Below are 57,671 nucleotides of genomic sequence, written 5' to 3' on the forward strand. Positions count from 1 at the left end.
AATCCAGCCTCATTTTTTATTCAATGCATTAAGTGCTGTAACCGCTCTAAGCGACGTGAATCTGGATAAGATGCGTACCTTGCTTGATGAGTTCAGCCATTTTTTGAGGTATAAATTCAGGTTCCAGAATACGGATGGACTTGTTCCGATTGAAGAGGAGCTGAGTCTAATTCGATCTTACGTCTACATTGAAAGTGTTCGGTTTGAAGACAGGCTGCAGGTTGTATGGGAGCTGGATGACTGCGAGGAATTAAAAGTTCCGTTCCTTTCGATCCAGCCTTTAGTGGAAAATGCGATCAGACACGGCATTATGAAGCGCACGCGCGGAGGTAAAATACATATTCGGATTGCTGTCCGAACCACGCATGCAGAGATAACGGTTCAAGACGACGGTGTCGGCATGAGTGAAGCTAAATTGCAGCAAATATTGGATAGAAAAGCAGAGAATCGGTCGGGCGTCGGCTTGATCAATACGGACCAGCGGTTAAAACGGCATTTCGGAGCAGGACTCCGTATCCAGAGTGTGTTAGGTAAAGGGACCGAGGTAACTTTTCATGTGCGTCTCGGAATGAAGTGACAACGTAAGAGCAGTTTGAAACGCAGCCCGGTGTGGTTGCGTTTTTTTATGATTACTCGCTCGAACGCGGGCGGCTCTACGGAGGTTCGCTGACTTGGTTTGGCATATTGCCGCATCCTAAATTGGATCATCTGAGGTGCGAAGCCAAATTTCGCTATCTCATCTATGGATGCTGCAGCTACTCCTTGCGTTTTTCTCCAGGCACAGCTTGGAGTGGGTCTTATTGTATTACAAGATTTTAAGCTGACAGCCGCAACTTCCTGGTATATAAACGGGATGTTGAAAGCTTGAATACTCCGGTGAGTATTAACCTCCAAGCCTTGTTACCGCACCACAACTAACAGTACAATAATTCCGAGCCAAATCAGCCAGGTTACTGGGTGACCGAAATTTAATCCCCAGCCGACTCCGAACCTTTTCTCGACGATTAGGTTTGGATCTTTGCGATTGAAATAAATCATACCTAATAGCCATTTATCATCATCATGGACAGGTCTGACATTGGAGTAATCGGCAGATCGTTCCAAGCGGCTTCCGCCCTGACCAGCCCAGAACGATAAGGCGAAGGCGTATAGGATGATAAAGGCTATTATGATTAGGATAATGGGGATAGCGAAATTGATGTTAAGCAGAGACATCATGTTTAGTTGCACGACGGAAAACAGGATAACTATTAAGAAGCTTGCTGTGATCATAAAACATGACCAAGTACGGCGGAAAGTTACGTCTTGTCTGATGGAACGGTCAGGATCAGTGGGTTGAACCTGCTGCTTCACTCTGCGAATACTCCAATTCTCAAATATGAACAAAAGTGTTATGAACACTTGCACTATCGTAGGCATAAACACAGAACTATAAGATTTAGTTGCATAGCGGTCTACGTTCCAACTGCTGTTGTAATGGATCGGAATCTGATCAGGAATCAGATCGTAGTTGCGTAGCACAGTTACAATACTAACAATAATAATTAAAACATGAATGAGGAACCAATAACTAGACAAGCCAATGTTTCTTTTCCGAAATCCAGTGTCCACTGCCATGATCGATGGTTCCGGAGCAATAGGCAGCATAGGTAGTAACCTTTTCATTTTGAAATGATAGCTAATGTTTATGATTAGGGAGATTACGACCATGGCGAGTGAATAAGTGACAATGATCCAACTTTGTTGCTTGGAATGTTCATCACCGTATATTAGGCAGATGATACAAACAATGAATAGGATGGTATGCAAGGTAGCACTAATCCTGGCATATGACTTCCGCATCTGGCGCAAAGGCTCACTGTGGAATTGTACAGCGCTGACGGTGACCCCAAAACTAATCGTTTCTCTTGTTAAATAAGGCATGCTTACCATGAGTACAATGGTAGGTACAAATACAAAGACCATTACTATAACAGGCATTATCGTCATATCATTCGCCTCCTCTTATACATAAGTGTGTATTCGAAAACTCTATAACCCTTATAACATAATTGAAGAAGGGATTATTCCAATGCAGATCTCAGATGATGGTATTATTAAGCCTCAATATGCTTGGCGGGGAATAACGCTGAATAATAATGAACATCTGACACTTTATCCGAGGGATGAGACCCGTGGACTATATGCAGTCAAAGATACAAATATGAGCATTAGATATCAACTAAACAGATCTGCTAATCATTATGCTTGGCTTAGAGCTTATTACACCCCACCTTATGAATGGAGATCAAGGGTACAATACAAACAGTAACAGACACATATAAGGCTCCAGTTTCAGATTATTATATAGGATTTCTTCGTAATCTGTCCTCTGATGCATTTACCATCAATATATTTGAAATCAAGTTTTATTGCCAACCTTGGGTAAACCGATGTTCTGTTTCTTATGGGCATAGTAAGAGGACTTAAAAAACACTAATTGTCTTCTCCGTACATAACACGACGAAATGTGACATAATGGAAGCGAAAAAGGTCCGTGTTTCCCAAAGATCCCCCATTTTGAATAAAAGCATTGGCAACGTTCGTTTTGGAGGGGAACTTGGAGAAGGCCTGAAATAATTTAACGGCTTTTAAATAGCATATAACTATCATATAATAGAAATATCATATTTTTTTTGACCGGGAAGGGATGTACACTGTCTTGAATGAGAGCGCCTACATCTTTTCTTCAAATATTAACGTGTAAGGACGGTAAACATGAGCAACCGACAAACCGAAACAGACGTTATTTTAATTGGTGCCGGAATTATGAGTGCGACTCTGGGAACATTGCTGAAGGAATTGGTGCCGGACTGGAAAATCACTGTGTTTGAGAAGCTGGCAAGCGCAGGGGAAGAAAGCTCTAACGAATGGAATAATGCGGGGACGGGGCATGCTGCGCTGTGCGAGCTTAACTACACAGCTGAACGACCGGACGGTTCTGTAGATATTAGCAAAGCGATAGACGTGAATGAGCAGTTTCAAGTTTCTATGCAGTTTTGGTCTTATCTGGTGAATGCCAATCTGATTCATAATCCGCAGGATTTTATCATGCCATTGCCTCATATGAGTTTAGTGCAAGGGGCAGAAGATGTCGCGTATTTGAGAAAACGTTATGAAACGATGTCCAATCACCCTCTGTTTCAAGGGATGGAGTACTCCGATGACCCGAAACAGCTGATGGAATGGATTCCGCTGATCATGAAAGACCGTACATCGAATGAGCCCATAGCGGCCACGAAAAGTGACTCGGGTACGGACGTTAACTTTGGCGCTTTAACGCGCATGCTGTTCGAGCACTTAAAGAATCAGAACACCGATATCAAATACAAGCATAGCGTGGATGATATCAAACGCACGAGCGATGGCTCATGGGAATTGAAAGTGCGGAATGATCACGGTCAAGTCGAGCGCCATACCGCCAAATTCGTCTTCATCGGCGGCGGCGGCGGAAGTCTGCCACTGCTTCAAAAATGCGGTATCCCTGAGGGAAAACATACCGGAGGCTTCCCGATCAGCGGACTGTTCATGGTCTGTAACAATCCTGAGGTTGTAGCGGAGCATCATGCCAAAGTATATGGCAAAGCGAAGGTGGGGGCGCCTCCGATGTCGGTTCCGCATCTGGACACCCGATTCATTGATCATCAGAAATCGCTGCTCTTCGGACCTTTTGCCGGCTTCTCGCCAAAGTTCCTGAAGACCGGTTCCATGTTTGACTTATTCGGTTCGATCAAACCGAATAATGTGCTGACGATGCTGGCAGCAGGTGCCAAGAACCTGTCATTGACCAAATACCTGGTCCAGCAAGTCATGTTGTCCAAAGAAAAGCGCATGGAAGAGCTGCGCGAGTTTATCCCGAATGCCAAGATCGAAGATTGGGATATGTTGGTGGCCGGTCAACGTGTGCAGGTGATCAAAGATACGGATATCGGCGGTAAAGGAACGCTTCGATTCGGTACGGAAGTGGTTAGCGCCGCTGACGGATCGATTGCAGCCTTGCTGGGCGCTTCTCCAGGGGCTTCCACCGCTGTTTCGGTTATGCTGGAGGTTGTCGAAAAATGCTTCCCGCAGCATGTTAAAGCGTGGGAGCCGAAAATAAGGGAAATGATTCCTTCCTATGGCTTGTCGCTGTCGGAGAATCCGGAACTTATTCAAGATATGCATGCTTCCACCGCGCAGGCGCTCGGTCTGAACAGTAATTCGAAGCTTCAAATCGCGCGTTAAGGGGCATTAGTCCAATAAGCATCACAGGAGAGCAGAACAATCAGGTTCTGCTCTTTTTTTTGCATAAAAAAACCCCGATTCGACCGGGGGGATTATTTATTTAGAAGGGCTGCCGCTTCCAACTTGCGAAGGGGCAGCCCAGGTGTAATCATTTATTTATTTCCCTTACGTACCTTGAGCAGCTTGCCTTTCACTGTGGTGTTCTGCATCATCTCGAGCACCATAGGACCTTTGCCATTGAGTATCTCCACATCGGTCACAAAATCAAAAATGGTAATGATCCCGATGTCATCCGCGGTGATCCCATCCAGCTTCGCAATCGTTCCAACGAAGTCCACGGCGCGAAGCTTTTTCTTCTTGCCGCCATTGAAATTAAGCTTCATGATCTGCTGGTTCAGCTGCTCACGCTTGTCTTTTTTCAGCTTAGGCCGAATATTCAGCTTGCGTTCGAACGCTTCCCGGCATTCATCAACCTTCTCTTCAGAGGGAGCGGTCATCTTCGGAATAGCAAAGCCAATATACGCTTCGATATCGGCTAATCTCCCGGAATCCCTTGGGGTAACGAGGGTAATAGCACTGCCGGTCTGGCCGGCTCGCCCCGTACGTCCTGTGCGGTGTACGTAGCTTTCCTTCTCCAGCGGGATATCGTAGTTGATGACATGAGTGATATTGGAGATGTCGATCCCCCTGGCAGCAACGTCGGTCGCAATGAGATAGCGGAATTGCCCTCGTCGGAATGCGTGCATCACTTCGAAACGCTCTTCCTGCTCCATGCCGCCATGAATTCGATCACACGGGTACCCGAGATCAGCCAGCGCCCGGAATAGGGTATCTACATGCTCTTGTGTCCGGCAAAACACAATGCAGCTGTCTGGATTCGTGGTGATGAGCAGATTTTGCAGAACCGCGAGTTTATCTGCCTCTTTGACCTGGACCTGAGCGTGGTCAATCGTCGCAGTTGTGAGCCCGCTTGCCTTAATCTCGATCTGCTCCGGGTGATTCATGTACTTGTGGGCGAGTTTAGCCACATCCTCGGGAAACGTAGCCGAGAACAGCATGGTCACCCTGTTGCGAGGGAGGGCTTGAATGATCGACTGTACCTGCTCAATAAAACCCATGTTCAGCATCTCATCCGCTTCGTCGATGACGAGATGCGAGATCCGATCCAGTGACAGCGATCCGCGCTCTATATGGTCCAGCACCCGCCCCGGCGTGCCTACAACGATATGCGTTCTTTGCTTGAGCTCGGCTTTTTGCATATGGAAGGGATGTCTCCCATACAAGGGAGTCGCCTTGATTCTCTTGAAGCGTCCAATATTCGTAATGTCCTCGTTGACCTGTAGGGCGAGTTCACGGGTGGGGGTTAGGATTAAGGCCTGCGGCTTATTCTCATTCCATTCCACTTGCTCACAGAGCGGAATGCCGTAGGCGGCGGTTTTGCCGCTGCCGGTCTGGGATTTGACAACAAGATCCCGTTTCTCCAGCGCAACGGGTATGACCTCTGTTTGCACCTCAGTTGGTGTCGTGTAGCCGAGACTATCGAGCGCTCTCCTAATCTCTTCACTTAATGGATAATCTGTAAAACGCTTGTCGCTCATCATTAACCTCTTCTACGTTATATTCGAATACCTATTTATACAGGCTTATACCATGCATTTATCGTATACCTATCTATTATACTCCGAATCTTTCGGTTGTATTTGTTTTATCCAGAAATCAGGGGGTTCATAGACAATGAGGGAGTAGTCCAGTTCATGGCCTTGAGCAGTTGCTAATTGAACGAGCAGTTTTTTATTTAGATCAAAAGGTCGTAAAGCGCTCGTTTTTATCGATATTACCTGGACCCCGTCCCGTGAAGGCTTCCCACTGAGAACGATTTGATTGCCATGTGTGTACACATATGTAACCGTTGTCTGAAAAACAACGATATATAGATCAAGGTCCGTTCTATTCTGGAACACGGGGAACTCAATGCCTACATTTTGCTTAAAGTCTAATTCGCTGGAGATTCCGATGTCATATGTTGTGAATAATCGGTGAAGCGCATAATGTATGCGCATAGGCATGTAGCTCCATCGGCCACCCCAATAGGTGCTATGCCAGTGTTCTTCATATACAGGTCTTCGAAAGTCCGGATCATTCTTCAGTATTATAAAGGGAACGGCCGTACCTTTCTGGAGAACCTCTGAAATCGGGATGATGTCTTTAGGATAGAATGAGTCATCAATTATATCTTCTGGCCATTCCATAATGGTCTGGGGCTTGGATGGTTCCAATCGTTCTAAACGATGTTTAACATCCTCGCCCTCTGGAGGGGGACAGGCTGGAATGGTATAATCTCAGAAAGAATGATTAGAGTGGGAGGCATGAACGATGAGTGAGGAGCTTTTGGAGCAGCTGGAAGAGTGGCATGAAGAGGATGAATATGAAGAAATTGTCGATGCCATTATGGAAATTCCCGCAGAAGAACGGGATTATGTGCTGATCAGCCATTTGGGCAGAGCGATGAGTAATCTTGAGCGTTATGAAGAGGCAGTTGAGCAGTTCTTGCTGATTGCAGAAGAGGGTAAGGATGATCCGCTGTGGCATTACCGCATAGGCCTTGCTTATTACTATCTGGAGCAATATGAGGATGCCCGGAGAGCGTTTGAAGTGGCTGATCACTTGGAGCCCGGTGATGACGATACTTTGGAATTTCTGGAATGGATTCGAAACAAAACTGCTCCGAAGCCTGTAGTGGAATCTGCGGTTATGGCCTATACGGATCCTGACGTGCTGAGCTTTTGGAATGATAGCGCCCCTGCGGCAGAGAAATATGTTTCAGCCCCGCCGACAGATGATGTAATTGAGTCGGTGGAGGAAGCACTGGTCTTCAAACTGCCCGCATCTTACGTAAATATGATGAAATTACATAATGGGGGGATTCCCCACAATCGGTATTTCCCTCTGGGAGAAGCAACAGCTGAGGGAAAAGACGCCATTGAGATTTCCGGTATTCTGGGAATTGGACGAGAGAAGAAAAAATCATTGGCCGGAAGCTTAGGCAGCCGATTTATGATTGAGACGGGCGGTTATCCGGAGGTTGGCGTGGTCATATGTGACTGTCCTTCAGAATCCGAGGTCGTCATGCTGGATTACCGTTCATCCGGCAACGACGGGGAGCCCGAGGTTATCCATGTGGATAAAGGACAGGATTACAAGATCACCCGGATTGGCGTAAACTTCGAGGCCTTCATTAACGGATTGGTGAGTAAGGGGTAACAAAGATTCAGAAACATGCGATTTACAACGCAAGAAAATGCCTCTACAAAAAGGCCCAACTTCTCTGTAACTGTATAGAGGAAGTTGGGCCTTTTGCGTTATGAACCATAAATTGATGTAAACTGAGCCTGTGGAGGAAGCCGTTCATGCATTCATGGAGTTTGATAGCAACATGGGAGAACTGTATTCTGTACACAGACGATTGATGGTCTGGGTTGCAGACGAGGAGCAACATGATTTTCAAATCCACGGATTTTACCAGCACCATGGGTAGTGCTGCAGATCCACCCATGCGTAATGCAATTTTTTTCATGTCCTAAAATATTCCAACCTATGCTAAAATGTAAACAAAACAGAAACGTTAGGGAGGCATTTATTTTGATAGGGCGCAGTGGGAATCCAATACTCAAGGAAGAAACGTTTGAGAAGAGTGGGTATTACAATGACCAGGAAACGATGACGATTGGCGGAACGGTGAACAAATCGTTCATGCTGCTCGCGCTGCTGATCGGGGCAGCGGTCATTTCGTGGGTGATGTTTTTCAACGGGTATGAGGTATTCCCGTTCATGATCGGCGGAGCGATAGGCGGTTTTGTCCTGGCGCTGGTCATCAGCTTTGTGCCGAAGGCAGCACCGTATTTGGCACCAATATATGCGGTTCTGGAAGGCTTCTTCCTTGGGGCATTGTCCGCACATTACGAATATCTGTACTATGGAATCACGCTGCAGGCGGCCTTACTGACGATGTGCATATTCCTGGGCATGCTGCTCGCTTATAAGACAGGTCTGATCCGGGCGACCCCAGGCTTCAAAAAGGGAATTATTGCAGCCACGATCGGCATTGCGCTTGTATATCTGCTTAGTATGGTTCTGGGCCTGTTTGGTGTAGCCGTGCCTTACCTTCATGACAGCACCCCGATCGGCATCGGGATTTCGATTGTCATCATCATCATAGCTGCACTGAATTTCGTGCTCGACTTTAACTTCATCGAAGAGGGAGCACAGCAAGGCGCACCCAAATATATGGAGTGGTACGGTTCCTTCGGTCTCTTGGTTACCCTCGTATGGCTGTATATTGAAATCATCCGCTTGCTCTCGAAGCTGGCGAATCGGGATTAACGCTTTATTTTAGAATGTGAATGATCGCTGTCGGGATGTCCTCGGCAGCGATTTTTTAATATATGGGATGGGGCATGGGTCCGCAGAATAATTAATTCTCGAAAGTAAAACCCTATAAAGTGCGACTTGTGTTTAAATAATAAGTAGGGTAGATATCGTCATCATTAAACTGCGTGAAGAAGGAGATCCCATGACAGACAAGAAAGCCATGATAGATATAGGTTGGAATTTAGACAACAGTTATGCTCAATTGCCGGAAACTTTTTTTGCAAAACAGGCTCCCACGCCTGTGCGTGCACCGGAATTGATTGTGCTTAATGCGCCACTGGCGGCATCTCTTGGTTTAAACGCCAAGGCGCTGCAAAGCCCGGAGGGTGCAGCCGTGTTGGCGGGTAACGAAATGCCCGAAGGAGCCTTGCCGCTGGCACAGGCCTATGCCGGGCACCAATTCGGGTATTTTACGATGCTCGGTGACGGCCGGGCGGTTCTGCTGGGCGAACAGCTCACGCCGCAGGGCAAACGGGTGGATATTCAGCTTAAGGGTTCAGGCCGGACACCATATTCCCGCGGAGGGGATGGCCGGGCGGCTCTAGGCCCGATGCTGCGCGAATATATCATCAGTGAAGCCATGCATGCCCTGGGTATTCCGACCACCCGCAGCTTGGCGGTCGTGTCCACCGGTCAGCCTGTTACGCGTGAAAAGGATCTGCCGGGTGCGATTCTGACCCGCATAGCGGCCAGCCATCTGCGCGTCGGTACGTTTCAGTATGTAAGGGGGGCGGGGACAACCGAGGATCTGCGGATTCTCGCGGATTATACCCTGCAGCGGCATTACCCGGATGCAGAGCCTGGAGCTGGTGCTAACCGCTATCTGGTCCTGCTGCAGGAAGTTATCAAGCGCCAGGCCGCTCTTATTGCCAAGTGGCAGCTCGTAGGTTTTATTCATGGGGTCATGAACACCGATAATATGACCCTGAGCGGCGAAACGATTGATTATGGTCCTTGTGCTTTCATGGATACCTTTGATCCCAATACGGTATTTAGTTCTATAGATTCCCAAGGGCGCTACGCCTATGTCAACCAGCCCTATATTGCGGCGTGGAATCTTGCCCGATTGGCGGAGGCCTTGCTGCCGCTGCTGCATGATGAGGAGGAGCAGGCTGTCAAGCTGGCCGAGGGTGCCATCGGCGCATTTACCGATCTGTATCATGAGCAGTGGCTCGCAGGCATGAGAGCCAAGCTGGGAATTTTTCATATGGAGGAGGAAGACGAAGCCTTGATTGAGGATCTTCTCAAGATGATGAAAAATCATCAGGCCGACTACACCAACACCTTCCGTGCTTTAACCTTTAATAAGCTGGAGGACACGCCTTTGCAAGGCACACCGGAGTTTGCCTCCTGGTATGAGCGCTGGCAGGCCAGACTTGGCAGGCAGCAGGAATCGTGGGATGATGCCCGCGAGCTTATGCGCAGCAGCAATCCTGCCGTCATTCCGCGCAACCATCGGGTGGAGGAAGCGCTGGAAGCAGCAGAGCAGGAAGGGGACTACAGCGTGATGCAAGAGCTGCTGGACGTTCTGGCAGAGCCTTATGCGCATTCCCCGGAGCAGGCGGAATATGCAGTCGTGCCTAAGGGGTCCCGTCCTTACCGGACCTATTGCGGAACGTAAGGGAATAGAGGGTCAAGCAAGGAAGCTTCGTGCTTGACCCTTTTTTATATGGGCTCAGCCTTGTCCATCTGTTACTTCCGAATTCCGCATGAATCCAAATACATCACAAAAAAGCCCCTGGACCTAGAGTCCAAGGGCTGTATATCGTATGGCTATTTTATTCGAGACCTTATTCAACATCATAGCAGAACCGAAAGAAACAGTCTATATTTTTGCCCGGAAATACCATAGAGTGAGGAAGCCGGCAAAACAAATGAACGGGAGCGTGGTTTCATGGGGTGGGCTTGTCATCTCGATCAAGCGGATTTACAGGAGTATGTCGAGAAGGTTCTGGGTACCGGTTATGTTGTGGCGGAAGTGACGAGGATGCATGGTGGCGCGCAGAAGGTCGTCTATAAGATTCATTGCGATAACGGTTTTGTCTGCGTGCTGTATGTGTGGGATTTAACGATGAATTATTTTCAGGAAGAAATAGCGAACGAGCATGATGTGCACGAACGGTCCTTTGGCGCTTATTCGTTTGAAATGAATAACAGATGGCTAAGGGAACACGGCATTTCAACAGCTGCTCTGTATGACCTTCATGTCCATACGAAACAGAGCCGTTACCCGTTTGACTATGCTCTTGTTGAGTATATCGAGGGACAGAAGGCGGAGGCTTATGTTCAGCACCCGGATCAACGGGTCCAAGATGAGGTGCTGGAGCGGCTGGGCGACATGATCGCAGGTATGCATGCACATCAAAGACAGATCTATGGAAAACCTGATCCAAGCGAAGGGCGGCGCCAGGAGCCGTGCCATCTTATGCAGCTGGATAACGCCAAGGAACAGCTCTCATACGTTGTCTTGCATCATGCAGCGATCCGAGACCATCACGACAGGCTGATTGCTATATTGAATGAGCTTGAATCCAGAATAGATTCCCGTAAGCGGTACGGTTATATCCATGGGGAGCTGGGGCCGGACCACGTCTTGGTCACGGAACGCTTCGAGCCGTATCTTATTGATATTGAAGGTGCGCAATTCTTCGACACCGAGCATGAACATACGTTTCTTGAGCTTCGATTCGGAGAGAGCTACCGGTATTTCAGACCAACCGGGCTGGATCCGAACCGAATGTTATTCTACCGCCTGCATCACTACATCTCGCTAACCTCGGGCGGCTTGAAGCTGCTTCACCGCGGGTTTCCCGATCGGGCCTTTGCTCGAAGCCTGGCCGATTACCATGCCCGGAACACCCTGCGATTCATAGAGGAATGGAGATGATCCTCGAGGAGGGTGGCCGTGGCAGGCGGAACGGACTTACAATACGGTTCAACGGTGCCGTAATGAGCACTTACCGGAGCCTGCAACACCTGCAACAGCATAAACAGCCGATGATCTGCATGTTATGCAATCATCGGCTGTTTTGTTAGTAGTGGTGATCGGCGCTTGGCTCAAGAAGCTCAAACCTCGCTCTATTACTTGGAGGCCTGCTGCTTCTCGTTCAAATGCTCGGTCAGGAATGTTATGATTCCGTCCTCCGCATCCTGGGAGTACTGCCAGACCATCGCGCCGGCGAGGTCCTTGTTCTGGATGTAGTTGACCTTTTCCTGCAAGGCCTCCTTATCCTCGTAACTGATGAAGGTATTGCCGTTAAAGAGGTAGGCGGCCATGGCTTTGTTGTCATAATAACGCTTGAAGCCGTTTTTGTTCAGGTAGGCTTTCTCGATCTGTTTGTAATTGAGATTTACCTTGTCGATGTCAATCGGCGTTCCGGGTGCGAAGAGACCATCTTTGCTGCCCTTGACCTCCTTGACGTTCTTCCAGCCGTACGAATAGGCAGGGACACCCAACAGCAGCTTCCTGCTGTCGATATCGTGGTCCAGGTACATGGAGATGATCCCGTCGATGGAGTGCTTGGATTTCCCCTTGCTGTCCACGTACAGATTGGAGTTGAACCCGGTTGTGTCCGACCACTTGCCGGTCAGGTCATAGGTCATCACGTTGATGTAATCCACGTATTTCTCCACTTTTTTGACTTCAACATTGTCGAAATACCAATCCTGTGTTCCCGAGGCGAAGGTCAGCAGGTACTTCTTGTTCTTATGGGGCAGACGGTACAGCTTCTCCCGCAGTTCCTTCATCAGACTGGTGAAATTCTTCGTATCCTCAGGGCGTGCTTTCTGTGTATTCCAGGCATGGAATGCCGGATACTCCCAGTCAATATCTACCCCGTCCAGATCCAGCTCCTTGACCATATGGATGATACTTTCCGTGAACAGATAGCGGTTCCCGTCCAGGGAAGCATCGGAGAAGCCGTCTGCACCATAGCCCCCGATCGCCAGCACCATCTGGGTCTTCGGATTATGCTTTTTCAAATTCTTGATATTTTCTTTGATCTGGTTGTTGGTGGTGCTGTCTTCATGGAAATAGAGGTCCGTTCCCTTAATCTTGGCAAAAGCGATAAAAGCGATGTCGACGCCCTTCTCTGACAGCTTGATATTCTTGTAGTCCTGCCAGGCCTCCACGTATACAGCCGTTATCTTCCGGTCTTCCGCCGAGGAGATCTGATAGAAATATAAGCCCATGCCCCCAAGCAGCAGCACGATAAACATCTTGGTATATATCGTTATTCTCATCGTAGCTAACCCCGCCCGCCGAATAGAATGTAGGTTGCCGTTTTACTTAGGTTCAGCACCTTGACGGTGATGTAGCTGATGGCGAAGATGATGGAGATATTCACGATCAGGCTGAGGGACGCTTCCAGAAACGTAGCCTCGACCTCGGTTCTGCCGGACAGCATCATCTCCACCAGCAGGTGAATCAGATAGATGCTGAAGCTGGCCCTGGAGACCGAACTGATCAGCTTCTGGATTTTGTGGTTTACTTGATCGCTGATCGTGGCTTCCTTCTCCTTGAAGAAAACAAACAAGCCGACCGCCATGAAGAAGGTGGTCATGGAATAGTTGCCGTAGAACATCTCATCCAGCACACCGCTGCGCAGCGAGACAAAATAAGTGGCTACCGGCGTGAGGAAGAACGAGACGATGCCCAGATTGTATAATATATTTTTGAGCTTTAGCGGCAGCTCGTAATGGAACAGATAGTACCCCAGTATAAAATAGCCCAGGAATCCCATGAAGAACGGAATGTTCATAATCGGAATGTTAATATATTGATCGGTTGCCCGGAATACCGTGTCCGAGATGAAGCGATACGCAATGCTGACGATAAACCATAACAGCAGGTAGTACCTGAGATCCTTCTCGCTGCAGGATTTGATAAACTTGCTGATCAGCGGTACCGTCATATAGATGGCAATAATGGCATACAGGAACCAGAGATGCACATAATTCCGGTCGGTCAGCAGCCGATAACCGAAATCGACCACGAACTCATAGGCGTTCATGCGGCTTCTCATAATGTAGTACTGATTGTACAAGCCATAGATGAGCGACCAGGTCAGGAGGGGAATGAGCAGCGGCAGCACGCGCTTCACGTAGAATTCCCGGTAGGTCGTGATTTGGGTTCGGAGAATCATGGCGCCGCTGATCATGAAGAATACCGGCACGGCGAAGCGGGAAATGGAATTAAACCCGTTGCTGATCCACCATGAGGAGGAATTGAAGTCATTCGTGCTGGTCAGCACCTCCGCTGTATAATGCAATATAATGACGGCAACGATGGATAGAATTCTTAGAATATCTACGTATACGATTCTTTTATTTGGAACCATGCTGTTTGAGCAGCCTCCTTCTTCATGACTTAATTCGATCCTGCGGCGATGTTCTGGCTGATGGTAGCAACGCCTTTCCGCTCCACGAAGCCCCAGCCCTCATCATTGTCAAAATATTTAAATGTGCCCGCAATATTGATGTACAGCAGCAAATTTCGGTAGGTTAACAGCTCCACTTGGCTGAACAGGAACATTCTCATATAATCCATAAACGTATACGTACTGCCGTACTTACGGCATAAGTACAAAGAAATGATGACCTGGGCCGCATTGAGCAGCACGCTTATAAGCAGGAACAGGATGGCATGCAGCAGGTTTCCGCCAAAGATCAGCGTCTGCCCCAGATAAAATATCGTGGTAAATGCCGAGAGGGTTCCCAGCATAAACCCGTCAATAGCAAAAAACAGGCTCACGCTGACGCTGAATTTCTGGGACAGCCTGGACCAGTAGATCAGGATGCAATCAACAAATGCCTTCTGCCAGCGAATCCGCTGCTTATAGAAGTTCTGGAGATTCTCGGGGCATTCGGTATAACATACCGCTTCGGGCGCGTATACCAGCGTTTTCTTCAGTCGATTGGCTTTGATATATTCATGAATTTTCAAGGTAATGTCGATATCCTCGCCTACCGTGCTGCGGAAGCCGGCCACATGGACCAGAACGTCCTTGTAAAAGGCACCAAAGGCGCCTGAAATCACAACGATCGAATTAAAATGCGATTGCGTAAGTTTGCGGACATAGAAGCCGTGCGTATAATTGATGATCTGGCTCTTAATGAGCCCTTTTCCGCGAAATTTCTCCACAATCGCACCGTTCTCATCCCGCACAGCACCCTGCACAATCTTGACGGTACCGCCAAGCGCAATGATGTCGTCATCATGAAAATATTGATTCACATACTTGAGCGAGTCGGCTTCCAGCATGCTGTCTGCATCCAGGGTAATCACGATATCCGAGGCGGCATAATCGATGCCCGCATTCAGCGAATCCGCTTTTCCGCCATTCTGCTTGTCGATAACATAAATATGGTGGTAGAGATTGGAACGATAGAATCCTTTGATCGGTTTATAGGTCAGCTTGTTGTCTGCCGGCCTGTCATCCGGCTGTAAATCCAGCAGCTCGTCAAGCGTGGACATCGTCCCATCCTTGGAGCCGTCGTTGATGATCATGATCTCATAGTTGCTGTAATGCAGACCGGCCATGGCATCGATGCAATTTCGGATCGTCAGCTCCTCATTGTAGGCGGGAACGAGCACCGAAATTGATTTTTCGTCCAGATCTGCATTCAGCTTCTTCACTTTGCTGCATAGCAGCGGAATTACCGTATACAGGGCTTGAAACACCAGAAATACACCGGCTAATCCGTAAAAAAAGTACTCCAAACTCCTCACTCCTCTCTTCTCTATCTCTCTTTGTGATGAAGACCAGTATGGTGCGCCAACTCTATGGGATTTGAGGTGAATCGGCACTTTCTCTATATCGATCAATGTCAAGGGGTAAATTTGGTTGCGCAGGGATACTATCATCCATTTACAACCTTTCATTCCATATAAACCCATGTAACATCTTATGTAATAAACTATCGTAATTGGCTCCCAAAAGTAAAACCGCGCTATGGAGCAAGAAAACGAATACATAGATGCTTTTCGAGTACAGTCTCCGTTTTGGTGCATCTTCCTATATTTTAGGCGGCTAAAGCGATTTAACGAGGAATGCATTCTGGAACATTTCGTGTAACTTCGATAGAACTGGACTTAAATCGACGCCATTCTTCAGGAATGACTTGATATTTACAGGGGGTCCCTTAGAATGGTAGAGAAGAAGATGATAGAGGAGTTCAGGACATGAATGAGGTTGTTGTACGAAACAACGTGAAAGTGATAGGAGACGGGGAGCGCACACTCATGCTGGCGCATGGATTCGGCTGCGACCAGAGCATGTGGAAATATATCTTGCCTGCCTTCGAGCCGCATTATCGCATCGTGCTGTTCGATTACGTAGGCTCGGGACGATCCGATCTATCGGCGTATACATCGGAGAGGTACAGCAGCCTGGACGGGTACGTGCAGGATGTGCTGGATATCATGGAAGCGCTGCAGCTTCAGGACGTTATCTTCATAGGTCATTCCGTGAGCTCCATGATCGGGATGCTGGCATCCATCCAGCGGCCGGACTATTTTGAACAATTAATCATGATCGGACCTTCAGCCCGCTATTTGAATGGTGACGGGTATGTTGGAGGTTTTGATAAAAGCGATGTGACCGAATTGCTGGCGATGATGGAGATGAACTTCGCGGGCTGGGCGAGCTTTCTCGCGCCGATTGCCATGAACAATCCAGAGCTTCCCAAGCTGATCAAAGAACTGGAACGAAGTTTCATCTCCACAGACCCTGGGATTACCAGAGAGTTTGCCGAGGTGACCTTTTTCTCGGACTGCCGGAATGAATTGTCTCGCGTTACCGTGCCTGTGCTCATTATGCAGTGTTCGGATGACAGCATCGTGCCGATTGCAGCCGGCGAATATTTACATAAACACCTCCATAACAGTACATTCCGCCTCATGGAGGCAAAAGGCCATTATCCGCATATCAGTCATCCGGAGGAAACCATTACGATAATTCAGGAGTATCTGAAATAAGCGTGTATTCTAAGGATGAGGGCCCGTACGGAAAGGATCGATCAATAAGCAATGGATGAGCGATTGAAATATGCACCCTGCGGTTATGTCTCCATAACCCAGCAAGGCATCGTAAGAGAGGTGAACCAAACCTTCCTTCATATGATGGGATACCTTGAAGAAGACGTGGTGCAGAAGCATTTTGAAGCGATGATGTCGACGGCAAACAAGCTGATATTCCACTCCTATTTCTATCCGCATATCCATCTTGACGGACATGTGGAAGAGCTGTTTATCCGTTTAAAGAACAGTCGGGGCGATTCTGTTCCCTTCATATTGAATGGTCGACGGTTTGAGCGGGAAGGCGAAGAATGGCTGGACTGCGTACTGGTGCAGATGGGAAGGCGCATTGATTATGAGATGGAGCTGAGGACGGCCAAGAGGCAGATTGAGGAAGCGTATTGGGAGAAGGATCGGGCGCTTGGCGAGCTGAAGCATATTCATATGGAGATTGAACGGAAGCAGACGGAGCTGATGGAGATTAATGCGGTCTTGGTCGAATTGTCGAATACGGACAAGCTGACAGGACTGAAGAACCGCAGGTTCTTTCAAGAGCAGCTCGAAGAGCAGCTGAGACTTTACAACCAATCAGGACGTCCATTTTCCTTGTTCCTCATCGACATCGATTATTTCAAGCGCGTGAACGACACATGGGGACATGCGGTGGGAGATGAGGTTCTGGTTGATGTAGCGGGTATACTGAAATCCTGTGCACGTGAAGGAGATGTCGTGGCCCGTTATGGCGGGGAAGAGTTCGTGATGATTCTGCCGGGGCTGGATGTGGCGGAAGCAAGGGAGATTGCGGAGCAGTTCAGGCGCGCAGTCAATGATGCCATCTGGACAACAGGCAGCATTACTATCAGCATCGGCATGATCACAGCGACGCCGGAGGACCATGAGGCGGCACTCCTGCAAAAAGCGGATCAGGCTCTGTATGCCTCCAAGCAAAACGGCAGAAACCAGGTCACCCATCATGTGGATTTGAAGCTTCCCGGGTATTCGCACTAATAATGACGATTGTTTTGATTGCTACAAAAAGCCATAACCCAGGTGAGCTAAGGCTCGCATGGTTATGGCTTTTCAGGTTTATCCGAGTATTTCAGGTGGGTGTCGTCTCACACGCTTCATCATGCTTCGCCAAGTGGCGAGCAGCCAGAGACTTCGTCCCTCAGGACAGACGTTTACCGGGCAAGGCGGACCCCAAACACCGCTTGAATTACTGTCCGGCACTGCGCCGGTTGTACGAGTCGGTGTACGTGCTGTGCCGGAAGTGCAGAATCGGGTCATCGGACAGCGCCATGCCCTCCGCCATGACCGTGGGGTCCATGAGCAGCCCCTCGGGCTCCTCGATGATGTCGGTGACGTAGAGATGGCCAAGGATGACTCGTTTACGGTCGTCCGGCCATGCGCGGGTAGGATCATCTGTGGGATCGCCGGCTTCCCCGAAAATGGCATCCAGCTGGAATACAGCTGGTGCTGTCTCAAGGCGAAGGTGCAGCTCGTCCATCAGATAATCCTCTGGCTGCTGTGCGGCATCCTTGATAGACAGCGTCTCCACACCGCCTTCCGGCAGCCATTCGAATTTCACGGGCCGGGCATTTCCCTGCGAGTCGAGGAACAAGTAGGCATGGATGCAATAATAATGACAGGCAGCATAGCTGGCCGGCGGCTTTAGAAGTTTTACAGCCAGAAGGCTTTCTTTGCTCTCCGAGAAATGGATGATGATCTCTCGAATCAGATCTATCGGTCCCCGCTCGCCTTCCCGAGTCTCGTTAACGGTCTTCATGATGTCAAGAAACGATTCGGGTGTACGGGCAAAAAAGACCGGCACCGTGGCCCCTACCAAGTAAGTAACATCGCCCCCAGGCAGGGTGAATTGGACGGCCATCCCTTTGGCCGGAGATAACAGGTCAGCCATGGCCGGGTTGGTTGAAACGCCGGAGAAGCGGACGATTGCGGGCGTCTCCGCCTGTTCCTGCATATGAGGGGCCGTGGTAAAGGCTGCGCCCAGGCCGCTCGACCGGAAGCTGGCACGGCAGCAGAATCCCTTGGCATGCGCCCGGCGGTAGCCGGGATGCACGCCGGACAGATCCTCAAGGGCATTCACCGTTTGCGACGTGATATCGGATGGAGCAGAATCCGGAACCGGATGAGTACGGCCAGACTGCGCGTCTGTCATCATCTCTTCCTCCTCGCGTTGTCATTAATTACCACGAGAGTGTGCCCCATTAACTTGTTTTTTATGAGAGTAGGGGAATCTACATGAATTCGTAGAAGTAACGAATGAAATGAAAAAAGATCGGCGAGGTGTAGGTCAGGCTGTCCACCCGGCTTAAGTAGCTTTTCTTCAACGCATCGAACCGTCCATCGTCGCCGATTAATAGATCCCGCTTCAGCACCGATACCGTCAAGCTGCCGAAGAAGCCGCTGAGGCTGATCAGCATGCCGGATAAGAGGGCGAAGGTCGGGCTGAGCGGCGTCAGATAGGGGTAGATGAGGTAGGCGCATCCTGTTGTTGCAAGAAACGCACAGGCAAAGCCTTCCCAAGTCAGGTTGGGGTTCGATGTTGGCACGATTCTGCGTCTGCCAAAATAGAGGGAAGCGATGGTGTGCGCCACATCGTTGAGCTGTGTTAATACAACGAGAAACAGCACGAGTCCTGCTCCATACTGGGGCGACGCAAATTGGAAGTAGGCCAGGTGGCTGAGCCCGAACACCATCAGCATCAGACCCCACTGGGTCGAGCTGACGCTGCGCATGAACCCGACGGTGCCTTTGTTGATCAATCGCGGGAGCGGCAGCACCAGGAATACATAAATCGGTATGAATACAATAAACATGCCGTACCATTCGATATAGATCCAGTAGAACTGGACAGGTATGGTTAAATACGCCCACAGGAACAGTCGGCGGTCGGCTTTTCTTGTTTTGATCATGGAGAAATACTCTTTGAGCGTAAAGAAAGTAAGCACCATCAGGGATAGCAGAGAAACGACGGGATTCAGAAACGTCGCCAGGCAGAAGATGACCAGCATGCCCCACCAGGTTTTGATGCGGAATCCTACATCGGTATAATCGATATTCGGCTGCGTCTTGCTCATCACATAATAGAGGAGCTGAATGACCGACAGGACGGAGAATATCAGGATTAAGGTTAGTATCGAGCTTTCCATATGCCTATCATCACCAACTTGTCACGGGTAGGATTTTTCGTTCTGCTGCAGGAATCATATGTTATTATGAAGGAATAACTCCAAATTGATAAGGGGAAATTTCGTAAATGGTAGACGATCGCTCGGTCTTTATACTGCTTACCAATACCGGAACGCTCTTTACAAAAGTCATTCAGGGCTATACGAGAGCACCTTACAATCATGCTTCGATCTCCTTTAACCGGGAGCTGTCGGAGTTATATAGCTTCGGAAGAAAGAATCCGAACAACCCGCTGAACGGCGGGTTTGTGAAGGAGGATCTGAGGACGGGAACGTTCAGCAAGTACCCCAATACGACATGTGTCATCTATGAGCTTCGGGTGTCTGAACGCGACATCGAGAAAATGAAGCGGGTCTTGCAGGCCTTCATCCGAAAGGACAAAAAATACTTTTATAATATATTGGGTGTGCTGGGCATCGCGCTCAAGGAACCGATTGAGTTCAGCAATTCCTACTTCTGCTCGCAATTTGTGGCAGAGATTCTGCACCGATCCGGCGTCAGGCTGTGGGATAAGCTGCCTGCCCTGGTAACGCCGGACGATTTTCGCCAAAGCGAGCGCCTGAACTTGATATATGAAGGAAAGCTAAGCGAGTACGAGGCTTGAACTTGGCGGCAAGTGCGCGGCCGCTTGCAATCCTCCTCCTACGCTCCCCTACCCGGGCATCCGAATTACGAACCGATGATGAAGGAACTGCGCAGTAGTATATTTGATCGAAATGAGCAGGAGGGCCACGTGTTTTTTGATTATGAGACGAGGGTGTATTGGGGAGAGGTTTAACAGAGTTTATTGTTTAAGCGCCGCTCGCCCGGGGTACTGGTACTACGAGTGCACCGATGAACTAAAAAGGAGCGGATGATCATGGAAGTCCATGTCAGATCTTTTTTCGTGAACGATGATGGAGAGGTCCCTAACAATCCTGAGCTGCCCGTCATTGTATACAATGGCGTGTTCGCGGATGACCCGAGCGGGCTGGAGGCAGCCTTTAACCGGCATCAATGGAGCGGCAGCTGGGCAGGCGGCGTATATGATTATCATCATTATCACAGCAACACGCACGAAGTTCTGGGCGTGAGGTCCGGAAGCGCGACCGTCCTCGTGGGCGGTGACGCAGGGGAGAGGCTGGAGATTTCTTCAGGCGATGTGATTGTGCTGCCAGCAGGTACTGCACATATGAAGCTGAGCAGCAGCCCTGATTTTGAAGTGATTGGTGCTTATCCCGAAGGGAACACGCCGAATCTGAGGGAGCGGAATCCGACGGATCGCGCGCAGGCCATCCACGAAATCAGAAGTGTCCCCGTCCCGGATACCGACCCGGTATTTGGCAAGGAAGGACCGCTGCTGCATAAATGGGTGAAATGATAAGATCGATAACCGCCGTATGGGAAGTAAAGAGATCGGGAGGCCGGCACTAAGACTGCGCATGCTGCGCAGGGCAGGTGCGGCCTCTTTTTTTATATACAGGAAATTGTAATGGAACTTGGCCCATGCTATCTTAAATAATGGAAGGTTTGGGTACATGGTTTTCAATTCTGCTAGTGGAGGTGCGGTATATGAAAGCGCTTTTTATTGGAGGGACCGGAACGATCAGCTCGGCAATCACGAAGCAGCTGCTGGAACAGGGGTGTGAGCTCTATCTGTTGAACCGGGGGAATCGAAATGACGCGCTGCCGGAGGGAGCGCATGTGCTGCAAGCTGATATTCATGATGAGGATCATGTGGCACAGCTCGTTTCGGACCTGCATTTTGACGTGGTGGCTGATTTCATCGCCTTTGAACCAGCCCATCTGGAGAGGGATTACCGCCTGTTTGAAGAGCGAACCAAGCAGTTCATTTTTATCAGCTCGGCTTCAGCCTATCAAACGCCTTTGTCCGATTATCGCATTACCGAGGGCACGCCATTATCGAATCCGTATTGGGAATATTCCCGTAATAAAATAGCATGTGAAGACTATCTGATGAAGCAGTACCGCGAGACAGGCTTTCCGGTTACGATCGTTAGACCGAGCCATACGTATGATGAACGCTCGATACCGCTTGGTGTTCATGGCAGCAAGGGGAGCTGGCAGGTCGTGAAGCGGATGCTGGAGAATAAACCCGTTATTATTCATGGAGATGGAACATCCCTGTGGACGTTGACGCACAACAGCGATTTTGCCAAAGGCTTCATCGGCCTGATGGGCAACATTCATGCCATTGGGGAGTCGGTGCACATTACGTCGGATGAGTCGCTCACCTGGAATCAGATTTACGGAATCATTGCGGATGCGCTTGGCGTACAGCTGAATGCGGTCCATGTGTCTTCCGAGTTCCTGGATGCCACCAGCACGCAGGATTTCCGCGGCTCGTTATGGGGTGATAAAGCCAACAGCGTTGTGTTTGATAACAGCAAGCTGAAACGGCTGGCTCCTGACTTCGTGGCAGCCATTCGCGCGGATCAGGGTATCAAGCAGACGGTGCGCCATATTCTGTCCCATCCGGAGCTGCAGCGGGAGGACGCGGAGTTTGATGAATGGTGTGACAAGGTGATCTCCGCATTGGAGAAAGCGAAGTCCCTTGTCAACGAATAGTGTTATCAAGGGCACCCCGACCGAGGGGTGTCCTTTTTTTGCGGATTTCCGTTAAGCCTTTTATAAAAGAAGGAATATGTTAGAATGGTACGATATGTTGAAACATAAACAGAACGGGAGAATATGAAATCATGTCGAATTTGCCGAATTGTCCGAAATGTAACTCAGAATATACGTATGAAGACGGGAATCTTCTGGTTTGCCCTGAATGTGCCCATGAATGGACCCTGGAGTCTGAAGCGGAGCATGACCAAGAGGCCAGGATCGTGAAAGACGCGAACGGAAATGTCCTGGTCGACGGTGACTCCGTAACGGTGATCAAAGATCTGAAAGTAAAGGGCAGCTCCTCCGTACTGAAAATAGGCACCAAGGTGAAAAATATCCGTCTGGTTGACGGCGATCACGATATCGATTGCAAAATCGACGGATTTGGCGCGATGAAATTGAAATCGGAATTTGTGAAAAAGATTTAAATTGTGCCCGCAGTCGTGAAGAAAGCAGGTGTAACGTGGATATTGTTCTGTTCGTGTTCATTATACTTGTGGCATCCATACTCCAGACCAGCACCGGGTTCGGGTTCTCCATCCTGGCGACTCCGTTTCTGCTGCTGCTATTCCAGCCGGCTGAAGCGATTCAGATCAACCTGGTTCTATCCCTTGTGATTTCAGCTGCGCTGATCGCCAAGATTCGCAAGGATATCGACTATGGCATCTTAAAAAGATTGGTCATCGGAAGCGCAGCCGGTCTGCCTGCAGGGATCATCGTGTTCTCGCTCATCGATATCGATGCTTTGAAATTAGGCGTGAGCCTCATCATTCTGGCCCTAACCGCGCTGCTGATGCTGAAGTTTAGAATCCGCCAGAACCGGGGCAGAGATTTGGCAGTGGGAGGACTATCGGGCTCTCTGACAACCAGTATTGGTATGCCAGGCCCGCCGTTACTGTTATATTTCTCCGGCACGGATACGCAGAAGGCCAAGCTTCGAGGGACAACCCTGGCCTTCTATTTGTTCATATATTCGCTCAGCCTGATCATTCAGGTGACGGTGGCGGGAACGAGCAAGACGGTCTGGATGTCCAGCGGAATCGCACTTCCCTTGGTCTTCGCCGGGCTGTTCATCGGACAACGTTTATTCAACGTCATTAACCAGCGGGTGTTTCAAATCTTCACCTACATCATCTTAATCTTTACGGGTGTGTACATGCTGATCGAGAGCCTGTAATGAAGAGTTATCGTGCCGTGTTCTTCAGCATCGCCTCTGCGAGCAGGGGAAACAGGTTATCAAAAGCATGCGTATTGCCGTCAAATACATAACCTCCCGGATAAGCGGGATCTTGGCCCCGGAATTGGGTCATACGATCGTATAATTGCTGTGCCCAAGGGAGGTCATCCGTTTTCAGCGCGAGAATTATGGCCAGAGCGTATACAGCAGGGGACTCATAAGCCGCGTCCGGCTTGCGGGTCTCCCGGTGGTAGCGGCCAACCAGCTGTCCGTTCTGCTGAAACTCTTCCTTGAGGAAAGGTATAAGCTTCCTCGGTGGATGGTTCATCTCCGCCAGGTGAATGCCAACGATCAGCTGGTCAATCAGATTGACCGAGGTGTCGTATTCATATTGGCCGGAGCCGATCTGAAAAGTCTTGGGATAGAAGACGCCGTCATTCGGCATATGGAACAGCAGGTCTTGGTATCGTGCATAATCCTGGCTGGACAGAATTCCGATCTGCTCCATCTCCCGCAGTGCGGATATATCTGCATAGACCAGGCTTAACACGGCTGGCGATTCATTCCGCTCAAAATCATGATAATCCACCAAATATCCTTTGGTTTGAGAGGAGGCCTGCAATGTCGACCCGATCCTTTTTGCCAATGGAAGATAGGACTCGTTGTTGTCCCACAGTCTGGATGCCTTCAGCAAGGCGTCCAGGATTCGCAGATCATCGCCCAGCGCATTCGTGGTTACGTCGGATCGTCCGTCCGGTCTAAGCTTCCACCGGATATAGGTCTCCTTGTTCTGGTGAAGGAAATAAGTTGTAAGTAGTTGAACGCTCTCATCGAACCTTGCCTGATCACCGGATAGGATGGCGTACTGCATCCAGAGCCCGAGTGACTCGGATAACGCTTCTCTGCCTGCAACGATATCCGGGTGCTCTGAAGGAGCCGGCTTGAGATAGGTAGCCAGCGTACCGTTATCGTTCCGCATATGTTCTTCGATAAACGCAGCGGTCATGTCGGGGTTCTCCCTGTTCTGAAGGATGGAATAAGTTATAAAAAAGATGCCGGTAAAAGCAAGGGTGGCGGTGATTGCAAGAATGGTTTTCTTGCGGGTCGAAAATCGCTTTGTCATAGGTTCACCTCGAACATACTATTCTACACTTGCGTGCCAATGCCTTTAAGAAGAGCTGGGGATGGCTGCATACAGCCTTTTTTTGATTATAGCTTTGTTGATTATAAGCTTTGTTATACCCCAAAAAGGGCTGTACCCTGGATGTTTGAAGTACAAAACATCCAGGGTACAGCCCTTATGTATAAGCATAGGATCGGCTATTGCAAACGGACAATCTTCAAACTCTGATCCTGCAGATGCTGAATGATTCGCGGCAAGGCATCCACAACCGCCTGCGATTCGTGCAGAAGAATAATGGAGCCGGAAGCCTCGATGTGCTGGACATAATCCAGGATTTTATCCTCGTCGCGAGTCAGCCAATCCTCAGGGTCCCGGTTCCAGAGCACCATTTTGTTGCCTTGGTGACGGCTTAATGCTTCGGTCTGGCCATCAAACGCCCCGTAAGGCGGGCGGAAGAGCACCAATTTCTCGTGCGTAATATTCTCAATGAGTTCAGCCACGCGGGTCAGTTCCATTTCCTGCTGTTTATAGGATAGGCTCGACATTTGGCTATGGGTCATGGAGTGGCTGCCGATCGAAAATCCATTGGCATGGATAGCCTGGACATAATCGGGATGTTTTTTCACATTGGTGCCCACAAAGAAGAACGTGCCGCCCACCCCATATTTTTGCAAGATGTTCATGATATCCACGGAGTGCTTGGAGGGTCCATCATCGAATGTTAGAGCTACATAGCCTTTGGGAATGCTGAAGCTGATAAACTCATCAAGCTCCAGATATGGAACGGTGTCAGAAGGAAGATGATGATCCTCCGGCTGTTTCTCAGTTTCCTCCTCCAGCGAAGCTACGGGTTTAGCCATTATCGTATGTCGGTTCTCGGCCAGCAGCTGGATGACCGTTTCTACCTCCACCGCGGCCGTTGTTGCTTGGCGGGGCTGAATGCCACTTGGATCTGAGTAATTAAATGAACTTAATAACAACACAAAGATCAAACTCATCATGGTTGCGCTTACCAGCTTTAGCGGAAGCCGATGCCTTTTCCTTCCGGAACGTCGGGCGTCTATACCCTCCTCGGTCGGTACTGCTATGGGTTCATCAGGCTCAGATCGATACGCAGACAGGAAGGGCAAAGTATGTAAGTCATCCAAACGCCTTGCATTCTTAATCGACTCTAATTCGTTTCTGAAAGAAACCGAGCACGCGAATTGAAACCGATCACTATGATCACGATATGTACGCGTAATTAAACCCATGTATTGCTGTTGATTTACATCCCATACGGTTTGCAAGGATAATCGGTATTTGTGAATCCCGTTGAATTCCGACACGGCTGCTATATTCTCGATGGTATCGGTATCAGTGATCCATATTAGCTCTGCCGATTCAGTGAAGGACAGCTTGATTCGTAGACCGAAGACTTCGGAATCCCTCTCGATAGCCAGCAGTTCAATGACTTTTCCATAGGAGTCTGACATGAAGGCCCCCCTTTCTCTAGATGTTAGATTACGGGCTGTATTTATTCAGATGATGTGCTGGAAGCCGATGTCTTCGGTGAGAAGGAGAAGGACATTTTCTCGGTAAAATCATTGATGGTCTGCATCAGTCTGGCTTTATCATCCAGAATATTCTGGTATTGCTCCGCGTATTTCTCGTTTGCGATCTCCAGCTCGCGGACCTTCTCTTCAAGCGAGCTGATCTTGAGCATGCTTTGATATTGTGAATGGTTAGCCTCTTCATAGAGCTTGTTATATTTGGCGGTCTCCGTTTCGAGCTGGTTGGAGAGCTTCTCGTACGCCAGGTTCGATGTCAGCTGATATTCCTTGTAGTCCTCAAGCAGCTGGTCGTAACTCATCTGTTTGTTGGTCAGCACATTCTCGAGCTCGCGGATCTCTTTGTTCTTCTCCTGAACGAGCTGATCTCTCTTGATCTGCTCGTGCTTATACCGGTTAATCGTTTCGTTTGCGGTTAAGAGCTGGTCCTCCAAGCCTTTATTCTTATAAGACAGCAATTGGCGTTCCTTCAGCATGTTCTCGATGGACACAATGACGTCAAGGCCGATTTTGTCCTGATTATCCTTGGAGAACAGATGTTTATTGCTCTCTGCAGCAGGCATCTCAGCCTCTACGGAATAAGCCGTTTCCTCTTCTGCCGCTGCGGCGATCTCCTGGTATTCGGTGTTGTTCTTCTCGGGTTGGCTCTGATTCGAGCGAGCATTCTTAAACCAGACCATACCTTTTTTTTCTGTTTCCCTGGCCAAAATATCAACTCCTATATATTTCAATGAATGTCATATGAGATTAGAGTAAAAGACCCTACTAATAGTCATCGGTAAAAACACCCTAAAAACTTTGCCCTGTTCCCTTGTGAAAACAAAAAAAAGCCCCACAGCGTTGTGGGGGCATGAAAGCGGCAAATCAGCCGTTCCTTATGGACGAAAGAGCGGGGACTCTGATAGAAAAAAAGGATGTGCAGATGCTGCACTCCTCTATTCAGGCTTCTGAATGATCAGTTTCGGGGCGATGACATCCACCCGATTCGTCCAAATTCCGCCGCTGTAATCGTCTGGCAGCCGCTGCAGATCCAGCTCGGAGTCAAAGCCCTCCGACCAGCCCCCGTCTCCGGCAACCAGGATGACGCGCGTATTGATGCTGTCCATCCGGTTCAGGAATTTATCGGGCCAGCCCCATAAATAGCGGGCATACTTCTCCGGGATGTGCAGCTGGGTGTTGCGGCAGACCGAGGGAATGTAACCGCTCCAGCCGGCTCCGGCGTAGGATACAAGACAGCTCTTGAGTGTATCCATCGACATGACGCGCAGAGAAGGCAGCTGCGATTTTAACGTACGAATCGGTTGATCGTCCCCGTAAACGGTCAGCTGGCTAAGACGCTTCAGCGGCAGCCCGGCCAGATAGTCCGCAAGCAGCTTCCCTTCCTCTGGGTCTGTGCTTTTGATATGGATAAGAAATTCCCCGTCCGGGAATTCCGTTAACACTTCCTCTAATGATGGAATCAGGCCCACGCCCTTGCCGCGGAACGGATAGGTGGCCCCTTGATCAGCCGTGTAGCCATACCCGATGTCTATTTTTTTCAGCTGGTCCATGGTATAATCCTTGACCGAGCCCTCCACATTGGTGCGGCAATCCAGAGTCCAGTCATGGAACACAGCGATCTGACCGTCCTTGGTCGGCTTGACATCCAGCTCCACGATATCGGCACCGGCCTCAAACGCAGCTTCCATGGACGGAAGGGTATTTTCCAGATAGGCATGCTCCGGCACATAGATGCGGGAAGCGGTGCAAGTGTCAGCCTCAATGCCCTCCATCGGGAAGGTCTGACCGAGCCCGCGATGGGCCAGCAGCAGCGGCTCTCCATGACGGTCTTCGGTGAATAGCGATGTATTATTAACAAATAGAAATACAAACAGAACGACAAAAAACAGTGTGATATTCTTCCATCTTTTTAGTGTTCGCATGATCCAATCCCCCAAAATCGTTTACAATAAGCAGTATAGTAGATTTGATTAACTTCTCTCTCTAAGTTCTCTATTTCTTTCTCTTATTTAAATCTTAGTGATTTTGGGCGCATACTCAATGGCTGGAGCATGACAATTGCATAATAGCGAACTGATAAATACGATAGGTAATTTAAGGAAACAGGAGGGAGCATGATGGACAAATCCTCCTTTTTGATGGTGGAGCGGGGGAATCCCTACGAGCGTGGAGACGTAATACCGTTAACCAAACCGATGATGGTGCTTGGCCGCAAGGGGCAGCACTTTCATCCGGATATTGCGTTTGATAATATTTTTGTGTCCCGGCGGCATGCGGCGCTGCTGTATAGAAACGGGCATTTCAGCATTAAGGACCTGGACAGCAAGCATGGAACCTATGTCAATAAGGAGCGGCTGGCTCCTCAAGAGGAAGTTCCCCTTCAGCATGGGGATATCATTGTGCTGGCGGGCGATCTTATCGTGCTGTCCTTCTCGATTCTGAGCATGGATGAGACGATGGACATCACGCCGCTGATCAAACATCTGGCCGCTATTGAGACGTCCGGCGGATTTCAGCTGAACCCTTTTAAGCAGGAGATGGTATACGGCGAAGACGTGTACGCTTTTTCGGAAAAAGAGTACAAGTGCATGGAGCTGCTTATTCATCATCAAGGCCAGTTTGTGTCCAAGGAGCAGTTGAAGACCTACGTGTGGCCCGAGCGAAGCTGCAGCACGGACGAAGTGCCCGACGTGAGCTCGGAGGAGCTGAACGCGCTGATCTATCGGGTGCGCAAGAAGACGCGGAATATTCTGGCGATTGAGAGCATCCGTGGAAAGGGTTATATCCTTCAGTCCGAAGATGAGCGGTAATCATGTTTGCACAATTCAGATAAAAAACAGACAGGCAGGCTCTTCCTCATTTTGCGGGAGGAGCCTGTTTTTTAGCTGAATTTACGGCAATGGGGAAGAGTGAAGCCATTTATTTTCAAGGATTATGGATAGCGAAAGGGAACCTGATGATGTGTATCGAAGTGTAACAGCATAGAATTTTGAATGGACCATTCAGAGAGGATGAGTATGGGAGCATGAAGATGAAGCATGAACAACCGATCGGCATTGCCGTTAACCAGCTGGGCTACCGGAGCCAGGACACCAAGATTGCGGTTATCCCTGGTCAGGGAGGCCGTTATCATCTTGTAGATGATCAGAACGGCGAGACGGTTTGGCATGGGAGCACATCGCCTGCCATCGTGGATGCTGCCAGTGGGCAGACGGTAAGCCGGGGAGATTTCACGGGGTATGAAGCTCCAGGCACCTACCGGATCGAAACGGAGGATGGGCAGACCTCGGCTCCTTTTGTCATTGCGGAGTCAGTCTATGAGGATGCACACCGCGCATTATTGAAAGCGTTTTATTACTTCCGGTGCGGGATGGCCTTGGACGAGTTGCACGCTGGACCATGGAAGCATGATTCGTGTCATCTCACGCCTGCCATCGTTTATGGAGAGGAATCCAGGCAAGTGGATGCCTGGGGAGGGTGGCATGACGCCGGGGACTATGGCAAGTATGTCGTTCCGGGCGCCAAGGCGGTAGCCGATCTGCTGCTGGCCTTCGAGCTGTACCCGGAGGCATTTGCACAGCCGCTGCCATTGCCGGAAAGTGACGGCTCCATGCCGGATGTGCTCCATGAATGCCGGTATGAGCTGGAGTGGATGCAGCGCATGCAGGATGAGGAGTCGGGAGGGCTGTTCCACAAGCTCACGACTTTGCAGTTCCCGGGAGGAGACGTCATGCCGGAGGCCGATACGGCCGCACTGTACCTGTCGCCGATATCGGCGACAGCAACCGGTTGTTATGCTGCCATTATGGCAATGTCGGCGCGGATCTACGCCCCTTACGACGAGCCCTTCGCTGCCAGCTGCCTGAAGGCGGCAGAACGCGCTTGGGCATGGCTGGCGGAACATCCGGATATGCCGGGCTTCCGCAACCCGGCGGATATTGCTACGGGTGAATACGGTGACGGTCAGGATGCCGATGAACGATACTGGGCGGCGGCCGAGCTGTATCGCACCACGGGTGAAGGGCGTTACCATGAGGCTTTCCAAGCGTTAGCCAAGCAGAATGCCTTCGGTAAATATGAACTGGGCTGGGCCGACATGGGCGGTTATGGAACCTTTGCCTATCTGATGTCGGAGCGGGAAGAAGACCCGGAATTGGCGGAAGTTTTGATGCGGGGTTTAATTCAACGTGCGGACGAGCTTGCCGCGGTCAGTGAACGGGACGGGTATGGTATTTCACTTCATCCGGATCAATACATCTGGGGCAGCAACATGCTGGTATTAAATCACGCGATGCTCCTGCTGATAGCGGGCAGATTGTCCGGCACCGAAGACTATGAGTCCCATGTGCATGAGCATGTACACTATTTGTTCGGAGCTAACGTGATGGGGATGAGTTACGTCACCGGGTACGGGGCGAAGCCGATCCTGTATCCGCATCATCGCCCTTCCGAAGGAGACGGCGTTAAGGCGCCCGTTCCCGGTCTCGTCTCAGGCGGTCCGAATAAGGGGCTTCAGGATGATTACGCGCTTAAGCACTTGGCAGGCAAGGCGCCGGCAGCTTCTTTTGCCGATGTGATGGAGAGTTACTCTACCAACGAAGTGACCATCTATTGGAACTCGCCGGCTGTGTTGGTATTATCCCATTTTGTATAGGAAACATAGGGAATGCACAGAGGAAAAAGAAACGCCAAAGAGAGTCTCCGGCGTTTCTTTTTTACTAGTTTTCCAATCTGGTCCGGCTTGCCTAGTACATGGATTATCTCAAACGATTGATTCGTTATTTCTTCGACGGTGCTTCATTTTTGTGCTCAATCACATGCAATACTTTCGGTTCGACAGCTTTTAGCATTTGTTCATTTGAAGTTTTGCCTGTTGGAGCATCGCCATGATGCTCTCCTTGAATTTGTGTATCAACCTGTGTTTGGGCGATGACATCGATCACCTGTTGTTTTGAGACGTTTTTAGAGGCAGCAACCTCCACAACGGAGTTCCCTTTGGCCAATTCTTCCTTCAATTCCGTTGCGCTCATTCCTAATAGGGCAAACAGTTTTGCATCATTCAAGAAGGCATCGGCAAAATAATCCGGCTTACCGTTCGTGGTGAAGAAACCTTCTACTTCAGCGTTGGAGGGCGCAGCCTCACCTCCGATCTGAGAAGCACTGATGGTATTGCCATGCACAAATATCTGGTAGAACGGCTCACTGGCTCCCTTTTTGCTGTAATTCAGCATCCACGTTTTTTGATCCGGGTTGTCCATTGGCTCCATAGCAAACTCGTAATCTTCGACAGGGCCATACATTCTATTGATGAGATCATCTACCTTTGCCTTGATTTCCTGATCGGTCAGAGCCATGAGCGGCTTCTCCTTAGGCTCCCAGTTCTCTTGAATCACGTGTTCAATCGTACCCGACACACTGTTCATATGAAGGGTAATCGTTTTGCCCGTCCCTCCCTTTTCCCGCAGCATGATGCTGGTTTGAACGTCTTGAACGGTGCTTGCATTGACCATCTCGAACGATTTGGTTTCGGGAAATGCGCTATACAGCTTCTCAAGCGCTGCATTGCCAACCTCATCCGACTTGATCTGTTCGGTAGTCATGGATGTTCTGGTAAGGATATCGATTAGGGGAGGAGCCGCAAATGCCGCAGTTGGAATCAGAATCGCCGTGGCAACAATTCCGCTAATGAATCGTTTTTTCATCGTTTTTTTGCTCCTTTTGGGTTGGAAGTATTGTGAATAGGATTGTTCTATTCGTTTGGAAATGTCCGGGGGACACGCCGTAGCCTCTGCCTTTTTGTGCAGATGTTCACGGATTTTGTGTTCAATAGGCATTGATTTTTTCCATCCTTTCCGGGGGGAGATTCCGTAAGTTCTTTCGCAGGGCCGTAAGGCCTGCATGATATCTGGATTTGACTGTTCCCAGGGGGATTTCGAGCAATGTCGCGATTTCTTCAAGAGCATAGTCGTGAAAAAACGGAGGATAATCACCGTACGCTGTTTGTCCGTCAGCTGCTGGATTGCCTTCGATATCATCTGGTTCGTCTCATCCATGAACACGGCGGGCTGATCCCAGTGGGACTCTTCCCGCGAGAAGGCGCGGATACGTTCAAAAATTCGGAATCTCCGCCAGCTCTTAACCCGAAATCTCTGCACTTGTCGGATCACCAAGCCGTGCAGCCAGAAGTGGAATGGCCGGTTCGTATCGTAGTTTGCAAGCGAGGTCCACATTTGCATATAGATCTCATTCATGACATCTTCCCGATCCTGCGGGTGATCCACCAGAAAGGAAACGGTCCGGTAGACATCCTGGTAGGTAGCATCATACATCGCATGGAACGCCTGTTGATGCCCATCTTTCATTTGTGTAAGTAGCTGGTACATGTATTCACTTTGCATTCAGAGGGCCCTCCTGGGTAAGCAGCTTACACCCTATATTGTCTCTATGGCAGAAAAAGGTTCGGTCCCTCTTCTTATTTTTTTGCACAAGGCTAAAGCGCAAGAGGACAGCTATCGGTTCGTTGAACTTAGGAAGATAGGTGTACGGCTCCGTGAAATTCGCCCATTGGCAGGGTAATATCACTCATAAAATTGGAATTTACAGGGTGGTGCGGTCATGCGAATCTTCGAATGAAAACGCGAGCCATCATGTATTTTCAAAAAAACGACATGATCCTTTTAAAAGTTGTCAACAATATTCTTGACGAAACCCGCTTTTCCTTTCGTTGAGCCTTTTGCCGGGCTGACTTAACATATAGATGTCAGAGCAAGGCGACAACACAATATTCTATTGTTCAAATATGACTAGGAGGTCAATACGATGTCCAATGAGACAAATACAAACGCTTCCAAAGGTATCCGGGTAAGGGTTCAACAGCTCGGCCGTCTCCTTAGCGGCATGGTGATGCCGAATATCGGCGCGTTCATCGCTTGGGGTCTGATTACGGCTCTGTTCATCCCGACCGGCTGGTTCCCTAACGAGAAACTCGGGGAATTGGTCGGCCCGATGATCACGTACCTGCTCCCGCTCTTAATCGGTTATACGGGCGGACAGATGGTTCACGGCAAGCGCGGTGCGGTCATCGGTGCTGTGGCAACAATCGGCGTCATTGTCGGGGCGGATATTCCGATGTTCCTCGGCGCCATGATTGTTGGTCCGATTGCAGCTTGGGTATTGAAGCAATTCGACAAGCTGATTGACGGCAAAATCAAATCCGGCTTCGAAATGCTGGTCAACAACTTCTCGCTCGGTATTATCGGGGGCGCGCTGACCCTGGTGGCTTACACCGGAATCGGGCCGCTGGTACAGGGAATTACCAGAGCGCTCTCGGCAGGCGTGGATGTACTGGTCAATGCCAACCTGCTGCCGCTCGTTAACATTATCATTGAGCCGGCGAAGGTGCTGTTCCTTAACAATGCAATCAACCACGGGATTTTCAGTCCAATCGCAACAGAGGAATCAGCACGTATTGGTCAATCTGTTCTGTATATGCTGGAATCGAATCCAGGCCCAGGGCTCGGCATTCTGCTTGCCTATTGGATCTTCGGACGCGGCTCTGCCAAATCCTCCGCACCCGGCGCGGTAGTGATCCACTTCCTGGGCGGTATTCATGAGATTTACTTCCCATACATTCTGATGAAGCCGGTTCTGATCCTGGCCGCGATTGCGGGCGGCGTTGCCGGAACCTTCACCTTCCAGATCTTTGGAGCCGGATTGGTGGGGCCCGCGTCGCCGGGCAGTATCTTTGCTTTCATCGCTATGGCGCCTAAGGGCGGACTGCTTCCGGTGCTGGCCGGTGTTCTTGCCGCAGCTATTGTATCCTTTGCGGTAGCGGCATTGCTGCTCAAAACGGGTAAGAAGACAGAAGAAGAGCCGAATCTTGAAGAAGCCTCCGCGAAGATGAAGGAAATGAAGACCGGCGGCATGAACGACCAGGTTGCTCCTGCATCTGCGGCTGTTGCCAATCTGGATAAAGACAATGTGAACAAAATCGTGTTTGCTTGTGACGCCGGCATGGGCTCCAGCGCAATGGGCGCCTCGGTGCTTAGAAAGAAACTGCAGCAAGCGGGTGTCAACATTACCGTTGTGAACTCGGCTGTAAGTGAAATACCGGATGACGCGGATATTGTCATCACCCAGAAGACACTCACGGAGCGGGCCATCGCCAAGAATCCGAATGCGGAGCATATCTCGATCGACAACTTCCTGAAGAGTCCGAGATATGATGAGCTGGTGGAACGACTCAAAGACTAAATAGTTCTGCATCATATGACACGCTGGCGTAATTACGCCGGCGTTGTCTCCATTTCATGAAGAAGGGAGCCATGCGTCTGGGACAAATCACTGCCCGCCAGCGACAAATCCTTCTGCTCCTGATGAGCAGGACCGAGGGCATGACAGCTGCGGAAATAGCGGCTGAGATCGGGGTCAGCGTCAGGACGGTTCACCGGGAAATGGAGGAGATTGAGAAAGGACTGCAAGGCGCAGACGTTCTGCTTCATAAAAAGTCGGGAACGGGCATCCGGCTGGAAGGAGAAACGCCTGAGGGTATCGCCCAGCTGCGGAAACGCCTGCTTGAAGGTAAGCCTGCCGATTATTCCGTGGAAGAGCGCAAAATCCTCGTGTTATGTGCTTTGCTTGAGGCTGATGAACCCATCAAACTGTTTGCCCTGGCCCACAGTTTGAAGGTGACCGTGCCTACCGTCAGCAGCGATCTGGATGAGCTGGAGCCCTTAATGAAGAGGTTCAAGCTTAATCTGATCCGCCGCAGAGGTTACGGGGTTGAGCTTGAAGGCACGGAAGCCGTAAGGCGAAGGGCCATTTGCAGGCTTGCGGAGGAATATCTGGATTATTCGGATCTTGTCGGGGACGGTTACAGCGATGCCCGAGAGCCGGTGACGGCCCGGCTGCTCTCCATGGTTGGTAAACCGGTGCTGCTGGATGTGGAGAAAAGCTTGTGGGATATGAACTGGAGCTGGACGGAGAGCCTTAGCGAAAGTGCCTATACCTCCATGCTGATTGCCTTATCGGTTTCCGTGAAGCGGATCAGGCAGGGACGGCGTATGGAGGAGGCCGATATCGCCACTCAGGATGGAGCCTCCTCCTCCATGGAGGAAGCCAGAGATTTTGCCGTTCGTCTCGGTGAAACACTGGAGATCCCTTTTACGGATTCAGAAATGAAATATATCTCGAATTTGTTCGAGGCAGCCAGGGATATGTCCGAGGTCAGTGAGCTGGCCCATACGGATGTGGAAATGGTGGAGATGGCGCACCGCCTGATCGAGCGGGTGCAGCGGCGCACCGGCATTCCGTTTCAAGAGGATCGCACGCTGCGGGCAGGCTTGGTGGAGCATATCGGTGCAGCCATGAAACGGATTCGGGAAGGGACCCGGATTCGGAACCCGCTGCTGAGTCCGATCCGGAAGGATTATGAGGAGCTGTTCGGGATTGTCCGGCATTCGGTTGATGAGCTGAGGCTGGGCTTGACCATCCCGGATGAGGAAATCGGGTTTCTGGTTATGCATTTTGGGGCGTCAAGTGAACGCCTGAACCAGCTGGGACACCATCTGAAAGCCATCCTCGTATGCTCCAGCGGACTTAGCTCCTCAAGGCTTCTCGGAACCCGGCTGAACAAGGAGATGCCTCAGATTGAGGTGCTTGGCAACGTGTCATGGTATGAAGCGGCTCGAATGCCGAAGGAGCAATATGATCTCATTATATCGACCATAGATCTTCCGCTGCCGAAGGATCGATATGTGAGATTAAGCCCGCTGCTGACAGCGGATGATAAAGAGGCGCTGCTTCAATATATCCAGAGCACGTCCGTGAAGCCGGGTGGAAGCGGCACGGCCGTCAACCGGATCGAAGAACAGCGTAAAGCTGCATCATTCGAACGGCTTCGCCTGCAGGCCGCGCTGATGAATGCGATTGTATCGCTCCTGGACGGCTTTCATGTGCATGATCTGGATAACCGCCCGGATGACCTGGAGGGTACGTTGAACGAGGCCTTGGCCAAGGTATACGAGTGCGGTGCGGTCAGCGATGCGGAGAAGGTGAAGGAGCGGTTGCTTGAGCGTGAACGGATGGGCACTCAGCTCATCCCGGATACGACGCTGGCTTTGTTCCATACGCGCAGCCGTTATATCGCCTGCCCGTCGCTTACCCTGTTCCGGTTAGCGCATGCCGCACCGCTTGAGGATGGGGCGGAAGCAGGGGTCATTCTGCTGATGCTGGCACCGAAGCAGCTCCCGAAGGAGAGCCTGGAGGTGCTCAGCGAGATCAGTGCGATGCTGCTCGGCTCCGAGCTGATTGAGCTGATGGAGCGGGGCGGCGAGGACGAAATTCGGTCATACCTGGCTGAAGAGCTGCAGCATTTTTGCAATCACAGACCATAGAAAGAGGGAGACTAACATGAATAACATACTGTCCAAAGATAAAGTCGTATTGAATGCGAAGGCAAATGATAAAAGCGAGGCCATCCGCATGGCGGGGAATCTGCTGGTGCAGGCAGGCCACGTATCAGAGGATTACGTAGATAAGATGCTGGAGCGCGAAGAGATTGCATCCACTTATATGGGCGGGGGACTCGCGATTCCTCACGGCACCAAGGAAGCCAAAGGCATGGTTATCTCTACGGGATTGTCCATCGTTCGCTTCCCGGAAGGCGTTGATTTCGGCGGAGACGAGCCGGCGTTCATCGTCATTGGGATCGCGGCCGCTGGCGGTGACCATATGGAGATTCTGACAAACGTTGCGATGATCTTCACAGATGACGAGAGCATTGAGAAGGTGATGAACGCATCGAGCGAAGAGGAGATTCTGGCCATCTTCGAAGGAGGAATGGGCGCATGAAGGCAGTCCATTTCGGAGCAGGGAACATCGGGCGCGGGTTTATAGGGCTTCTGTTGTCCCAGGCAGGTTACGAGGTTTGTTTTGTCGATGTGAACGAGGAGCTGGTTTCGGAGCTGAAGGCTCGTGGAGAATATCCTGTAACACTGGCCAGCGAAGGGCAGGAGACAACGGTTGTAAAGGGCATTACGGCCCTCAACAGCGCTTCGGAGCCGGAGGCTGCCGCGCGTGCGGTGGCAGAAGCCGATCTCGTCACAACAGCGGTAGGCGTGAACATTCTGAAGTTTATTGCCGGTACCATTGCCGAAGGGCTGAAGCTCCGGTTGCAGGGAGAATCGGCACCGCTGCATATTATTGCATGCGAGAATGCCATCGGCGGCAGTACACAGCTGAAAGAGCATGTGTACGGTAAGCTGGATGATGAGACGAAGCAGAAGGCCGACCAGCGGGTGGCTTTCCCGGATGCAGCCGTAGACCGGATCGTGCCGCTGCAGCAGCATGAGGACCGCTTGAAGGTGGTGGTGGAGCCGTTCTATGAGTGGGCGGTGGATCGCTCGCAGATGTTTGAAGGCTACACGCCGGTAGAAGGCATTCACTATGTGGACCGCCTGGAGCCGTACATTGAGCGCAAGCTGTTTACGGTGAATACCGGTCACTGCTCTGCTGCCTATGTAGGCTTCCTGAAAGGCTATGAGACGATTCAGGACGCCATGAAGGATGACGAGGTGGCAGCCCATGTGCGCGCGGTGCTGGAGGAAACAGGGGCTGCGCTTGTGCATAAACATGGCTTCAATTCTGCCGAGCATGGAGCGTATATTGACACCATTCTGGAGCGGTTCCGTAATCCGGCGCTGACAGACGAGGTATCCCGCGTCGGACGCTCCCCGATTCGGAAGCTGTCTCCCGGCGACCGGCTGGTATCTCCAGCGATGCTGGCATTCGAGAGCGGGCTCCCTTACAAGAGTCTGGCCAAATCCATGGCAGCGGCCTTGTTGTTTGATGTGCCCGAAGACCCGGAAAGTGTAGAACTGCAAGCCTCCGTACGGGATATCGGAGTAAGCGACACGGCTTCCCAATATACCGGTATGGCTGGCGAGCATCCGATTATGGGTGAGCTGATGGAGCAATATGAAGCCTTGAAGGCGGAGACTGAGGCTGGGCGGTCATAATTTTTAGCTATGAGAGAAAACCCCTGATTTTCTTTACGGAGAAATCAGGGGTTTTTTGGGCTCGCTTCAGGATGAGCTCCGCTTCCTCAACGCTGGTGTCCAGCTGCCAGGGAGGAATTCCATAATTTCCATCCGTTGATTTTCAGAAAATTTTCGCTTATTTTCGGAATTAAGAGTACACTAGAAGTAAGAAACCGAAGTGGATGTGATGAACATGGCAGAAGAACTGATCTTGACCCAAGAGGGCTATGATAAACTCCAGGAGGAACTGGATGACCTCAAATATGTAAAACGCAAAGAGTTAGCGGAACGGATCAAGCTTGCGATCAGCTATGGTGACTTGAAGGAGAACAGCGAGTACCACTCGGCCAAGAACGACCAGGCGTTTATGGAAACGCGCATCATTATCCTAGAAAAAACACTGAACAGCGCCCGGATTGTCGACTCCAAGCAGGTAAGCTCGACAACGGTGAATGTCGGTTCGAATGTCGTCCTGAACGACATCGAGTTTGCAGAGAAGCTTGAATATCAGGTTGTAGGCCCGGCAGAAGCAGACGTGTTGAATAATAAAGTCTCCTATGAAAGCCCGCTCGGCAAAGCACTGATGGGCAAAGCGGTTGGCGACCAAGTCAACGTGGATGCACCGATGGGCATCGTCAAGTACGAGCTGCTGGAGATCAAGGTGTTGTAAACGATCGATCATTTGCGTCTAACGCCATGATGGATGGGATCCTTGGAACTGCTGGCTGTCTGCATAGCAGACGTTATTCAGATTGCCGCAGCATCTGTAGATGGATGAACTCATATATAAATGAAAGGCGTAATCCGGGAGTGTCATGTCCGGTTACGCCTTTTCTCATGATCATGCCCCAGCCGCAGCAGCCTTGCGCTCATACATATAGCAGGCTACCCCGAGAATGAAGGCAAGTCCTACTAATGCAGCTCCTACCCAAGGCAGGGAGGTTAAGCTCAAATGGGTAATGACCAATCCGCCAATGAAGGCTCCCGCTGCATTTCCGAGATTACCGGCGGAGTGGCTTGCCGTAGAGGCAAGTGCCGGGGCCGATTGGGCAAGACTCATCACGCGTACCTGCATCCCGGGCATCACAGCGAAGGAGGCAGCGCCCCAGAGCACGATGGTCAGCACAGCAGTCACCGGATGATAGATGGTAACGGTGAAGATGGTCAGGATAACGGCAGTCGTGAAGTAGACGCCCAGAATGGAGGGCAATAGCTTCCAGTCTGCAAGTCTTCCGCCCACGATGTTACCTGCGGTCACGCCGATGCCGAACAGCACCAGAATCCAGGTGACGCTGGGTTCTGCAAAGCCGGTGATCTCAATGAGCAGCGGAGCAATATAGGTGAATACAGCGAACAGGCCCGCGTTGCCAAGCGCTCCGATGAGCAGGAAGAGAAGCAGTCCTGGCTTCATAAGGGCTGTGATCTGCTGGGCGATGCTCGAGGCCTGCTCCTGGCGGATCTTCGGAATGAAGATCAGAATGCCAATCAATGCGATAACGCCCATAATGGCAATCGCCCCGAAGGAGGCGCGCCAGCCCATCGTTTGACCGATGAAGGTACCGATCGGAACCCCGATGATGTTGGCTATCGTTAACCCTGCCATCATGATCGATACGGCCCCGGCTCGCTTGTCCGGCCGTACCAGGTTCGAGGCGATAACGGCTCCCACGCCGAAGAAGGTGCCGTGTGTCAGTGCTGTCAGCATCCGGGCACCCATCAGCACGGCATAGTTGGGAGCAAAGACCGAGACGCCGTTGCCCAGAATAAATAAACCCATGAGCAGCAGGAGCAGCTTCTTTTGCGGGATTTGGTGGGTAAGAACGGTCAGGATAGGAGCTCCTACGGCTACCCCGAGCGCATACATCGTAATCAGCTGTCCGGCAGAGGCGATGCTGACGTTCAGATCGTCCGCGACGTTCGGGAGTATTCCCATGATCACGAATTCCGTCATTCCAATGGCAAAAGCGCCTACAGTAAGAGACAATATCGAGATGGGAAACGGCTCTTTAGGCCCTTTGTTCCCAGTGGCCTGCTGCGATAATTCCATGATGTTCAAGTCAACCTTTCTGCTGTGTATATTAAAGATATAAACCCAATCTATATTATCGGATTTGAAAGAGGGCCTGTTACATATTATTTAACGTTCTCTGATGATAATCAAGAATTTTATTTTTGGGCAAAATGGACATGCTGATCATGTAAGCTTATTCGGCATACCAGCTTGTCCGCTATGTAAAGCTTGAGAGAGTACCATCTCGGCACTCTCTTCATGAAGCAAGCAAACCATTGTGGTCATCCCATACAGCCGGTTGATCCTGTCCCTTTGCTGTGATGGATTTAGAAACAGGTAAACGACTCGATTCTCCCCAGATCAAATCCTGAGAACACCCACATTCTCCCGGTCCAGCGAAAGCCGGCAACCGATGTCCGGCCAACAAAGGTCGGATAAAACCAGAAGCCCGGCCCATTTCTCGGCCAAATATAGGTGTTGCGGAATAGACAGCCTGTGATTGCTCCGGGGTCAACGGCAAAGGTAGCTGCAAGCGGTTGTTGGGGTACAGTCTGCGGGGGTGGAGAAGAGGGCCCTTGTTGCGGTCCCTGAGGTCCTTGCGGCGGCATAAATGCCATAATGGATTCACTCCTTAATCGGTTTATAGGCTTGGAAGTGAGCAAGATCGGCCAGACGCATCAAGAATGCATGATGAGCCAGGCTCTAGGTATAGAGCAGGGTGATTACAAGTAATTCGAAGAGGACAAGGGGCAGAATGACATGATTATAGTAGCTGGGACCGAAACCGCGCTGGTGATTGTAGTCTGGCAGACTTAAGTATAGAATTCCCCTGTCACACCGGATAATCGTCCCTTCAAAGACGTCACCGTCCAGCGTTTCGACGCGAACCAGCTGGTTCGCATACTGTTTGCACAGATGGTGAATATGATCCCGAACGGATTGGATGCTGTCCCTCATATTGGGTTCAGCTTGATATAAGGTTTGTTCCTGGTGTCCTGGATATTGAAGACTCATATGGAAAGACCCCCATCGTTATTAGTCATACATGGATTACATCCTATGCGGATGCCTATAGCGGGGTGCTCCTGAAATTCCCGCATGGGCAAATTTGTAGATTAGTGATACTATTTAGATCAATATATGAATTGAGGAAGTGAGCGTTAGTCGTGATCAATATAACCATCCCCAAGCCGGACGTCACCATTACCAAGCAGGCTGCTCCGGAACTGAGCCATATTTATGGATTTACGGATTTTCACCTGATTCCAAGAGACCGGGGCGGGATCTTTATGTTCTACAACAGCAAGGAGGAGCTCTTGTTTGTTGGCAAAGCCAGAAAGCTAAGACCGCGGATCAAGAAGCATTTTGAAGATAGCGTATCTCCCATTAAGGACCATCGTAATGAAGTGACAAGAATAGAGGTCTGTGTCATCGAAGATGCCGTTCACAGAGAAATCTATGAAACCTATATCATTAATGAATTAAAGGCTGAATATAATGTGGACAAAGTGTTCTTTAAATAAAGGACATGTGTAATGGAGAAAGGAGAGGCAATAGACGGGGTCTTGGAGAGATCAACGTGTATTGCTTTTTTTTCGTTGTCGTCCATCGTTACAATAAAATTTAAATATTCTTTTACAGGAATATTCCTGATATGGTATATTGAATTCAAGAAATCAAACACACCATTATATCCGTAAAAAAAAGAGGTGATGATGATGACGGGAACAGAGAGAATGAAGAATTGTCATATCTCAAGGACCATCGGTGCTGTAACGGTCATCATGACACAATGGAGCTGACAACGTTTACCGCATTAGCTGAACCGAGTCGCTTCCGCATTGTGGACCTTCTGCTGAGGGGGCCGATGACGGTAGGGGATATCGCCGAACGTCTGGAGATCAGGCAGCCCCAAGCCTCGAAACATCTGAAGGTGCTGCTGGAGGCTGGGCTGGTGGAAGTTAAGGCCGATGCCAACCGGCGGAATTACATGCTTCGATCCGAGCCGTTTGAGGAGATGGACCACTGGCTGAATGATTACCGCAGAATTTGGAGCGAGCGGTTCGACAACTTGGATAACTACTTGGAGAAACTCCAGGCTGATACGAAGAAACAGGATTGAACTACTTAATATGAGGAGGAATGTATGATGGCAAACACCATGATTACCCGTGTGGAAGGGCAAGTACTTGTACTGGAACGTGTTTTTAATGCACCAAGAGAGCTGGTGTTCAAGGTGTTCTCTGACGGAGAGCATCTGAAGCAGTGGTGGGGCCCGCGCGGGTGGGAGGTTACCGTATCCAGCATGGATTTCCGTCCAGGCGGTTCATGGCATTACTGTATGAAATGCATGGATAAGAATCAGGGCGATTTCTTCGGCATGGAATCCTGGGGCAAATCGGTATACGAGGAAATTGAGGAGCCTGGCAAAATAGTCTACATCGACTATTTCTCGGATGCGGAAGGTCAAGTTGCAGAGGGGATGCCCGCAACCACGGTTACCATGACGCTTGAGGAGATGGATGGAAAGACCAAGCTGGTCAGCCGAGGTGTATATGAATCCCCAGAAGCACTCAAAACCGTGCTGGAGATGGGAATGGAAGAGGGCATTACCCAGACCTGGGACCGTCTCGAGGAATACTTGGCGGCCAAACAGTAAGTTTATTAGCACCATGCAATCTCGGTTACGCGATATAAAGAATGGCTGGAATCCGCAAGGATTCAGCCATTTTTTTGTTTTCCTGATATCAAGAATGTATACAATCCACCGCATCAGTTAACTTGTAACTTGAAAAACAGAAGCCAAAAGTTCAATATAAAGATAAATGGATAATCAAAACTGCGTTGTCTGTCGGTAGGGCGGGTCAATGACACATACATAACAGGAGGAAATCAAGATGGAGATCGGAGTCAGTTCATTTGTTGAGACATGGCCGGATGTGAAGACCGGGGAAGTGATCAGCCATGCGCAGCGGCTGCGCGAGGTAGTGGAGGAGATCATTCTGGCCGACCAGGTGGGCCTGGATGTCTATGGCGTAGGCGAGCACCATCGCAAGGATTATGCCGCATCTTCGCCAGCCGTTGTGCTTGCCGCGGCAGCGTCGCAGACGAAGTGGATTCGGCTGACCAGCGCAGTTACGGTGCTGTCCTCTGCGGACCCGGTGCGGGTCTTTCAGGATTTCGCCACCTTGGACGCGATTTCGAACGGGCGTGCAGAGATTATGGCGGGCCGGGGCTCCTTCATCGAATCGTTTCCGCTGTTCGGCTACGATCTGAGTCATTATGACGAGCTGTTTGAAGAGAAGCTGGAGCTGCTGCTTAAGATCCGGGAATCAGAAAAGGTAACCTGGAGCGGCGGACACCGTCCCGCGATCCAAAATTTAGGCGTGTACCCACGACCGGTTCAGAATCCGCTGCCGGTGTGGATTGGCAGCGGCGGCAATTCGGAATCAGTCGTGCGCGCAGGCCTGCTCGGTCTGCCGCTTGTGCTGGCGATTATCGGGGGCAGCCCCCTGCAGTTCGCGCCGCTGGTCAGGCTGTATAAAGAAGCGGCGGCTCATGCTGGGCATGATGTGTCAAAACTGCCAATTGGCTCGCACTCGCATGGATTTATTGCGGAAGATACCGAGATGGCAGCGGACAAGTTCTTCCCATCGACCCAAGCCAGCATGAATGTGCTGGGACGGGAGCGGGGCTGGGGATATTATGACCGTGCGAGATTCGATGCGGCACGAAGCTTTGATGGCGCCCTTTATGTGGGAGACCCGGAGACGGTCGCCCAGAAAATCATTCACCTCCGCAAACACGTAGGCATTACCCGCTTTATGCTGCATGTCCCGGTCGGGACCATGCCTCATGATGAAGTCATGAGAGCCATTGAATTGCTCGGAACCGAGGTAGCACCCCGGGTCCGCAAGGAAATTGACCGCTGGGAAGCGGCTGGTGAGCCAGAGGAATGAAGCAATGGTTGATAACAGGATCGGATTTAAATAGAAACCTTTCGGGGTCACCTCGCGTCTATTACATAGGCTAAGACAAGCTGAGAATAGGGTGGGATGGTTTTATGAACGTTGCCAAATATTTTGCGATGGGGTTCATATTTATGTTCCTGTTGACCGGAGCTTACTTCGGGCTTGAGTTAATGGAAGGATACAGTATCCGTACAAGTATGTATTACGGCATCCACAACTTGGGTTTTGCCTTAATTGCGGTGGTCTTTCTTGCCTCGGTGATTATTTACATGGTGATCATGTTTCCATTATCTTGGCTGCTGGGTTTCATCCCTTGGAAGAGAAGTGTCATGACGCTTTATCTTCTCTTATACTGTATATTATGGGTTGCGGCAGGCGTGTGGCTGTTCCACCAGCTGTATGATCCTGTATATGTGAAGGAGTATCATCTGCGTATCGACACGGCTATCTTTATATTTGGCGTGATGGGACTGCTCTATGGCTGGATCGAATGGCTGCTGATTCGAAGAGCTGCGATAAAACCCTGAACGTATTGAAAAGAAGGCCTTTGTGAGTGAAGTGAAGCTGCTTGGCCTTGAAGAGTCGCATATTAAAAGGAAAGGGCGTTCCTCTATGATCAGGAACGTCTTTTTGTGTTGCCGTAAGAGGATATCAAATTTGTGCCTATCGCCTTAAAACCAGCATTATCCGGAAAAATGGTATAATAAATGGAAAAACAGGAAGAGACGCTTTGATACATCATAGGAAAACACAGGCAGGGTTCGGATAGTCGATGCTATGGGGGCGGCTTGTACTGCAACGAAAATCAATCCCTAATCATCATAGGAAAGAGGGTTAAATCATGAATAAATCATATAATGCTATATTCGGTCCACATATCATCAAAATGGCTCAACTTATGTTCATCTTTGCACTCATCTCGCTCTCCGGGTGTACGAAAGCCGACGTTGCTCCCCCTGTTGCTCCGACTGAGAATACGCCCCAGACGGCACCAGCAGCTCTGGCTGACCCAGATTTCGTTCAACTCGAGAGCAAGTTTAGTGCTCGTCTCGGTGTCTATGCTATCGATACTGGCACCGAGCGGATCGTCGCCTACCGCCCCGATGAACGGTTTGCATACGCGTCTACTTTTAAGGCTCTTGCCGCAGGCGCAGTATTGCAGCAAAACTCGATGGACACACTCGATAAAGTGATCACTTACACGAGCAAAGACTTGGTCACCTATTCGCCGATCACCGAGAAGAACGTGAATACCGGGATGACCCTTAGGGAGCTTAGTGAGGCTGCTATCCGTTACAGCGATAACACTGCAGGAAATCTCTTGTTAAAAGAACTGGGAGGCCCTGATGGCTTCAGGACAGCATTAAAGCAGGCCGGTGACAACGTAACCAACCCCGAACGCTTCGAGACAGATCTGAACGAAGCCATTCCGGGAGACAACCGTGACACAAGCACCCCGAGAGCGCTTGCCACCACGCTTCAGGCTTACACGGTTGGCGACGAGCTCCCGACGGATAAACGCACGCTCCTCATCGATTGGCTGAAGGGGAATACCACTGGAGACAAACTGATCCGTATGGCCGTGCCTGAAGGCTGGGAGGTCGGGGATAAGACCGGAGCCGGAGGTTATGGAACGCGAAACGACATAGCCGTCATTTGGCCGCCAAACAAAGAGCCTATCGTTATCGCCATTCTGTCCAGCCGCGATACACCAGATGCCACTTATGACGATGCGCTTATCGCACAAGCTGCCAAGGTCGCACTTGACGCTCTGAAGTGAATCATAGTCAGCCCACACATCGCTAAAGATGTATGTAGTTCTTCAATAGCAGTCTATCTTGAATTGCATCTCCACGGGCTCTCTTGTCCGGCCGTTCGTTCCAAAAGCCGAAGCGGGTGCTATTCGTAGCGAATGCAGTTTGAAGCTCTCTCGATGGCGTCCCAATCCAGAACGCGGATCATTTGCCCGTTGCGCTCCAGCATCCGGTTCTGCACAAAAGCCTGCAGCACCCGGTTTAAATGCCGGTGTGTTGTGCCCAGCAGGCTGGCGATCTCTCCAATATGGTCGGTTTGCAGTTCCATGCCGAATGAGGCATTCGATCCGGGCGACATCGTCGACATAAGATAACTGGCGAAGCGGTTCTCCACGGACGCGAGCAGGTTGACCCGGGAAGCAGTCGTGCAGGTCTGGAGCTTGTAGCTTAAGTGATCCAGCAAAGTGGATGTAAAGCGGGGGTTCTTCATTTCATGCTGCTTGATATAGTCAAAGGAAAGCCCGATCAGCAAGCATTCGTTAACGGCTTCAATCCGCGACTGGACCGGTACATTTCGAATCAATTCAATATCGCCGATGATGGAAAAGGGATGGCCAAAGCGCAGCAGGAGCGATTTGCCGGTTTCAATGCTGGAGGTCACCTTGATTTTCCCCTGTACAAGGAACAAGAGGGAGTGCAAGGCGAAGCCTTCATGCAGAATGATCTCGCCCGGCTCATATTGCTGCAATGCAAAAGGCACAGGTCGGGTTAAGTCCAGCATGTGCTCGAATTGAAAATCTTTCAGCTTCGCGTTCAGTAATGGTTCGTTATGAAGCAATTTCATGGATTTTTCGGTGGCTCCCTTCTCTTCTGGACATATGTCCTTCTCATTATACGATCAACTGATATGATAAGGGCAATAGAAGATACAGGGGGAAGCAGGGATGAAATTTGTATTCGATCTGGACGGAACGATCTGTTTTAAAGGTCAGCCGGTTTCGGACGTGCTGTTGAAGACTTTCGAGGAGCTGGTGGGGCAGGGGCACGAGGTTATTTTTGCTTCCGCAAGACCGATTCGTGATTTGCTCCCTGTCCTCCATGAGCGTTTCCATCATTACCCCATGATCGGGGGCAACGGCTCAATGGTAGCGACAGGTGGCAATATCGTATCCACGGTGGGGTTTAATCAAGAGGTTTTACCGGTGCTTCTTGAGCTGTTGGCTAAGTATAATGTGAGTTATTTAATCGATGGGGATTGGGATTATGCTTACACGGGTTCCGAGGATCATCCGATCCGGCTGAATCTGGATCCGCACAAGCTGGCTAAGCGAGTGGCACTCCAGGAGCTGGAATCCATCGTGAAAATATTGATGCTGACCTCGGATCGCATGGCCGAAGTCGAAGAGAAGCTGAAGACACTGGATGTCGTTGTACACGTGCATGGGCAGGAGAACGTGCTGGATATAAGCCCGACGGGGATTCACAAGTGGAGCGGGCTTCAGCAGCTCGGAGTTAAGGAGGGCGAATTTGTTGCCTTCGGCAACGATGCTAACGATATCTCGATGTTTCAGCATGCGCTGCACAGCGTGATGATCGGTGACCATCCGCTGCTGGCCCCGTATTCTTCGGAGCAATTGCTGCTGGATGGTAATATCGAGCATGCCATTTCGGATCGATTGAAGGAACTTGGGTGTTTGTATAAGGTGATTTAGAGTAATAGAGCAGGTCATTATGTAGAAGAAACCTCGTCTCATGGGAGCCACTTGCTTATATTTGGTTAAGTCCCGCATATGGCCGGGATTCCGCTTATATTGCGGTTCATATGTACAAAGGCATGCCGTATGAGGACTATTTCCAGGCGATGGAGCGCATCTTCCTGCGTTATGGCGGTCGGCCGCATTGGGGCAAAATGCATTCCCTTGAGGCTGCGCAGTTGAAGGAACTGTATCCGATGTGGGATGCTTTCCTTGCGGTTCGGGAGGAGCTGGACCCGGACGGCATATTAGGGAGTGATTATACGGGAAGGCTGTTCGATTCATCCGGCGCTGTCTTCAACAACTTGCTTTTTCTTTGAAATTTACTTGGAGTATATAAAAAAGCCTGATGAGGAAATTCTAGTAGCAAAAAGAAAAGGGGGAATTACATTACATGAAGCAGCGATCCATGATCCATGTTCTGCTGTTATGCGCCTTGCTCCTGTTCAGCCTGGGAAGCGCAGCTGCCTATGCGCAGCCACAAGAAGAGAAGCCTAGGGAGCGGCAGCTCGAGAATGCCATGCTGCAGCAGTTATATCCGGTTATCCGATCCTCGCTCCAGGAGATATATAGCGAGGCGTACCCCTCGTTTGGCTGCGAGCGGATTATATCGATCAATGAGCGGGTAACGATGGCAGAGGATAGCCAGCATGCCAGTCCGGTGGATGCGATGCACGGGGCCACCTATTTTGAGATTACAGTGGGCTTATGCAAGGGGAGCGGAGAGAAGATCGAGCTGCGTCTCAAGAATGATACGCCTACGGCGCAATATTATGTGGACGTGTTTCATGTGAGATAACGCTTCTCTTGTTCAGCGTATCTGAGAAAAAATGAGTTAAACCATTTTATGCGGTTTGGGGTGCTTCATCCTGTAGTAGAATTAGTCATGATTTGCGATGCTGCTCATTATCCGTTTCATGAAGGAGTGAATGAACCATGGCGCATGCGCATGACGTTCTATTGAATCAGCTGTTAGCCAATGCGAATGATCCCAGCTGGCACGTTCCTTTCCAGCAATCCGTTGAGAATATAACGGAGGATGAAGCGTTCTGGACCCCTGCCAATGACAGCCACAGCATTGCTGAGATCGTGCAGCATCTGCTTTATTGGAATGAAACCTGGCAAACCAGATACCGGGAATCACGAATGAGTGCGGTGTCTTCTATTGGAGACAATCAACATAGCTTTATCATTCCCGACAATGCGACCTTTGCAGAGCTAAGAGACCGACTGTTAGCCGTCTTATTGCAGTGGCAGGAACTGCTGACAGAGGCGAAGCTCGAGCAGGAGGTGGACGGTTTTCCCGTACCGGCCAAGTGGTGGGAGATCATAAGCAATGCGGCTGCGCATAATGCCTATCATATCGGTCAGATCGTGTACATTCGAAAGCTGCAGAAGAGCTGCAAGGCGCTGGAATGGTAAGTTTCGTTAAGAAGTAAGGTTCCCCCGCTCTGGATCCCGTCTAGGCTCTCTGCTGCTTGATCCCCGGGCCAGCTTCCCTGCTCTAACGAGCAAATGCATGGAGGGGCCCGGATTACCCTGGACCCAACCATGCATGCACCTCTCTTACAACGCCTCTTTAATTATCCGTTTATAGAACAGCACCGATAACAGCCCGAATATGGAATACAGTGCCGTATACAGCAGCATAACCATAACCATGGGCAGCCACAGCTCGGTTCCGAAGAAGAACCAGCCGGATTTAACGGCGAAGTAACTATGGAACAGGCCAACGATCAGCGGAATGCCGAAGTTGAACAGCTGCTTCATCTGAATGCCCTTCAGCAGGTTGCCCTGAGTGAAGCCGAGTTTTCTCAGAATGGTATAGTTCGCTTTCTCTTCTTCACCTTCATCCATTTGTTTGAAGTACAGGATGCAGCCGGAGGTGATCAGGAAGGTGAGTCCAAGGAATCCCACGATGAACATCATCAGGCCCATGTTGCTCTTCTGGTTCATGATCAGCTCACTCTGGGACAGGTTCCCGGTAGACTCACTAATGCCGAGATCCTTGAAGATCTGATTGGCTTGATCGATGGCGATCGGGTCGACAAGGTCGATACCGTAGTAGACATTCGTTTCCTTCTGGATCTTCGGATCCAGATCCTGGGCCAGCTTGTCAAAGACGGTGTGGTCCACAATCGCTGCCGGCAGACCTCCGCTGGCAAAATAATAGGATACATAGGAGTCCTTCTCCAAGCCTATCAACTGCTGTTTTATTTGCTGGTTAGGGCTTGTCAGCTCAATATCCCCCGTGGCCTGAATCGACATAAACTGTTGAATTGCATCGCTGGATCCCGTGAACAGCGTCTCCTCAGGAGAAACATCGATTCCTTCCACACTCTCGTCGCTGATGACCGGTATGACCATTGGTTGCTGTTCTCCTGGACCTGATACGACCTCCAAGTTGGCCCCAATCACCTGAGAAAGGTCAGCATTCACTTGAATAACGTCACGTTTGGTCTGCTTGAACTCTATATTCTCGTCGGTCAGCGCTTGGATATATGCAGCCAGATCGTTGGAATTTGCTACCGTAAAATGATTGGGTACGCTCTGCCGTGCTGATTTCTCCGCGGAGTAGTAAGAGATGTAGCTGAGGGACAACAGTCCGATCGCTAACGCGGATACGGTCGTAATGATCGTTAACAGCAGTGCATTGGATTTCATGCGGAACATGATGGAGGAGAGCGACAGCACTTCATTCACGGATAAGTAACCGCCCTTGCTCTTCCGGATCGCGTTGAAAATAAAACTGACGGATCCTTTATAGAATAAATAGGTTCCGATAATGACCGATCCCAGGATCAGGATCATCGCCATGAACAGCTCGTTCATGGAGGTGAAATCCCCGCTGAACAGCTTGGTTGACACATAATAACCGAGAAGAATAAGTCCGATTCCGAGCAAGCCGAATAACATTTCGAGGAAGGACATCTTCTTGATCTGATTCTCCGTTGTAGATACCGCACGGAACAGGGACAGAATGCTCTGCCGCTGGATGAACGTATAATTCATGATCATGATCAGCACATAGATGACGGCAAACACAATGACGGTTTGGATCAGCGCTTCGGTGGAGAAGGACAAGGCGGCTTCAGCGTCAACACCGATAACCTTGAACAGAATCATCAGAATCAAGCGGGAAGCCGCAAATCCGGCAAAGATGCCAATCACCATGGAACCGAAATACAGAATCAGGTTCTCCGCGCTCAAGATTCGGAATATCTTGCCTTTGGTTAAGCCGATGAGCTGAAACAACCCGATTTCCTTGCTTCGCCGTTTAATGAAAATCGTGTTGGCATACAGCAGGAAAATCGCAACGATGGCCACAAGCAGCACCGAGGCGGCTCCCAGAGCTGCAGCCCCCTTCACAGATCCCTTGGCCTCATCCGTGGCCGGATCATATTGCAGCGTCACAAAGGCGAAATATAGACCCACGCTGAAGATGAGGGCAAAGACATACAGATAATAATTTTTAATATTCTTCTTCAGATTCCGGTAGATCAGATAATTAATGTTCATTCTGAACACCGCCTAGCACGCCCTGAGTCTTGATGATGTCATTGAAGAAGGCCTGCCGGGACTGCTCGCCCTTGTTCAGCTGGGTATAAATCTGTCCGTCCTTAATGAAGACAACCCGGCTGCAATAGCTGGCGGCCACAGGATCATGAGTAACCATGATGATGGTGGAGTCGATCTTCAGATTCAGTTCGCTTAATTTGTTCAACAGATCGGAAGCGGACTTCGAGTCCAGCGCTCCGGTCGGCTCATCTGCAAAAATAATGCTGGGATCGTGAATGAATGCGCGGGCCGCTGAAGTCCGCTGCTTCTGTCCACCGGATATCTGATTCGGATATTTGTCCTTGAGTTCGTATATGCCAAGCTCGGTTGCTATTTTTTGAAACCTCTGGTTCGCATCTTTTTTGGATACCTTCTTGATGGATAGCGGCAGTAGAACATTTTCTTTGACAGTCAGCGTGTCCAGCAGGTTGTACTCCTGAAAAATAAAGCCCAGATGGTGCTTCCGGAATTCGGCCAGTTCCTTCTCTTTCATGCCAGTAAACTCTTTGCCTTCGATTTTTATGCTGCCAAGGCTCACTTTATCGATGGAAGAGAGCACGTTCAGCAGCGTGGTTTTCCCTGAGCCTGATGCGCCCATGATGCTGACGAACTCGCCTTTATCCACACGGATATCGATGCCCTTCAGCACCTCCTGTTTATTGAATTTATTGCCGAAACTCTTATGGATTTGATTTGCTTCCAGAATTGCCAAGTTCCTCACTCCTTTGTTTACTGTCCTTATCATAAAGGAGCGGCAAGGGCCTTTTCCTTCGATTCGCCGAACAAAGTGCAAAAGCATGTGACATTGTTGTCACATGCCGATAATCCTCACAACATCGTTCTTTTTCGGAAAAATTAAAGTGAAGGTTGTGCCTATGCCTGGCTTTGATTCCACCTGAATGCGGATCAATAGGGCATTGGCTGCCTTCTGTGTCAGATACAGCCCCATGCCGGTTGCCGCACGGTCCTGATGCGAGGTCGTGGACGTGAAACCTTTATCAAAAATACGAGGCATGTCCTTCGGATCGATGCCGCGTCCGGAATCCCGAATGATGAGCCTGACATGGTCATCCACGAGCTCACTCTGCAAGGCAATATCCGATGCAGAGCTGTATTTGACCGCATTGGTCAGCAGCTGACGGATGATGAAGCCCAGCCATTTCGTATCGCTCAGCACCTCCGTTACCTGTAGGGAGACGTCAAAACCGATGCCTTTTTGCATGCACCAGGATTTGAGCGCCCGTATCTCCTGGAAGATGATCGGCTCAAGCGCGGATACCTCAATATGGAGATCGTTCTGGATAAAGGGGATGCGCTTTTGGTGCAGCTGCTGGTCCAGCAGCAGGTGGATGCGGAGCCATTCGTACTGTAGCTGTCCTTTTAACGTCTCATCCTCCATGCGCTCGATCATCAACTGCATGGTGGTTAGGGGCGTTTTCACTTCGTGGATCCAGGACAGCAGCTCATCCTTCTCCTCTTCCATCTCCATCAGGCGGATGGAGGATTCCTTCTTGAAGTGCTCGGTCTGGAGGGAGAGCATATCCATGGCAATCGTTTCAAAGGGATGCTCCGGCTCGGTGATGGCGGCTAAGTCGAAGGTGTCATCCCATGCCTGGAGGCTTTTGTAGAATTTCGTCTCCCGGTTGTACCTGACAATCAGAAACACAATGAAGAGCATAGACGACAGAAACACAATATAGAGAATGGGCAGGAACGGGATTTGGGAATCCACAGCGGCAACAAACAGAAGCAGCAGCTGCAGGAACAGAAATAACAGAATCCAGCTTAGTCGTTCCCGAATATAGGCAAGTATCATGCATGGGCCTCTTCTGTCGCGATATATCCTTGTCCCACCTTGGTTTCAATGTAAGGGTCAAGGCCAAGAGGCTCCAGCTTCTTACGCAGTCGATTCACATTCACCGTTAACGTGTTATCACTGACAAAATGCTCATGGTCCCATAAACTCTTGATCAGCTCCTCCCGGCTGACGATCTGATTCTTCCTCTCCATGAGGATCTTTAGAATATACATTTCATTCTTCGTCAGTTCGACCGTGCCTTGAGGGCTGCTAATGGTATTCTTGCCGAACTCGACGGTTGCTCCGCGCCAGGCTCTCAGCTCTGTTCGTTCGGTGCTGTAGTTGTAAACCCGGCGCAGGGTGGCCTGGATTTTGGCAATCAATACATCAAAGTGGAACGGCTTCTGAATGAAATCATCCGCTCCCAGCTGCATGGACATCACCATGTCGGTAGGATGATCCCGTGAAGACAGGAAGATAATCGGGACGTTCGAATGGGATCGAATCATCCGGCACCAGTGAAATCCGTCGAATTTGGGCAGCTGGATATCGATAATGACAAGATCCGGCTGTACGGCTGTGAATTCCTGGAGTACACTGCTGAAATCCTTGATGCCATATACGTCATAAGACCATTGCGAGAGCCGTTCCTGCACTTCATGGAACAGGGTCGCGTCGTCTTCGATAAGCATAATTTTGAACAAAAGATTCACCACGCTTTATAAGGTTGTCCCAAAAAAGCCGGGGTTCCCGGAAACTTCCCGTTGCTGTAGATGGGCCTTTTAGTTTTGGACTTTATGTAATCGGCACTTCATTCCCAGTGTATAGCAAAAAGGGAGCAAGTGCCATCCGGTGGATGAACATAAGCGCATGTGTAGATGACGAGGCTGAATTACCTATTTACAAACATTTCCTATCTCCCGATAATAGATATGAGCCTATGACCTGGGAGGGGACAATATGAATATGCATAAGAAGTTTAAATGGTTGACCGTACTCGTTGCAGCTATGCTTGTCATTATGACAGGGTGTCAGTCCGTGGGAGGTTTGGATATCAACAAGGCGATGCTTACAAGTCTTGATGTTAAATCCAGTGAATCCAGTGCAAGCATTCGATTCGAGGCGGTGCCTGCCGACCGGGCCCTGTCGTCTGAAGATAAAGAAGCGATTGAACTTATTAATTCGTTATCATTGAATGTGGATCGTGCCATCGTCCAGGATGCCAACACCGTGTCCATTCAGGGCAGTGTGCATTATTTGGACAAGAAGATTCCGCTTCACTTGTCCATGGATCCCAAAGGAATGGCGATTCAACTGGAAGGCGCCAAGCAGCCGTTCTATCTCTCAATGGATACAACGGTTCCCGGAATGCCTGACACCAGCCAATACGAGCAGGCGATTCAAGACGTAGTGAAGAAGGCGGCCGGGCTTGTACTGAAGCATTTTCCGAATCCAGCAAAAATTGCTGTGAAATCTGCCCAGGAGAAGGTGAATGGGGAGAGCTTGAACCTGACGCATCTCCATATGGAGCTGACCGGGGAAGAGATATTGACGATGTTCAAGCCTTTTGCAGAGAGTCTCATGAAAGACGAAGCAGGCTTAAAGCAGTTGATTGGTGATGCTTATGATGCCATTTATCCGATGATGGTTAGCATCGGTGAGGCTTACGGGGAAGATGTGGAGCTCTTGCCGCAGGAATCCAAGGAAGAGGTTGTGGCTTCACTCTACGAAATCGTTCATGGCAGCTTGGCCGAATTGACGGAGAATTACGATGAACAGAAGGAACAGCTGTTGGAGGAGTTCCCAGGAGGCGATACCGTCTTCGGTAAGGATACGGTTCTCAAGCTGGACTATTACTTTGACGAGCAGCTTAACACACGCAAGAACGCTGTGGAACTGACTGTCGCACTTCCGGCTTCCGAAGACATGCCATTGAAATCCTTCAAGGTGTACTCCGAGGGCGAGGTATGGAATATCGGCAGTGCGGTGAAAGCCAATAAAGTGGATACATCCAAGGGCGCTCTGGATGTCCTGAGCGAATCGGTGACACCAGGCCAGGTGCTGCGCAATTTCGAGAAGAATTCAACGATTTATAACGTGCTGAAGGATGATTTGCAGATCACGCACAAATCGCTGTATCTTAATACCTCGAACGAGGATGTTGGATACGGTGCGATCAAGAAGAACAATCAGACCTTTGTTCCACTTCGTTACCTGACCGATCGTCTTGATGCCGAAGTGAAGTGGGCGAAGGGCTCCAAGAACATTACGGTCATCAATGATCTGACAGGCGAGGAAATCAAGCTGACGGTAGGTTCCCAGAAAGCGACTGTAGGCGGTAAAAGCGTGACCCTGCAGGCGGCTCCGTTTGTCCATAGCGACGGATCTACCTACGTTCCGCTTCGATTTATGGCGGAAGCCCTCGGGGCAACGCTTCATCTGGAGGGCGATGGCTGGATTATCATTGAGCGTGATTAAGCGATAACCCATTTCGATAACAGACGGACCTGTCGGTCGGCGAGTTAGAGATGGATACACAGGGAAGTATTGCGGGGGCTGTTTCCCGTCATCTTGGGATGGCGGGAAACAGCCCTTTTTGTCATGGTTGCTGATGTGTTATCAGCGGTTCTTACCGCATAATCGCAGGGCAAGGAAAAGGTATGGATACATCCTATCCTTCCTTCGCCCCATCAACTGTATCGGTACAGTTGGCGTTATTTCTAATCGTAAGGGTGCTCCTCCCGCCGTATGCTAACTTTAGCAGATGCAACACTCCAGGATTGCAATGCATACGAGAAAATAAAGGAGATCATGATTATGAATACAACGCATACAGGCCGTGCCTATGCCGCAGCGTTAGGATATACCGTCATTATAGGTTTTTCGTTCATGTTTGTGAAAATGGCACTGATCGTATCCAACCCGCTGGACACGTTAGCACACCGGTTCACCCTCTCTTTCATTGCAGCCGCACTGGCATTGCTCATCGCCCGCAGAAGAGTTCCGCTCCATCTGAAGCGACTGCTGGTTATTGTGCCCTTGGCGATATTCTATCCGTTTCTGTTCTTTACACTGCAAACCTTCGGTTTGGTCTACACGAGCTCAGCTGAAGCGGGAATTATCCATGCTACCGTTCCGATCTTTACGATGCTGCTGGCATCATTATTTTTGAAGGAACGCTCAGGATGGGCACAGAAGCTGTTTACCGTATTGTCGGTAACAGGGATTATTTCGATTTTCGTGCTGAAGGGCGTTTCCTTTGAAGCCTCCAGCATGCTCGGTATCGTGCTTATTCTGTTGTCGGCACTGTCTAATGCCATTTATAGCGTAATGGCCCGCAAGTTAACCCAGAAGCAGTCGGTGCTGGATATTACGTTCATCATGACGCTAATTGGATTCGTGCTGTTTAACCTGATGTCGGTTGTTCAGCATGCGGCCCAAGGAACGCTCATGCAGTATTTTGACCCGTTTGCTCATCCTTCCTTTGTATGGGCGGTCCTGTATCTTGGTGTCCTGTCTTCCCTGGGTACGTCGCTTCTGTCGAATTATGCCTTATCCCAGCTGGAAGCGTCGCGGATGAGCATCTTCAACAATTTGGCAACTGTAATCACCATCTTTGGAGGTGTCTTCTTCTTGAACGAACAGTTGGCCTATTATCATTTCATTGGCGCAGGACTCGTTATTATCGGGGTGATTGGTGCCAGTTTCGCTGGAAGATCCAAGCGGGCTGCACCAACGGGATTGACCCCGGGTGAGTCCAAATCCACTTAACTTAACACCAGTGTGTAGAATAAGTGTAGAGAAATTGTCGAGATCCGCCTTGTATGATTACATGCTGAACCATCTGTTTCCCATTAGCAGGTAGTCATAGCATTCATTTTTAGAACAGATGAAATCATACAAAGAGGTGGATCTATACGATGTGGAAGAAAGGAAGCATTCTGGTACTGGCACTCCTGCTGCTGTTTCAGGGGATGTTCGGTACGGGTGCAGGTTTTTATGATTCGGGTCGTGCATGGGCTGCACCAGCTGATCCGGTTGTGTCGGTGGATCCCTTGGATCCGGGCAACGGGAATGGACCTGCGGATTCGGTAACGGATGCGGTATATCAAGATCCGGGCCAGACGCAAGGGGCGAACGCAGGCGCAGGACAGAGCATTCTGACGAAGGTTACGATTAAGGACAAGAACGGTACGGTCATTGATTCGGTATACAATCCGGATCTGGGAGAGCGTATTGAGCTTGGCTCGGACGTGAGCTTGTCGTATGAATGGGAGCTGCCGAATGGGCATGATTACGTCGACGGCTCGACCTTTGAATTCGACATTCCGGGCGCCTTCAAAATTTATAACAGCTTTAACGGGAGTCTCCTTGCCGATGGCGGCGATGTGGGGACGTTCTCT

The 57,671-nt window shown here is 50.1% G+C and carries 53 protein-coding genes and 2 pseudogenes (2 of these 55 cut by a window edge); 33 read left to right on the plus strand and 22 right to left on the minus strand.

The genetic code is table 11. The features are described from left to right. Positions 1-577, plus strand: the 3' end of a protein-coding gene (locus PGL02S_RS06645) for a hybrid sensor histidine kinase/response regulator (protein ID WP_244892317.1). The gene continues 2,486 nt to the left of window position 1, outside the view; the window shows 577 of its 3,063 coding nt (coding positions 2,487-3,063); its start codon lies beyond the left edge, outside the window; the stop codon is at positions 575-577. Between the two features lie 323 nt (positions 578-900). Here the strand turns inward: PGL02S_RS06645 and PGL02S_RS06650 are convergent, their stop codons facing one another. Continuing rightward, complete coding sequence (locus PGL02S_RS06650; RefSeq protein ID WP_036640399.1) at positions 901-1,989, minus strand: DUF1648 domain-containing protein; 1,089 nt, start codon at positions 1,987-1,989, stop codon at positions 901-903. Between the two features lie 768 nt (positions 1,990-2,757). Here PGL02S_RS06650 and mqo point away from each other — a divergent pair. Next, positions 2,758-4,263, plus strand: coding sequence for a malate dehydrogenase (quinone) (gene mqo / locus PGL02S_RS06655; RefSeq protein WP_036640394.1), 1,506 nt, complete (start codon positions 2,758-2,760; stop codon positions 4,261-4,263). 152 nt (positions 4,264-4,415) lie between these two features. Here mqo and PGL02S_RS06660 read toward each other — a convergent pair whose 3' ends face one another. Next, on the minus strand, positions 4,416-5,861 hold the full coding sequence (locus tag PGL02S_RS06660) for a DEAD/DEAH box helicase (RefSeq protein WP_006207226.1): 1,446 nt from the start codon (positions 5,859-5,861) through the stop codon (positions 4,416-4,418). Between the two features lie 69 nt (positions 5,862-5,930). Continuing rightward, positions 5,931-6,539, minus strand: a complete 609-nt coding sequence (locus PGL02S_RS28105; protein WP_006207225.1) for a hypothetical protein — start codon at positions 6,537-6,539, stop codon at positions 5,931-5,933. 97 nt (positions 6,540-6,636) lie between these two features. Here PGL02S_RS28105 and PGL02S_RS06665 point away from each other — a divergent pair, with 97 nt between their 5' ends. The 4 genes from PGL02S_RS06665 to PGL02S_RS06680 all read left to right on the plus strand — a co-directional run bounded on the left by PGL02S_RS06665 (position 6,637) and on the right by PGL02S_RS06680 (position 11,578). After that, positions 6,637-7,524: an SMI1/KNR4 family protein gene (locus PGL02S_RS06665; RefSeq protein ID WP_036640392.1), complete on the plus strand. Its 888-nt coding sequence runs from the start codon at positions 6,637-6,639 to the stop codon at positions 7,522-7,524. Between the two features lie 378 nt (positions 7,525-7,902). Next, the gene (locus PGL02S_RS06670; protein ID WP_006207222.1) at positions 7,903-8,643 is read left to right on the plus strand and encodes a Bax inhibitor-1/YccA family protein; all 741 of its coding nucleotides are present in this window, start codon (positions 7,903-7,905) and stop codon (positions 8,641-8,643) included. A gap of 190 nt (positions 8,644-8,833) precedes the next feature. Then, positions 8,834-10,312: a protein adenylyltransferase SelO gene (locus PGL02S_RS06675; RefSeq protein ID WP_036640389.1), complete on the plus strand. Its 1,479-nt coding sequence runs from the start codon at positions 8,834-8,836 to the stop codon at positions 10,310-10,312. A 273-nt stretch (positions 10,313-10,585) separates the two neighbouring features. After that, a complete protein-coding gene (locus PGL02S_RS06680) occupies positions 10,586-11,578 on the plus strand; it encodes an aminoglycoside phosphotransferase family protein (protein ID WP_051449204.1) in 993 nt (330 codons plus the stop codon). A gap of 194 nt (positions 11,579-11,772) precedes the next feature. Here the strand turns inward: PGL02S_RS06680 and PGL02S_RS06685 are convergent, their stop codons facing one another. From PGL02S_RS06685 to PGL02S_RS06695, 3 genes are read right to left on the minus strand one after another with little or no spacing between them, the layout of a single operon-like run. After that, on the minus strand, positions 11,773-12,933 hold the full coding sequence (locus PGL02S_RS06685; RefSeq protein ID WP_036640386.1) for a glycoside hydrolase family 18 protein: 1,161 nt from the start codon (positions 12,931-12,933) through the stop codon (positions 11,773-11,775). A gap of 5 nt (positions 12,934-12,938) precedes the next feature. Then, positions 12,939-14,030, minus strand: coding sequence for an acyltransferase (locus PGL02S_RS06690; RefSeq protein WP_006207218.1), 1,092 nt, complete (start codon positions 14,028-14,030; stop codon positions 12,939-12,941). A 29-nt stretch (positions 14,031-14,059) separates the two neighbouring features. Further along, the gene (locus PGL02S_RS06695; protein ID WP_036640384.1) at positions 14,060-15,412 is read right to left on the minus strand and encodes a glycosyltransferase family 2 protein; all 1,353 of its coding nucleotides are present in this window, start codon (positions 15,410-15,412) and stop codon (positions 14,060-14,062) included. Between the two features lie 462 nt (positions 15,413-15,874). Here PGL02S_RS06695 and PGL02S_RS06700 point away from each other — a divergent pair, with 462 nt between their 5' ends. Next, positions 15,875-16,669, plus strand: a complete 795-nt coding sequence (locus PGL02S_RS06700; protein WP_036640383.1) for an alpha/beta fold hydrolase — start codon at positions 15,875-15,877, stop codon at positions 16,667-16,669. Positions 16,670-16,720: 51 nt separating this feature from the next. Further along, on the plus strand, positions 16,721-17,716 hold the full coding sequence (locus PGL02S_RS06705) for a sensor domain-containing diguanylate cyclase (protein WP_063455969.1): 996 nt from the start codon (positions 16,721-16,723) through the stop codon (positions 17,714-17,716). 208 nt (positions 17,717-17,924) lie between these two features. On the opposite strand, the gene PGL02S_RS06710 is transcribed toward PGL02S_RS06705, so the two are convergent. Both PGL02S_RS06710 and PGL02S_RS06715 read right to left on the minus strand, forming a co-directional pair. Next, positions 17,925-18,887 (minus strand): catalase family peroxidase, encoded by a 963-nt coding sequence (locus PGL02S_RS06710; protein ID WP_051449203.1) that lies wholly within the window; start codon positions 18,885-18,887, stop codon positions 17,925-17,927. Positions 18,888-18,966: 79 nt separating this feature from the next. Beyond that, positions 18,967-19,881, minus strand: a complete 915-nt coding sequence (locus tag PGL02S_RS06715) for a phosphatidate cytidylyltransferase (protein WP_036640378.1) — start codon at positions 19,879-19,881, stop codon at positions 18,967-18,969. Between the two features lie 107 nt (positions 19,882-19,988). Between PGL02S_RS06715 and PGL02S_RS06720 the strand changes: the two genes are divergently transcribed. From PGL02S_RS06720 to PGL02S_RS06745, 5 genes are all read left to right on the plus strand, one after another. Next, entirely contained in the window at positions 19,989-20,525 is a 537-nt protein-coding gene (locus tag PGL02S_RS06720) for a hypothetical protein (protein ID WP_006207212.1), read from the plus strand. 255 nt (positions 20,526-20,780) lie between these two features. Continuing rightward, complete coding sequence (locus PGL02S_RS06730) at positions 20,781-21,281, plus strand: cupin domain-containing protein (protein WP_006207211.1); 501 nt, start codon at positions 20,781-20,783, stop codon at positions 21,279-21,281. A gap of 191 nt (positions 21,282-21,472) precedes the next feature. Then, the gene (locus tag PGL02S_RS06735; RefSeq protein ID WP_036640376.1) at positions 21,473-22,489 is read left to right on the plus strand and encodes an SDR family oxidoreductase; all 1,017 of its coding nucleotides are present in this window, start codon (positions 21,473-21,475) and stop codon (positions 22,487-22,489) included. A gap of 131 nt (positions 22,490-22,620) precedes the next feature. Then, positions 22,621-22,962 (plus strand): zinc ribbon domain-containing protein YjdM, encoded by a 342-nt coding sequence (locus PGL02S_RS06740; protein WP_006207209.1) that lies wholly within the window; start codon positions 22,621-22,623, stop codon positions 22,960-22,962. A gap of 35 nt (positions 22,963-22,997) precedes the next feature. Beyond that, positions 22,998-23,711 (plus strand): sulfite exporter TauE/SafE family protein, encoded by a 714-nt coding sequence (locus tag PGL02S_RS06745; protein WP_006207208.1) that lies wholly within the window; start codon positions 22,998-23,000, stop codon positions 23,709-23,711. 7 nt (positions 23,712-23,718) lie between these two features. On the opposite strand, the gene PGL02S_RS06750 is transcribed toward PGL02S_RS06745, so the two are convergent. The 4 genes from PGL02S_RS06750 to PGL02S_RS06765 all read right to left on the minus strand — a co-directional run bounded on the left by PGL02S_RS06750 (position 23,719) and on the right by PGL02S_RS06765 (position 28,306). Further along, positions 23,719-24,834 carry a glycosyl hydrolase family 8 gene (locus PGL02S_RS06750; protein WP_036640374.1) on the minus strand — a complete coding sequence of 372 codons (1,116 nt, stop codon included), beginning with the start codon at positions 24,832-24,834 and terminating at the stop codon, positions 23,719-23,721. Between the two features lie 197 nt (positions 24,835-25,031). Beyond that, entirely contained in the window at positions 25,032-26,309 is a 1,278-nt protein-coding gene (locus PGL02S_RS06755; protein WP_036640372.1) for a polysaccharide deacetylase family protein, read from the minus strand. 41 nt (positions 26,310-26,350) lie between these two features. Then, a complete protein-coding gene (locus tag PGL02S_RS06760; protein ID WP_006207205.1) occupies positions 26,351-27,091 on the minus strand; it encodes a hypothetical protein in 741 nt (246 codons plus the stop codon). A 228-nt stretch (positions 27,092-27,319) separates the two neighbouring features. Continuing rightward, positions 27,320-28,306: a glycerophosphodiester phosphodiesterase family protein gene (locus PGL02S_RS06765; protein WP_036640370.1), complete on the minus strand. Its 987-nt coding sequence runs from the start codon at positions 28,304-28,306 to the stop codon at positions 27,320-27,322. 195 nt (positions 28,307-28,501) lie between these two features. On the opposite strand from PGL02S_RS06765, the gene PGL02S_RS06770 reads away from it, so the two are divergent. Further along, a complete protein-coding gene (locus tag PGL02S_RS06770) occupies positions 28,502-29,194 on the plus strand; it encodes an FHA domain-containing protein (protein ID WP_036640366.1) in 693 nt (230 codons plus the stop codon). Between the two features lie 221 nt (positions 29,195-29,415). Further along, entirely contained in the window at positions 29,416-31,038 is a 1,623-nt protein-coding gene (locus PGL02S_RS06775; RefSeq protein WP_306766003.1) for a glycoside hydrolase family 9 protein, read from the plus strand. Positions 31,039-31,162: 124 nt separating this feature from the next. Here the strand turns inward: PGL02S_RS06775 and PGL02S_RS06780 are convergent, their stop codons facing one another. Then, on the minus strand, positions 31,163-32,086 hold the full coding sequence (locus tag PGL02S_RS06780; protein ID WP_036640615.1) for a hypothetical protein: 924 nt from the start codon (positions 32,084-32,086) through the stop codon (positions 31,163-31,165). A gap of 121 nt (positions 32,087-32,207) precedes the next feature. Beyond that, positions 32,208-32,782 (minus strand): annotated as a pseudogene (locus tag PGL02S_RS06785) (sigma-70 family RNA polymerase sigma factor). Positions 32,783-33,203: 421 nt separating this feature from the next. Between PGL02S_RS06785 and PGL02S_RS06790 the strand changes: the two are divergent. The 5 genes from PGL02S_RS06790 to greA all read left to right on the plus strand — a co-directional run bounded on the left by PGL02S_RS06790 (position 33,204) and on the right by greA (position 39,092). Next, a complete protein-coding gene (locus tag PGL02S_RS06790) occupies positions 33,204-34,637 on the plus strand; it encodes a PTS mannitol transporter subunit IICB (RefSeq protein ID WP_036640361.1) in 1,434 nt (477 codons plus the stop codon). Positions 34,638-34,693: 56 nt separating this feature from the next. Next, a complete protein-coding gene (locus PGL02S_RS06795; protein ID WP_244892316.1) occupies positions 34,694-36,778 on the plus strand; it encodes a BglG family transcription antiterminator in 2,085 nt (694 codons plus the stop codon). Positions 36,779-36,794: 16 nt separating this feature from the next. Then, the gene (locus tag PGL02S_RS06800) at positions 36,795-37,235 is read left to right on the plus strand and encodes a PTS sugar transporter subunit IIA (RefSeq protein WP_006207198.1); all 441 of its coding nucleotides are present in this window, start codon (positions 36,795-36,797) and stop codon (positions 37,233-37,235) included. Further along, on the plus strand, positions 37,232-38,401 hold the full coding sequence (locus tag PGL02S_RS06805) for a mannitol-1-phosphate 5-dehydrogenase (RefSeq protein ID WP_006207197.1): 1,170 nt from the start codon (positions 37,232-37,234) through the stop codon (positions 38,399-38,401). The genes PGL02S_RS06800 and PGL02S_RS06805 overlap by 4 nt, the downstream gene beginning before the upstream one ends. Before the next feature lie 214 nt (positions 38,402-38,615). Further along, a complete protein-coding gene (gene greA, locus PGL02S_RS06810; RefSeq protein ID WP_036640355.1) occupies positions 38,616-39,092 on the plus strand; it encodes a transcription elongation factor GreA in 477 nt (158 codons plus the stop codon). 171 nt (positions 39,093-39,263) lie between these two features. On the opposite strand, the gene PGL02S_RS06815 is transcribed toward greA, so the two are convergent. The 3 genes from PGL02S_RS06815 to PGL02S_RS06825 all read right to left on the minus strand — a co-directional run bounded on the left by PGL02S_RS06815 (position 39,264) and on the right by PGL02S_RS06825 (position 41,447). After that, positions 39,264-40,469 carry an MFS transporter gene (locus PGL02S_RS06815; RefSeq protein WP_036640614.1) on the minus strand — a complete coding sequence of 402 codons (1,206 nt, stop codon included), beginning with the start codon at positions 40,467-40,469 and terminating at the stop codon, positions 39,264-39,266. 290 nt (positions 40,470-40,759) lie between these two features. Further along, positions 40,760-41,050, minus strand: coding sequence for a hypothetical protein (locus PGL02S_RS06820; RefSeq protein ID WP_006207193.1), 291 nt, complete (start codon positions 41,048-41,050; stop codon positions 40,760-40,762). An 85-nt stretch (positions 41,051-41,135) separates the two neighbouring features. Further along, positions 41,136-41,447, minus strand: coding sequence for a hypothetical protein (locus PGL02S_RS06825; RefSeq protein WP_036640353.1), 312 nt, complete (start codon positions 41,445-41,447; stop codon positions 41,136-41,138). A gap of 152 nt (positions 41,448-41,599) precedes the next feature. On the opposite strand from PGL02S_RS06825, the gene PGL02S_RS06830 reads away from it, so the two are divergent. The 6 genes from PGL02S_RS06830 to bla all read left to right on the plus strand — a co-directional run bounded on the left by PGL02S_RS06830 (position 41,600) and on the right by bla (position 46,184). Continuing rightward, positions 41,600-41,956, plus strand: a complete 357-nt coding sequence (locus PGL02S_RS06830) for a nucleotide excision repair endonuclease (protein WP_006207191.1) — start codon at positions 41,600-41,602, stop codon at positions 41,954-41,956. Between the two features lie 269 nt (positions 41,957-42,225). After that, the gene (locus PGL02S_RS06835; RefSeq protein ID WP_036640612.1) at positions 42,226-42,555 is read left to right on the plus strand and encodes an ArsR/SmtB family transcription factor; all 330 of its coding nucleotides are present in this window, start codon (positions 42,226-42,228) and stop codon (positions 42,553-42,555) included. Between the two features lie 24 nt (positions 42,556-42,579). Further along, positions 42,580-43,092 carry an SRPBCC domain-containing protein gene (locus PGL02S_RS06840; protein WP_036640350.1) on the plus strand — a complete coding sequence of 171 codons (513 nt, stop codon included), beginning with the start codon at positions 42,580-42,582 and terminating at the stop codon, positions 43,090-43,092. Positions 43,093-43,330: 238 nt separating this feature from the next. Next, the gene (locus PGL02S_RS06845; protein WP_036640348.1) at positions 43,331-44,392 is read left to right on the plus strand and encodes an LLM class flavin-dependent oxidoreductase; all 1,062 of its coding nucleotides are present in this window, start codon (positions 43,331-43,333) and stop codon (positions 44,390-44,392) included. A gap of 104 nt (positions 44,393-44,496) precedes the next feature. Continuing rightward, positions 44,497-44,931, plus strand: coding sequence for a hypothetical protein (locus tag PGL02S_RS06850; protein ID WP_036640347.1), 435 nt, complete (start codon positions 44,497-44,499; stop codon positions 44,929-44,931). A gap of 359 nt (positions 44,932-45,290) precedes the next feature. Further along, positions 45,291-46,184: a class A beta-lactamase gene (gene bla, locus PGL02S_RS06855; protein ID WP_370511108.1), complete on the plus strand. Its 894-nt coding sequence runs from the start codon at positions 45,291-45,293 to the stop codon at positions 46,182-46,184. A 119-nt stretch (positions 46,185-46,303) separates the two neighbouring features. On the opposite strand, the gene PGL02S_RS06860 is transcribed toward bla, so the two are convergent. Beyond that, entirely contained in the window at positions 46,304-47,002 is a 699-nt protein-coding gene (locus PGL02S_RS06860) for a Crp/Fnr family transcriptional regulator (RefSeq protein ID WP_036640343.1), read from the minus strand. 100 nt (positions 47,003-47,102) lie between these two features. On the opposite strand from PGL02S_RS06860, the gene PGL02S_RS06865 reads away from it, so the two are divergent. From PGL02S_RS06865 to PGL02S_RS06880, 4 genes and pseudogenes are all read left to right on the plus strand, one after another. Continuing rightward, positions 47,103-47,870, plus strand: coding sequence for an HAD-IIB family hydrolase (locus tag PGL02S_RS06865; protein WP_036640341.1), 768 nt, complete (start codon positions 47,103-47,105; stop codon positions 47,868-47,870). A 59-nt stretch (positions 47,871-47,929) separates the two neighbouring features. Beyond that, a pseudogene (locus PGL02S_RS06870) lies at positions 47,930-48,232 on the plus strand (D-arabinono-1,4-lactone oxidase); the annotation flags it as partial. A 74-nt stretch (positions 48,233-48,306) separates the two neighbouring features. Further along, on the plus strand, positions 48,307-48,711 hold the full coding sequence (locus PGL02S_RS06875; protein WP_036640337.1) for a hypothetical protein: 405 nt from the start codon (positions 48,307-48,309) through the stop codon (positions 48,709-48,711). Positions 48,712-48,848: 137 nt separating this feature from the next. Further along, positions 48,849-49,334 carry a DinB family protein gene (locus PGL02S_RS06880; RefSeq protein ID WP_036640335.1) on the plus strand — a complete coding sequence of 162 codons (486 nt, stop codon included), beginning with the start codon at positions 48,849-48,851 and terminating at the stop codon, positions 49,332-49,334. A gap of 144 nt (positions 49,335-49,478) precedes the next feature. Here the strand turns inward: PGL02S_RS06880 and PGL02S_RS06885 are convergent, their stop codons facing one another. The 4 genes from PGL02S_RS06885 to PGL02S_RS06900 form a co-directional block, all read right to left on the minus strand. Next, the gene (locus tag PGL02S_RS06885; RefSeq protein ID WP_036640332.1) at positions 49,479-51,431 is read right to left on the minus strand and encodes an FtsX-like permease family protein; all 1,953 of its coding nucleotides are present in this window, start codon (positions 51,429-51,431) and stop codon (positions 49,479-49,481) included. Beyond that, entirely contained in the window at positions 51,421-52,182 is a 762-nt protein-coding gene (locus PGL02S_RS06890; RefSeq protein ID WP_006207179.1) for an ABC transporter ATP-binding protein, read from the minus strand. The genes PGL02S_RS06885 and PGL02S_RS06890 overlap by 11 nt, the downstream gene beginning before the upstream one ends. A 99-nt stretch (positions 52,183-52,281) precedes the next feature. Continuing rightward, positions 52,282-53,286 carry a sensor histidine kinase gene (locus PGL02S_RS06895; protein ID WP_036640329.1) on the minus strand — a complete coding sequence of 335 codons (1,005 nt, stop codon included), beginning with the start codon at positions 53,284-53,286 and terminating at the stop codon, positions 52,282-52,284. After that, positions 53,283-53,972, minus strand: a complete 690-nt coding sequence (locus tag PGL02S_RS06900; RefSeq protein WP_036640327.1) for a response regulator transcription factor — start codon at positions 53,970-53,972, stop codon at positions 53,283-53,285. The genes PGL02S_RS06895 and PGL02S_RS06900 overlap by 4 nt, the downstream gene beginning before the upstream one ends. A 256-nt stretch (positions 53,973-54,228) precedes the next feature. Between PGL02S_RS06900 and PGL02S_RS06905 the strand changes: the two genes are divergently transcribed. From PGL02S_RS06905 to PGL02S_RS06915, 3 genes are all read left to right on the plus strand, one after another. Further along, entirely contained in the window at positions 54,229-55,746 is a 1,518-nt protein-coding gene (locus PGL02S_RS06905) for a copper amine oxidase N-terminal domain-containing protein (protein ID WP_036640325.1), read from the plus strand. A gap of 339 nt (positions 55,747-56,085) precedes the next feature. After that, positions 56,086-57,039: a DMT family transporter gene (locus PGL02S_RS06910; protein WP_036640324.1), complete on the plus strand. Its 954-nt coding sequence runs from the start codon at positions 56,086-56,088 to the stop codon at positions 57,037-57,039. Positions 57,040-57,188: 149 nt separating this feature from the next. After that, positions 57,189-57,671: the 5' portion of an LPXTG cell wall anchor domain-containing protein gene (locus PGL02S_RS06915; RefSeq protein ID WP_036640322.1), read on the plus strand. It continues 3,264 nt past the right edge of the window; only the first 483 of its 3,747 coding nucleotides appear in the window; the start codon lies at positions 57,189-57,191; the stop codon falls past the right edge of the window.

The organism is Paenibacillus glucanolyticus NBRC 15330 (genome assembly GCF_004000885.1).
Classification (GTDB): Bacteria; Bacillota; Bacilli; order Paenibacillales; family Paenibacillaceae; genus Paenibacillus_AQ; species Paenibacillus_AQ glucanolyticus.

Coding starts and splice junctions, on each gene's coding strand:
- PGL02S_RS06770 (WP_036640366.1), top strand. CDS start 28,502: ATGGACAAATCCTCCTTTTTGATGGTGGAGCGGGGGAATCCCTACGAG.
- PGL02S_RS06765 (WP_036640370.1), bottom strand. CDS start 28,306: ATGCGAACACTAAAAAGATGGAAGAATATCACACTGTTTTTTGTCGTT.
- PGL02S_RS06710 (WP_051449203.1), bottom strand. CDS start 18,887: ATGACAGACGCGCAGTCTGGCCGTACTCATCCGGTTCCGGATTCTGCT.
- PGL02S_RS06820 (WP_006207193.1), bottom strand. CDS start 41,050: ATGGCATTTATGCCGCCGCAAGGACCTCAGGGACCGCAACAAGGGCCC.
- PGL02S_RS06825 (WP_036640353.1), bottom strand. CDS start 41,447: ATGAGTCTTCAATATCCAGGACACCAGGAACAAACCTTATATCAAGCT.
- PGL02S_RS06910 (WP_036640324.1), top strand. CDS start 56,086: ATGAATACAACGCATACAGGCCGTGCCTATGCCGCAGCGTTAGGATAT.
- PGL02S_RS06690 (WP_006207218.1), bottom strand. CDS start 14,030: ATGGTTCCAAATAAAAGAATCGTATACGTAGATATTCTAAGAATTCTA.
- PGL02S_RS06815 (WP_036640614.1), bottom strand. CDS start 40,469: ATGGAATTATCGCAGCAGGCCACTGGGAACAAAGGGCCTAAAGAGCCG.
- mqo (WP_036640394.1), top strand. CDS start 2,758: ATGAGCAACCGACAAACCGAAACAGACGTTATTTTAATTGGTGCCGGA.
- PGL02S_RS06730 (WP_006207211.1), top strand. CDS start 20,781: ATGGAAGTCCATGTCAGATCTTTTTTCGTGAACGATGATGGAGAGGTC.
- PGL02S_RS06705 (WP_063455969.1), top strand. CDS start 16,721: ATGGATGAGCGATTGAAATATGCACCCTGCGGTTATGTCTCCATAACC.
- PGL02S_RS06750 (WP_036640374.1), bottom strand. CDS start 24,834: ATGACAAAGCGATTTTCGACCCGCAAGAAAACCATTCTTGCAATCACC.
- PGL02S_RS06680 (WP_051449204.1), top strand. CDS start 10,586: ATGGGGTGGGCTTGTCATCTCGATCAAGCGGATTTACAGGAGTATGTC.
- PGL02S_RS06755 (WP_036640372.1), bottom strand. CDS start 26,309: ATGTCAGACTCCTATGGAAAAGTCATTGAACTGCTGGCTATCGAGAGG.
- PGL02S_RS06735 (WP_036640376.1), top strand. CDS start 21,473: ATGAAAGCGCTTTTTATTGGAGGGACCGGAACGATCAGCTCGGCAATC.
- PGL02S_RS06790 (WP_036640361.1), top strand. CDS start 33,204: ATGTCCAATGAGACAAATACAAACGCTTCCAAAGGTATCCGGGTAAGG.
- PGL02S_RS06880 (WP_036640335.1), top strand. CDS start 48,849: ATGGCGCATGCGCATGACGTTCTATTGAATCAGCTGTTAGCCAATGCG.
- PGL02S_RS06650 (WP_036640399.1), bottom strand. CDS start 1,989: ATGACGATAATGCCTGTTATAGTAATGGTCTTTGTATTTGTACCTACC.
- bla (WP_370511108.1), top strand. CDS start 45,291: ATGGCTCAACTTATGTTCATCTTTGCACTCATCTCGCTCTCCGGGTGT.
- PGL02S_RS06875 (WP_036640337.1), top strand. CDS start 48,307: ATGAAGCAGCGATCCATGATCCATGTTCTGCTGTTATGCGCCTTGCTC.
- PGL02S_RS06720 (WP_006207212.1), top strand. CDS start 19,989: ATGGTAGACGATCGCTCGGTCTTTATACTGCTTACCAATACCGGAACG.
- PGL02S_RS06845 (WP_036640348.1), top strand. CDS start 43,331: ATGGAGATCGGAGTCAGTTCATTTGTTGAGACATGGCCGGATGTGAAG.
- PGL02S_RS06835 (WP_036640612.1), top strand. CDS start 42,226: ATGGAGCTGACAACGTTTACCGCATTAGCTGAACCGAGTCGCTTCCGC.
- PGL02S_RS06800 (WP_006207198.1), top strand. CDS start 36,795: ATGAATAACATACTGTCCAAAGATAAAGTCGTATTGAATGCGAAGGCA.
- PGL02S_RS06905 (WP_036640325.1), top strand. CDS start 54,229: ATGAATATGCATAAGAAGTTTAAATGGTTGACCGTACTCGTTGCAGCT.
- greA (WP_036640355.1), top strand. CDS start 38,616: ATGGCAGAAGAACTGATCTTGACCCAAGAGGGCTATGATAAACTCCAG.
- PGL02S_RS06715 (WP_036640378.1), bottom strand. CDS start 19,881: ATGGAAAGCTCGATACTAACCTTAATCCTGATATTCTCCGTCCTGTCG.
- PGL02S_RS06780 (WP_036640615.1), bottom strand. CDS start 32,086: ATGAAAAAACGATTCATTAGCGGAATTGTTGCCACGGCGATTCTGATT.
- PGL02S_RS06850 (WP_036640347.1), top strand. CDS start 44,497: ATGAACGTTGCCAAATATTTTGCGATGGGGTTCATATTTATGTTCCTG.
- PGL02S_RS06775 (WP_306766003.1), top strand. CDS start 29,416: ATGAAGCATGAACAACCGATCGGCATTGCCGTTAACCAGCTGGGCTAC.
- PGL02S_RS06685 (WP_036640386.1), bottom strand. CDS start 12,933: ATGAGAATAACGATATATACCAAGATGTTTATCGTGCTGCTGCTTGGG.
- PGL02S_RS06660 (WP_006207226.1), bottom strand. CDS start 5,861: ATGAGCGACAAGCGTTTTACAGATTATCCATTAAGTGAAGAGATTAGG.
- PGL02S_RS06805 (WP_006207197.1), top strand. CDS start 37,232: ATGAAGGCAGTCCATTTCGGAGCAGGGAACATCGGGCGCGGGTTTATA.
- PGL02S_RS06675 (WP_036640389.1), top strand. CDS start 8,834: ATGACAGACAAGAAAGCCATGATAGATATAGGTTGGAATTTAGACAAC.
- PGL02S_RS06865 (WP_036640341.1), top strand. CDS start 47,103: ATGAAATTTGTATTCGATCTGGACGGAACGATCTGTTTTAAAGGTCAG.
- PGL02S_RS06840 (WP_036640350.1), top strand. CDS start 42,580: ATGATGGCAAACACCATGATTACCCGTGTGGAAGGGCAAGTACTTGTA.
- PGL02S_RS06885 (WP_036640332.1), bottom strand. CDS start 51,431: ATGAACATTAATTATCTGATCTACCGGAATCTGAAGAAGAATATTAAA.
- PGL02S_RS06665 (WP_036640392.1), top strand. CDS start 6,637: ATGAGTGAGGAGCTTTTGGAGCAGCTGGAAGAGTGGCATGAAGAGGAT.
- PGL02S_RS06895 (WP_036640329.1), bottom strand. CDS start 53,286: ATGATACTTGCCTATATTCGGGAACGACTAAGCTGGATTCTGTTATTT.
- PGL02S_RS06740 (WP_006207209.1), top strand. CDS start 22,621: ATGTCGAATTTGCCGAATTGTCCGAAATGTAACTCAGAATATACGTAT.
- PGL02S_RS06795 (WP_244892316.1), top strand. CDS start 34,694: ATGAAGAAGGGAGCCATGCGTCTGGGACAAATCACTGCCCGCCAGCGA.
- PGL02S_RS06700 (WP_036640383.1), top strand. CDS start 15,875: ATGAATGAGGTTGTTGTACGAAACAACGTGAAAGTGATAGGAGACGGG.
- PGL02S_RS06860 (WP_036640343.1), bottom strand. CDS start 47,002: ATGAAATTGCTTCATAACGAACCATTACTGAACGCGAAGCTGAAAGAT.